The 55,659-nt window shown below is 59.2% G+C and carries 56 protein-coding genes (2 of these 56 running past the window's edge); 31 read left to right on the forward strand and 25 right to left on the reverse strand.

Features of this window, described 5'->3' with window-relative positions:
- The 4 genes from KF767_14115 to KF767_14130 form a co-directional block, all read left to right on the forward strand.
- A protein-coding gene (locus KF767_14115; GenBank protein ID MBX3019018.1) for a TetR/AcrR family transcriptional regulator crosses the window boundary here: on the forward strand, window positions 1-426 show its 3' portion. Its footprint begins 183 nt before the window's first position; 426 of the gene's 609 nt are visible here — the last part of the coding sequence; its start codon lies beyond the left edge, outside the window; it ends in the stop codon at window positions 424-426.
- 83 nt (window positions 427-509) lie between these two features.
- Window positions 510-968 (forward strand): TonB-dependent receptor, encoded by a 459-nt coding sequence (locus KF767_14120; protein MBX3019019.1) that lies wholly within the window; start codon window positions 510-512, stop codon window positions 966-968.
- 11 nt (window positions 969-979) lie between these two features.
- Entirely contained in the window at window positions 980-2,197 is a 1,218-nt protein-coding gene (locus KF767_14125) for a Bcr/CflA family multidrug efflux MFS transporter (protein MBX3019020.1), read from the forward strand.
- Entirely contained in the window at window positions 2,161-2,874 is a 714-nt protein-coding gene (locus KF767_14130) for an NAD-dependent deacylase (GenBank protein MBX3019021.1), read from the forward strand. Before KF767_14125 ends, KF767_14130 begins: the two co-directional genes overlap by 37 nt.
- Here KF767_14130 and KF767_14135 read toward each other — a convergent pair.
- From KF767_14135 to KF767_14145, 3 genes are all read right to left on the reverse strand, one after another.
- Window positions 2,864-3,904, reverse strand: coding sequence for an HlyC/CorC family transporter (locus tag KF767_14135; GenBank protein ID MBX3019022.1), 1,041 nt, complete (start codon window positions 3,902-3,904; stop codon window positions 2,864-2,866). The genes KF767_14130 and KF767_14135 overlap by 11 nt on opposite strands.
- Window positions 3,905-4,013: 109 nt before the next feature.
- Window positions 4,014-5,258: a hypothetical protein gene (locus tag KF767_14140; GenBank protein MBX3019023.1), complete on the reverse strand. Its 1,245-nt coding sequence runs from the start codon at window positions 5,256-5,258 to the stop codon at window positions 4,014-4,016.
- Window positions 5,255-5,893, reverse strand: coding sequence for a hypothetical protein (locus tag KF767_14145; protein MBX3019024.1), 639 nt, complete (start codon window positions 5,891-5,893; stop codon window positions 5,255-5,257). The genes KF767_14140 and KF767_14145 overlap by 4 nt, the downstream gene beginning before the upstream one ends.
- 237 nt (window positions 5,894-6,130) lie before the next feature.
- Here KF767_14145 and KF767_14150 point away from each other — a divergent pair, with 237 nt between their 5' ends.
- The 3 genes from KF767_14150 to KF767_14160 all read left to right on the forward strand — a co-directional run bounded on the left by KF767_14150 (window position 6,131) and on the right by KF767_14160 (window position 8,136).
- Window positions 6,131-6,589 carry a hypothetical protein gene (locus KF767_14150; GenBank protein MBX3019025.1) on the forward strand — a complete coding sequence of 153 codons (459 nt, stop codon included), beginning with the start codon at window positions 6,131-6,133 and terminating at the stop codon, window positions 6,587-6,589.
- Between the two features lie 90 nt (window positions 6,590-6,679).
- A complete protein-coding gene (locus KF767_14155) occupies window positions 6,680-7,063 on the forward strand; it encodes a hypothetical protein (GenBank protein MBX3019026.1) in 384 nt (127 codons plus the stop codon).
- 170 nt (window positions 7,064-7,233) lie between these two features.
- Window positions 7,234-8,136 (forward strand): hypothetical protein, encoded by a 903-nt coding sequence (locus KF767_14160; protein MBX3019027.1) that lies wholly within the window; start codon window positions 7,234-7,236, stop codon window positions 8,134-8,136.
- Between the two features lie 2 nt (window positions 8,137-8,138).
- On the opposite strand, the gene KF767_14165 is transcribed toward KF767_14160, so the two are convergent.
- Complete coding sequence (locus KF767_14165; GenBank protein MBX3019028.1) at window positions 8,139-9,740, reverse strand: hypothetical protein; 1,602 nt, start codon at window positions 9,738-9,740, stop codon at window positions 8,139-8,141.
- A 202-nt stretch (window positions 9,741-9,942) separates the two neighbouring features.
- Between KF767_14165 and KF767_14170 the strand changes: the two genes are divergently transcribed.
- Window positions 9,943-10,320, forward strand: a complete 378-nt coding sequence (locus KF767_14170; protein MBX3019029.1) for a response regulator — start codon at window positions 9,943-9,945, stop codon at window positions 10,318-10,320.
- Between the two features lie 11 nt (window positions 10,321-10,331).
- Here KF767_14170 and KF767_14175 read toward each other — a convergent pair whose 3' ends face one another.
- Window positions 10,332-10,469: a L,D-transpeptidase gene (locus KF767_14175; GenBank protein ID MBX3019030.1), complete on the reverse strand. Its 138-nt coding sequence runs from the start codon at window positions 10,467-10,469 to the stop codon at window positions 10,332-10,334.
- Window positions 10,470-11,089: 620 nt separating this feature from the next.
- Between KF767_14175 and KF767_14180 the strand changes: the two genes are divergently transcribed.
- The gene (locus KF767_14180) at window positions 11,090-12,892 is read left to right on the forward strand and encodes a 30S ribosomal protein S1 (GenBank protein ID MBX3019031.1); all 1,803 of its coding nucleotides are present in this window, start codon (window positions 11,090-11,092) and stop codon (window positions 12,890-12,892) included.
- A 105-nt stretch (window positions 12,893-12,997) separates the two neighbouring features.
- Entirely contained in the window at window positions 12,998-13,576 is a 579-nt protein-coding gene (locus KF767_14185) for a hypothetical protein (protein ID MBX3019032.1), read from the forward strand.
- Between the two features lie 244 nt (window positions 13,577-13,820).
- Here the strand turns inward: KF767_14185 and KF767_14190 are convergent, their stop codons facing one another.
- Entirely contained in the window at window positions 13,821-14,336 is a 516-nt protein-coding gene (locus KF767_14190; protein ID MBX3019033.1) for a hypothetical protein, read from the reverse strand.
- A gap of 243 nt (window positions 14,337-14,579) precedes the next feature.
- Between KF767_14190 and KF767_14195 the strand changes: the two genes are divergently transcribed.
- From KF767_14195 to KF767_14220, 6 genes are all read left to right on the forward strand, one after another.
- Window positions 14,580-15,083, forward strand: a complete 504-nt coding sequence (locus tag KF767_14195; GenBank protein ID MBX3019034.1) for a hypothetical protein — start codon at window positions 14,580-14,582, stop codon at window positions 15,081-15,083.
- A gap of 123 nt (window positions 15,084-15,206) precedes the next feature.
- On the forward strand, window positions 15,207-16,520 hold the full coding sequence (locus tag KF767_14200; GenBank protein MBX3019035.1) for a hypothetical protein: 1,314 nt from the start codon (window positions 15,207-15,209) through the stop codon (window positions 16,518-16,520).
- 171 nt (window positions 16,521-16,691) lie between these two features.
- Window positions 16,692-17,627 (forward strand): signal peptide peptidase SppA, encoded by a 936-nt coding sequence (gene sppA, locus KF767_14205; GenBank protein ID MBX3019036.1) that lies wholly within the window; start codon window positions 16,692-16,694, stop codon window positions 17,625-17,627.
- On the forward strand, window positions 17,627-18,292 hold the full coding sequence (locus tag KF767_14210; GenBank protein MBX3019037.1) for an HIT domain-containing protein: 666 nt from the start codon (window positions 17,627-17,629) through the stop codon (window positions 18,290-18,292). The genes sppA and KF767_14210 overlap by 1 nt, the downstream gene beginning before the upstream one ends.
- 247 nt (window positions 18,293-18,539) lie before the next feature.
- Window positions 18,540-19,286 (forward strand): rhomboid family intramembrane serine protease, encoded by a 747-nt coding sequence (locus KF767_14215; protein MBX3019038.1) that lies wholly within the window; start codon window positions 18,540-18,542, stop codon window positions 19,284-19,286.
- 81 nt (window positions 19,287-19,367) lie between these two features.
- Window positions 19,368-19,553: a hypothetical protein gene (locus KF767_14220; GenBank protein MBX3019039.1), complete on the forward strand. Its 186-nt coding sequence runs from the start codon at window positions 19,368-19,370 to the stop codon at window positions 19,551-19,553.
- A gap of 168 nt (window positions 19,554-19,721) precedes the next feature.
- On the opposite strand, the gene KF767_14225 is transcribed toward KF767_14220, so the two are convergent.
- Window positions 19,722-20,771 (reverse strand): L,D-transpeptidase family protein, encoded by a 1,050-nt coding sequence (locus KF767_14225; protein ID MBX3019040.1) that lies wholly within the window; start codon window positions 20,769-20,771, stop codon window positions 19,722-19,724.
- Between the two features lie 166 nt (window positions 20,772-20,937).
- Here KF767_14225 and KF767_14230 point away from each other — a divergent pair, with 166 nt between their 5' ends.
- The 3 genes from KF767_14230 to KF767_14240 all read left to right on the forward strand — a co-directional run bounded on the left by KF767_14230 (window position 20,938) and on the right by KF767_14240 (window position 24,407).
- Complete coding sequence (locus KF767_14230; protein ID MBX3019041.1) at window positions 20,938-21,465, forward strand: flagellar basal body-associated FliL family protein; 528 nt, start codon at window positions 20,938-20,940, stop codon at window positions 21,463-21,465.
- A 132-nt stretch (window positions 21,466-21,597) separates the two neighbouring features.
- Window positions 21,598-23,016, forward strand: a complete 1,419-nt coding sequence (locus KF767_14235; GenBank protein MBX3019042.1) for an insulinase family protein — start codon at window positions 21,598-21,600, stop codon at window positions 23,014-23,016.
- 11 nt (window positions 23,017-23,027) lie between these two features.
- Window positions 23,028-24,407 (forward strand): insulinase family protein, encoded by a 1,380-nt coding sequence (locus tag KF767_14240; GenBank protein ID MBX3019043.1) that lies wholly within the window; start codon window positions 23,028-23,030, stop codon window positions 24,405-24,407.
- 107 nt (window positions 24,408-24,514) lie between these two features.
- Here KF767_14240 and KF767_14245 read toward each other — a convergent pair whose 3' ends face one another.
- Window positions 24,515-25,153 carry a hypothetical protein gene (locus tag KF767_14245; GenBank protein ID MBX3019044.1) on the reverse strand — a complete coding sequence of 213 codons (639 nt, stop codon included), beginning with the start codon at window positions 25,151-25,153 and terminating at the stop codon, window positions 24,515-24,517.
- A 260-nt stretch (window positions 25,154-25,413) separates the two neighbouring features.
- Between KF767_14245 and KF767_14250 the strand changes: the two genes are divergently transcribed.
- Both KF767_14250 and KF767_14255 read left to right on the forward strand, forming a co-directional pair.
- Window positions 25,414-26,319, forward strand: coding sequence for a LysR family transcriptional regulator (locus KF767_14250; protein ID MBX3019045.1), 906 nt, complete (start codon window positions 25,414-25,416; stop codon window positions 26,317-26,319).
- Complete coding sequence (locus KF767_14255; GenBank protein MBX3019046.1) at window positions 26,319-27,242, forward strand: DUF2799 domain-containing protein; 924 nt, start codon at window positions 26,319-26,321, stop codon at window positions 27,240-27,242. The genes KF767_14250 and KF767_14255 overlap by 1 nt, the downstream gene beginning before the upstream one ends.
- Before the next feature lie 29 nt (window positions 27,243-27,271).
- Here KF767_14255 and KF767_14260 read toward each other — a convergent pair whose 3' ends face one another.
- From KF767_14260 to nrdR, 7 genes are all read right to left on the reverse strand, one after another.
- Window positions 27,272-28,243, reverse strand: a complete 972-nt coding sequence (locus KF767_14260; GenBank protein MBX3019047.1) for a trypsin-like serine protease — start codon at window positions 28,241-28,243, stop codon at window positions 27,272-27,274.
- A complete protein-coding gene (locus tag KF767_14265; GenBank protein MBX3019048.1) occupies window positions 28,227-28,721 on the reverse strand; it encodes a hypothetical protein in 495 nt (164 codons plus the stop codon). The genes KF767_14260 and KF767_14265 overlap by 17 nt, the downstream gene beginning before the upstream one ends.
- 2 nt (window positions 28,722-28,723) lie before the next feature.
- Window positions 28,724-30,127, reverse strand: coding sequence for a peptidoglycan DD-metalloendopeptidase family protein (locus tag KF767_14270; GenBank protein MBX3019049.1), 1,404 nt, complete (start codon window positions 30,125-30,127; stop codon window positions 28,724-28,726).
- Between the two features lie 222 nt (window positions 30,128-30,349).
- A complete protein-coding gene (locus tag KF767_14275) occupies window positions 30,350-31,204 on the reverse strand; it encodes a kinase/pyrophosphorylase (protein MBX3019050.1) in 855 nt (284 codons plus the stop codon).
- A complete protein-coding gene (locus tag KF767_14280) occupies window positions 31,201-31,665 on the reverse strand; it encodes a hypothetical protein (protein ID MBX3019051.1) in 465 nt (154 codons plus the stop codon). Before KF767_14280 ends, KF767_14275 begins: the two co-directional genes overlap by 4 nt.
- Window positions 31,662-32,069: a transcription antitermination factor NusB gene (nusB, locus tag KF767_14285; protein ID MBX3019052.1), complete on the reverse strand. Its 408-nt coding sequence runs from the start codon at window positions 32,067-32,069 to the stop codon at window positions 31,662-31,664. Before nusB ends, KF767_14280 begins: the two co-directional genes overlap by 4 nt.
- 18 nt (window positions 32,070-32,087) lie before the next feature.
- Entirely contained in the window at window positions 32,088-32,600 is a 513-nt protein-coding gene (gene nrdR, locus KF767_14290) for a transcriptional regulator NrdR (protein ID MBX3019053.1), read from the reverse strand.
- 79 nt (window positions 32,601-32,679) lie between these two features.
- Here nrdR and KF767_14295 point away from each other — a divergent pair, with 79 nt between their 5' ends.
- From KF767_14295 to KF767_14305, 3 genes are read left to right on the forward strand one after another with little or no spacing between them, the layout of a single operon-like run.
- The gene (locus KF767_14295) at window positions 32,680-33,351 is read left to right on the forward strand and encodes a hypothetical protein (protein ID MBX3019054.1); all 672 of its coding nucleotides are present in this window, start codon (window positions 32,680-32,682) and stop codon (window positions 33,349-33,351) included.
- A complete protein-coding gene (locus tag KF767_14300; GenBank protein MBX3019055.1) occupies window positions 33,351-34,556 on the forward strand; it encodes a methyltransferase domain-containing protein in 1,206 nt (401 codons plus the stop codon). The genes KF767_14295 and KF767_14300 overlap by 1 nt, the downstream gene beginning before the upstream one ends.
- 59 nt (window positions 34,557-34,615) lie before the next feature.
- On the forward strand, window positions 34,616-35,446 hold the full coding sequence (locus KF767_14305) for a methyltransferase (protein MBX3019056.1): 831 nt from the start codon (window positions 34,616-34,618) through the stop codon (window positions 35,444-35,446).
- Window positions 35,447-35,448: 2 nt separating this feature from the next.
- On the opposite strand, the gene KF767_14310 is transcribed toward KF767_14305, so the two are convergent.
- Together KF767_14310 and KF767_14315 are read right to left on the reverse strand one after the other, a co-directional pair.
- Window positions 35,449-36,363, reverse strand: coding sequence for an SMP-30/gluconolactonase/LRE family protein (locus tag KF767_14310; protein ID MBX3019057.1), 915 nt, complete (start codon window positions 36,361-36,363; stop codon window positions 35,449-35,451).
- A gap of 40 nt (window positions 36,364-36,403) precedes the next feature.
- On the reverse strand, window positions 36,404-37,534 hold the full coding sequence (locus KF767_14315; GenBank protein MBX3019058.1) for a hypothetical protein: 1,131 nt from the start codon (window positions 37,532-37,534) through the stop codon (window positions 36,404-36,406).
- Between the two features lie 1,345 nt (window positions 37,535-38,879).
- On the opposite strand from KF767_14315, the gene KF767_14320 reads away from it, so the two are divergent.
- Window positions 38,880-39,989, forward strand: a complete 1,110-nt coding sequence (locus KF767_14320) for an HNH endonuclease (protein MBX3019059.1) — start codon at window positions 38,880-38,882, stop codon at window positions 39,987-39,989.
- A 509-nt stretch (window positions 39,990-40,498) separates the two neighbouring features.
- Window positions 40,499-41,194 carry a hypothetical protein gene (locus KF767_14325; protein ID MBX3019060.1) on the forward strand — a complete coding sequence of 232 codons (696 nt, stop codon included), beginning with the start codon at window positions 40,499-40,501 and terminating at the stop codon, window positions 41,192-41,194.
- Window positions 41,195-41,411: 217 nt separating this feature from the next.
- Here KF767_14325 and KF767_14330 read toward each other — a convergent pair whose 3' ends face one another.
- The 4 genes from KF767_14330 to KF767_14345 all read right to left on the reverse strand — a co-directional run bounded on the left by KF767_14330 (window position 41,412) and on the right by KF767_14345 (window position 45,351).
- A complete protein-coding gene (locus KF767_14330; GenBank protein ID MBX3019061.1) occupies window positions 41,412-42,167 on the reverse strand; it encodes a hypothetical protein in 756 nt (251 codons plus the stop codon).
- Window positions 42,168-42,278: 111 nt separating this feature from the next.
- Entirely contained in the window at window positions 42,279-43,292 is a 1,014-nt protein-coding gene (locus KF767_14335; protein ID MBX3019062.1) for a hypothetical protein, read from the reverse strand.
- 248 nt (window positions 43,293-43,540) lie between these two features.
- A complete protein-coding gene (locus tag KF767_14340; GenBank protein ID MBX3019063.1) occupies window positions 43,541-44,128 on the reverse strand; it encodes a hypothetical protein in 588 nt (195 codons plus the stop codon).
- 119 nt (window positions 44,129-44,247) lie between these two features.
- Complete coding sequence (locus KF767_14345; protein ID MBX3019064.1) at window positions 44,248-45,351, reverse strand: fatty acid desaturase; 1,104 nt, start codon at window positions 45,349-45,351, stop codon at window positions 44,248-44,250.
- A 115-nt stretch (window positions 45,352-45,466) separates the two neighbouring features.
- Here KF767_14345 and KF767_14350 point away from each other — a divergent pair, with 115 nt between their 5' ends.
- On the forward strand, window positions 45,467-46,540 hold the full coding sequence (locus KF767_14350) for a prolipoprotein diacylglyceryl transferase (protein ID MBX3019065.1): 1,074 nt from the start codon (window positions 45,467-45,469) through the stop codon (window positions 46,538-46,540).
- Between the two features lie 84 nt (window positions 46,541-46,624).
- On the opposite strand, the gene hisS is transcribed toward KF767_14350, so the two are convergent.
- A complete protein-coding gene (gene hisS, locus KF767_14355) occupies window positions 46,625-47,893 on the reverse strand; it encodes a histidine--tRNA ligase (GenBank protein MBX3019066.1) in 1,269 nt (422 codons plus the stop codon).
- Between the two features lie 95 nt (window positions 47,894-47,988).
- Between hisS and KF767_14360 the strand changes: the two genes are divergently transcribed.
- Genes KF767_14360 through KF767_14370 form a run of 3 tightly spaced genes read left to right on the forward strand, consistent with a single transcriptional unit; the run spans window position 47,989 to window position 50,437 of the window.
- Window positions 47,989-48,456, forward strand: coding sequence for a DUF3299 domain-containing protein (locus KF767_14360; GenBank protein MBX3019067.1), 468 nt, complete (start codon window positions 47,989-47,991; stop codon window positions 48,454-48,456).
- Window positions 48,457-48,479: 23 nt separating this feature from the next.
- On the forward strand, window positions 48,480-49,175 hold the full coding sequence (locus KF767_14365; protein ID MBX3019068.1) for an ATP-binding cassette domain-containing protein: 696 nt from the start codon (window positions 48,480-48,482) through the stop codon (window positions 49,173-49,175).
- Complete coding sequence (locus KF767_14370) at window positions 49,172-50,437, forward strand: ABC transporter permease (protein ID MBX3019069.1); 1,266 nt, start codon at window positions 49,172-49,174, stop codon at window positions 50,435-50,437. The genes KF767_14365 and KF767_14370 overlap by 4 nt, the downstream gene beginning before the upstream one ends.
- Window positions 50,438-50,618: 181 nt before the next feature.
- Here KF767_14370 and KF767_14375 read toward each other — a convergent pair whose 3' ends face one another.
- Window positions 50,619-51,326, reverse strand: a complete 708-nt coding sequence (locus tag KF767_14375) for a nitroreductase family protein (protein ID MBX3019070.1) — start codon at window positions 51,324-51,326, stop codon at window positions 50,619-50,621.
- A 131-nt stretch (window positions 51,327-51,457) separates the two neighbouring features.
- Between KF767_14375 and KF767_14380 the strand changes: the two genes are divergently transcribed.
- Window positions 51,458-52,219, forward strand: coding sequence for a hypothetical protein (locus KF767_14380; protein ID MBX3019071.1), 762 nt, complete (start codon window positions 51,458-51,460; stop codon window positions 52,217-52,219).
- 129 nt (window positions 52,220-52,348) lie between these two features.
- On the opposite strand, the gene KF767_14385 is transcribed toward KF767_14380, so the two are convergent.
- Together KF767_14385 and KF767_14390 are read right to left on the reverse strand one after the other, a co-directional pair.
- Window positions 52,349-54,367: an adenylate/guanylate cyclase domain-containing protein gene (locus KF767_14385; protein MBX3019072.1), complete on the reverse strand. Its 2,019-nt coding sequence runs from the start codon at window positions 54,365-54,367 to the stop codon at window positions 52,349-52,351.
- Window positions 54,364-55,659 carry the 3' portion of a hypothetical protein gene (locus KF767_14390; protein ID MBX3019073.1) on the reverse strand. Its footprint extends 309 nt past the window's final position, so only the last 1,296 of its 1,605 coding nucleotides appear in the window; its start codon lies beyond the right edge, outside the window — the gene reads right to left on this strand; the stop codon is at window positions 54,364-54,366. The genes KF767_14385 and KF767_14390 overlap by 4 nt, the downstream gene beginning before the upstream one ends.

Here is a 55,659-nt window from a genome sequence, read left to right on the forward strand (position 1 = left end):
GATAAAAAAGCGATCCTCAAATTGGCGGGCGAAAGTTACGGCGAAAAGTATCGCGCCCGTTTCCGCGCGCACGTCGAAGCCGCCAAAGCCACGAATCTGAAGGCCGCCCTGCGCGCGCTTCTGGACGGCGTCGTGCACGCCCATCGCTTTGATCCGCGCACGCACGCGGCCATCGCCGAAATCCGCGCGGGACAGCCGCCCGTGAAAGATCGCGGACCTTATTACGACTACTTCGCGACGACGCTCGCCGCGCACCGAAGCGAGATCCGTCGCCGCGATCCCGAAATCTACGTGCACGCCGTTTTCCAGACGCTCGATGCGCTGGCCCACGTGATCACCGAACGTCGCGTGCCCGGCGGTGACGAAAAGAAATACGCCGACGAGATCGTGCGTATGGTGCATGCTTACCTGACCGTTAAAATGTGAGCGGTCGCTCACTTCAATTGGCTTGCGATACGGAGCGCGGGATTCGGACCTGAATCCACCGGTTTAAAGGTGTTGCACGCCAAATGAAAGCTGAGTCCCGTTCCCGCCCGGACGGCGTTACACTCGCGCGCACGCGGGGACTGGAGTCTTCGCTCAAGCGTCGCTTCGGCCGGATCGAGGCGCGGCTCAGCTATACGCGCAGCCAGGGTGAAAACGTGACCGATGGCACTCCGCTGACGGCGGTGCCGCGGGACGTGGCGAACGTGGGCGTCGACTATCGTTTCAATGATCGAGTCTCGTCTTACGTGAGCGCGCTGCATACGGGTGTGCAAGTCGTGGACGACGCCGGAACAAAACTTGATCTTGACCCCTACACGGTTGTAAATGCGGGCGGTACTTACGTCCTTCCGCGCGCCTGGATGGAGAATTCCAAAGTCGGTTTCGGCGTGCAAAATTTGGCGAACTTGGGACTCGACAACCGCTACGGTTACGGCGAGCTCGGTCGCCGCTATTATCTGCGCTTGCAAGTGGAAACTCGATGACCCCGATTCCGATGGACCGACATGAGCTAGACCGCCGCCGCCTCCAAATCATTTTGATCCTGGGGGTGCTCAGCGCGTTGGGTCCGTTGTCGATCGATATGTACCTGCCGGCGTTCGCGGCCATCGGCGCCGACTTCGGCGTCGCCGTCGATCGGGTGGAGCTTTCGCTGGCGTCGTATTTTTTGGGCCTGTCCCTGGGGCAGATCTTTTACGGCACGTTGACCGATCGTTACGGTCGCAAGAAACCGCTTTACGCGGGACTCGCCATTTACGTGATCGCGGCGGCGGGCTGCGCACTCGCGCGCTCCATCGACCAACTGATCGTGCTGCGTTTTCTGCAAGCGCTGGGGGCTTGCGCGGGCGCGGTGATTTCACGCGCCGTCGTGCGTGACCTGTTCGGGCATCGCGAATCCGCCCGCATTTTTTCGGCGCTGCTTTTGGTCATGGGGATCGCGCCCATCGTCGCTCCGCTCGCCGGGGGATTTCTGGTGAAGTACGCGGCCTGGCCCGTGATCTTCTGGATCTGCGCGGGATTCGCGGCTTTGACCTTGATCGCGCTCGGGATGTTTTTGCCGGAAAGTAAAGCCGCGGATCCCTCGGTTGAATTCAGCAGAGCTTTTCACGTTTACGCGGGCATCTTCCGTGACCGGGAGTTTTTGCGCAACGCCTTGGCCGGCGGTTTCGCGCAGGCCGCGATGTTCGCTTACATCACGGCGTCGCCCAACGTGTTCATCAACGTCTTCGGCGTTGCCGAACAAAACTTCGGCTGGCTGTTCGGTGCGAACGCGGCGGGACTGATTTTGTGCGCGCAAATCAACTCGCGACTGACTCGCAGTTTCCGTCCCGACCAGATCCTGCGGGTGAGCATTTCCATGATCGCGGTGCTCGGGGTGGTGTTGGTGGCGGTGAGCCTCTGGGGTGGCGGCCTTTGGTTGACGTGGGCGCCGCTCTTTTTGTTCATTTCGACTTTGGGCGTGACCTTCCCGAATTCGACCGCCGACGCGTTGGCCAGCCAAGGTGTGCGTGCGGGGTCGGCCTCGGCGCTCATCGGAACGATTCAGTTCGTACTTGCGGCGATGGCGTCCGGAATGGTCAGCGCATTTCACGAGGCGAGCGCGTTTCCGATGGCGGTCACGATGGCGACTTGCGGGATGGCTTCGGCCCTGATTTACTTTGGGCTGGAGAAAAAGACATGGCCCGAGGCACCCACCGCAACCTCGTTATCTTAACCGGCGCCGGCATCTCGGCCGAGTCCGGGATCCGCACCTTCCGCGACGCCGACGGCTTGTGGGAAGATCACCGCATTGAAGACGTCGCGACGCCCGAAGCCTTCGCGCGCGACCCGGTGCTCGTGCAACGGTTCTACAATTTACGTCGGGCGCAGCTTCTGGAAAAGTCCTTGGCCCCGAACGCGGGGCACTTGGCGCTCGCGCGTTTGGAAGAAGAGTGGGACGGCGACTTTCTGCTCGTCACCCAAAACGTCGACAATCTGCACGAACGCGCGGGCAGCCGTCGCCTGCTCCACATGCACGGAGAGCTGCAAAAGGTGCTTTGCCTGTCGTGCGAAGGCCGCTCGTCGTGGACCATGGACTTGAACGCCGAGATTCCGTGTCCGCGTTGCCAAACCTCGGGGCAGCTGCGCCCCGATATCGTGTGGTTCGGCGAGATGCCCTACCACATGGACGTGATCCAAGAGTCGCTCGAAAGCTGCGGGCTCTTCCTGGCGATCGGGACGTCGGGGCAAGTTTATCCGGCGGCGGGTTTCGTCCGCTGGGCGGGCCGCGCGCACAAGATCGAGTTGAATCCGCTTTCGACGCCGGTCTCGGATGACTTCGACGAGCACGTGCGGGGGCCCGCAAGCGTGACCGTGCCGGCGCTCGTCGAAAAACTTCTGGCTAGCGTTTAGCGGTCGGGGGCACGCGGGTGCCGCGTTGACTGAGCAGACGGCGCACGAGTCCGTCATCGTCCTCGTCCCACAAATCACCCGTGATCTCTTCGAAGATGTCCTCGATGGTCACCAGGCCCTTCAGCTCGCCGTTCGCCATGACGATCGCCATGTGACGACGTTTTTCCTGCAGTTGGCGGAGCGTGGGCAGGATCGCGGCGTCGGTCGAAACCGTGACGGCCGGGCGGATCAGCGTTTGCCAGTCGCGACTTCCGGAAGAGGCGAACGCCAGAAACTCTTTCGAGTTCAGCGTGCCTTCGAGTTCGTTGTTGTGAATGACGGGCAGGCGCGTGTGTCCGCTTTGGATCACGCGATTCAAAACCGATTCGAAATCCGCGCGGTGATCGACGTAGCCGACCTGCGCCCAGGGGAGCATGATGTCGCCGATGCGACGGGTTTCGATGTTCGCCAGATTCACGATGTACTGCTGGTGGAACTTCGGGATGCCTTCCAGATCGACGTGTGGCGAGGCCTCGGCGTCTTTTTGTTTCGGCAGGATCTTCAGCAGAAGCTTCGTCGAAATCTCGAGCAAGGTGACGACGGGGGAAAGCAGCTTTTCGCCGAGTTCCAGCCAGAAAAAGCCGAAGGACAAGACGCGCATGGGGTAACGAAGCGCGATCGTTTTCGGAACGAGTTCGCCGACCACGACGCTGAAGTAGGTCAGCGGCAGGACGATCGCGGCGATCGCCAGCCCCTCCGACATTCTTTCGGAAAGACCGAACTGCGCTTCGAAATAGGGGGCGAGAGTTTCCTCGGCGCCGGCTCCGCCGACCGCGGCCGAGATCGCGCCGACGAGCGTGATGCCGATTTGGATCGTCGAGAGCGCGCGCTCGGGATTGTCTTTCAGCAGCAGGATGCGACCGGCTTGCTGGCTTCCTTTTTTGGCGAGGGAGCGGAGTTCGGGCTTACGGACGGTGACCAACGCCATTTCAAGGGAGGCCAGCACCGCGTTTAGCCCCAGGCAGATCAGAATGATGAACAATGGACCCATAAAGGTGGATCCAGCATGCCTTGACGGCCGTCGGTTTGGCAAATGCCTACCTGAGCACCGTGTTCAACGCGCTCGGTAGAGGCATTGACTCCATTAAAAATCCACAATTTTAGGGATGGAAGTAGGCCGAGATCAGGAAGCTACTGGTCGCGTACGAAGGATAGTAGTGCGCGCCGACGGAAGGGTAGAAGAAGAGCCACGACTTCGGATATTTCCACGTCAAACTTGCGCCGAAGCCCACCGTGAGCGGATCGGTCTGCATCGAGGCGATCCGTTCGGCGGACGCTTTACCGGGCGACAGCGAAAGCCCGAACGTCGAATACCAATGGGGCGCGAAGCGGTACTGCACGTCCGCGTAGTGCGAGATCGGCGAAAGCTGCTCGTGTTCGAAATCCGAGTTCTCGAGCGCCCCGTAGTTGTGATTCATCTGCGCGAGGTACGAGAACGCCCACTCATCATTCAAGAAATAGTTCCCGATGACCGACAGCCCGTTCTGGTGAAAGCGCAGGGGCAGAAAGCCGGATAGCGAGAACGTCAAATGCGAGTAGCCGAGGGCGAACGCCCACGGCTCGGAGTTGTAGAAGCCGACCTTCGCCGAAAAGTTGAAGGAGTTGTCGAGCGTGTACAGGAAGGGATTCGTGCCGACCTGGATGCCGTCGAACACACCGACGTTGACCGAGTTGAGCAGAAAGAGGCCCTCGATGGAATCCGTGCCGGCGATGCGGGAGTACGAGAACTGCCAAGGACGCAAGGTCCGTGCGGATTCGGTGCCGTGGGCGTGGAACAGGTCCCCGCGGTCCAGACGACGCTCGATCGTTTCGCTGGCCACCGTCGTGCGCAGTGAAAAGTCCGATTCGTAGGTTCGCACCGGTGTCGACGTCTCGTAACTGCGAACGGGCGTGGAGGACGGAATCGAGTCGTACGCCGCGACGACCGGTGCGGGGCGCGGGCGTTTCGTATTTTTCGAGAGACGGCGGGGAGCCGGCTTCGCGGACGCGCGCACGAGCGCATCGAGGCGCGAGGCTTCGCGGGCATGTTTGCGGGAGCGGCGTACGCTCGGTTTCTGGTGAAGGTGATGCAGATCGGATTCAACGTGGGCGCCGCCGACGGCGACACGGTCGTTCGTATGGGTGCCGCCGAACTCGTCGGGCACTTCGATGCGATGGGCGTCGCGGGTCAGCCGCGTCGGCGTCTTATAAGTGCGGGCGTGGTGGGGCGCGACTTCATAACGTTTCGCGCGCGCGGCCTTCGATTTCTTCGAGGGCGCCTCTTTCCGCAGACGGACGTTCTGCGCGAAAGCGAGATCGCCCAGCAAAAGAAACAGCGGCAAAAGAAGAAGAATCACTTTTCTCAAAAGCGGTACCCCACGTTCAGGCCGACCGAAGGGGTGATCTGTCCGGTATAAAGAAGAAGGGCCTGGCCGCGGAAAAGAAATCCGCCGCGTTGGGCGAATTCGTAACCGCCGCCGAAGTTCGGGATCGGCAAGGTCGCCGAGACCAGATCCATTCCGCGCACCAGAAGGTTCGCCTCTTGACCGCCGGCTTCGGCTTTCATCGAGATATCCTCGGAACGGCCTTGAATCGAAAGGATGGTGACGCCGCCCGTGACGAAGGCGCGGTGAACGGGCTGAGTGGTCACGTAGTAATTCGCGAAGAGCGGCAGCGTGATGACGTCGGCGGTGACGCCCATCGCGCCGATGCTTTGGTACGAAAAACCGGCGCCGAACGCGAACTCGCGCCGGGGGCTGTACTCGGTATTCAATGAATAGTAGCCGCCGCGTCCGAAAAGCTCCGCGTGCAGGGCCCAGTGGCGTTCGGGGGCGGGTTTGGGTTTCGGGCTTGTCAGCAGCTGGGTTTGGGGCGTCCGCAAAGAGTTGACCTGACGTTTATGGGCCTTCGCGCGCAAGGGGCGGGCGTGCAGCTCGGGCGTCAACATCAGGGCGACGAGGCAAAGCGAGAGGGCCAGCTGGAAGTGCCGAAAGAACGTCATGATCACGGCTATTGAAAACCCGGTGCCTACGGGGGGCCGCTGGGTTCATTCTGAGCGGGAAGGGACGTGGGGGCGACGGAAACCGGCGCCGACCGTCAAGCCCGCACGCAGGTGTCAGGGGCCGCGCGGAAATTGTCCGTCGGGAGGGCGACGTTTCATTCCGGGACGTGGGGAGCGCGGTCGTTGTCGGCGCGGGGTCCGGGGCTTGCTGTTCCCTTCCTTCGAGGAGACTTCGCCATGAAATATCTGAACTGGGCCTTGATCGTTTCTTTGCTGCCCGTCGTGTTGATTTCGGCCGCCTACGCGGGAACGTCGGAACGCTCCGCGGAGTCGTTGCGGAGACTGCGCGTTTGGGCCTGCGAAACCGGGATCGCGAAAGCGGATCTCGAGCGGGCGCTGAAGATCCCCGGTCAAAAACGTCTCTACTTCGTGGACCTCGGCCAGCATGGCCAGATGAAGCGTCTTTTCTTTTATGAAATCGGCACCGGTCGGATTTCCCAAGCCACGTCGCGTCCTCGCGGGGCGGCCTTCGTGACTTTCGATTCGCTGGAGGCTCCGCAAAATCCCGTGTGTGAACCCGCACAGGGCGATCACCGGACCGACGAGTCCTTCGAACGCACGGAACGTCTGCCGATGGATTCGGACCTTTCGCAGATCGAAATCCATTCCGGTGAAGATCAGGGCGGCCTTCAGTAATTTCCACCGTACAAAATACCGACACTGGAAAGTGACGAGCTTTGTCCGTTAAAACCACCGGGTTCAAACCAATTGGTGAGGGAGAATCCGGTGAAGTCCGTTTTGCTCGTGCTTTTGATATTGTCCGCGACCGTGGCCGAGGCCCGTCGCGGTTTCGAGGGTGTCTGCCGTCATTTTGAAAACCGTGACTCGAACCGTTCGTGCTTCATGGAGTACGACGGACAAGAGCGCGCGTTCTGCCAAGTCTGCACCGAGAACAAATCTTGTTTCATGGCGTTCGACGGCAAGACCCGCGCATTCTGCGAAGCCTACAAAGAGAACAAATCCTGCTTCATGGCCTTCGACGGTGAAGACCGCGGCTGGTGCGAGGTCCTGAAGGAAGACAAATCGTGCTTCATGGCACTCGACGGAAAAGCCCGTCAGGCCTGCGAGCGGGGCTTCATCCCGCGCGAACACCGGTTCTGGCTCCGCTAAGCTCTACGCCTCTGGTTGAGCTTGAGCCGCAGGTGAACGTCGAACTTTTCGACGAAGCGACCCCCTTCGGGAAATTTCGATCTCCCGTGGGGGTTTTTGCGTTTTCATCGGCGTCTATAACCGACCTCGCTGGCACCGGAATTGGAAGACGTCCATGCCTGGAGGTCCGCGTGTTCGTCTCGCTGCGCCGACATTTGAGCTCCGTGCTGCGCCCCTTGCTGGGCGCCGGTCTCGTGTGGATCGCGGCGTCCTCCGCCCACGGCGTGCAGGAGCATCCCTTCCGCGAGCCCGTGCAGGTCTTCCATACGCCCTACGGCATGCCCATCATGGTCCGCACGGGCGGCCCGACTTACGATGAGTATCTGAAAACCTCGCGCGAGGAACTGAAGTCCCACGGCTACCAAGAGTGGCGTTGGGAAGGTCAGAAGTCGAAGTGCACGACGTGCCCGATCTTCATTCTACCGAAAGAGCGTGAGATCGAGACCGCGAAGGTCTACGCCTTCATCCGCGCGCTCGAGACCAAACGGGATGACCTGCTTCGTCTGTACGGCTCGGATCCGCAGGAGTACAATCTGCTCGCGCAGATGGCGGTGGGGATCTTGGGCCGCGAGTCCGAGTTCTTCCAAAGCCCCCGTTACCGCGTGAAGGAAAACGCGCAGTGGGCGATTTACCTCATCAAAGTCGTGCAGATCTACCTGGAAGGCTCCGATCGTGATCCCGAGTTGAACAGCCGCGGCCCGACGCAGATCAAGATCGTCCCGGAAAAAATCGCCGCGACCTTCGGGGTGAAGCACGAGGATCTTTACATTCCCGAAAACGCCGCGCTCGCGACCATGGGGTATTTGATCGAAGCGCTCGCCGAGCTCAAACGCCGCGTGACGCTGAATCACCTGACGTTCGTGACGCCGGATTCTTACGCGGACTATCTGCCGTACATCTACTTCGGTTCGAAACGTCAGCTCCTGAACGGCACCGCGACCCCGGACCGGAACATCTACATCCGCGATATGCGCAAATACATGACGTGGATCGAGATCTACGAAGGCCCGGCGCGCTCGGTGCCTTTGCACTAGCATTAACGAACCAAGCAAGACGGATTCGTCGTCGCCACGTTCTGCAGCGTCCAGATGAAGTCGGCCTGCGTCCCGCCGTTGTTGAACCACGTTTGCCAGATCGATTCCTTTTCGGCCGTCCAGCAGCCCGGCAGATAGAGGTCGAACTGCGTCCGGATGAAACTCGCGGGAGCGGAAGGCGGCGGGGTCGGCGCCACGGGGGCACTGGCATTGCCTTGGGCGATCATGCCGCCGCTGGTGTCGATGCGATTGCCCGATTCGATGATCGAGCCCGCCGCGCCGTCATTAAAGATCGCGACCCGTTGTTCCGCGCCGATGGCCGGGAACTGGTTGCCGGTCAGGGTCATGGTCCCGCCGCCGATGTTGTGGATGCCCGAACGGTTGCGGTCGTCGCGGCCGCGGTGGCCGTTATTTGCGAAGGTCGACGCGCTGATCAGCACGTTCTGCGCGGCGCTCAGAACACCCGGGCCGCTGGAATTGACCACCATCAGATTCGACATGTTCACGGTGTTCACGCCCGCGGCGAGGTAGATGCCGGGGGTGTCGTTCGCGATCGTGTTGAAGTCCAGACCGCTGAAGCCCGACATCTCGATGAACGTATTCGAGATCGCGTGCAGGCTGCCGCCGTGGATCGCGATCTCCGCGCCCCCGCCCGCGTATCCGTCGTTCCCGAAGAACGAATTCGTCATGCGCAGGCTTTCCACTTTGTGGCCGTTCGCGGTCGCCAAGACGACGCCGCCACGTTTGTTGTGGAAGGTGTAGATCCCGTCCCAGTTTCCGACCGACATCTGACCGCTGTCGGGGCTGGCGTAGATGGCGAAGCCGTCGTTGCGGGTGAAAAGCAGATCGCGCATGTAGTACTGGGTGGGGCCGGGGTGCTGGAGGTTCGTGAAGACGAGCCCGTGGCGCGCGCACTCGTTCACGCTGATGTCGCGGATTTGGGAATAGGCCGTCACGCCCAGGTAAAGTCCGTCGAACTGTTTTTCGATCCAGAGCGCTTCGATGACGCCGTTGTTGTTCGACTTTCCGGTGCGCACGCCGTTGTCGCCGACGGCGAGGTCGCCGTGCGTGCGGATCAGCGAAAGATTCGCGACGCGGTAGTAGTCGACGAAGTCGCCGATCTGAACCTGCGGTCCCGGGGCGCTCATCTTCAGGATCGTCCCGAAGGCCGTCGCGCCGACGAGGGCCACGCGGTTTCCTTGCAACGTGAGGGTCGCGGACTGTTCATACTCGCCGGCGCCAAGGAAGAGGCTCACGCCGTCCGTGATCGTCACCGCTTCGTCCAAACGTCCCGCTTCCGCGCAGATGGCTTTCGCACCGGCTTTGAGGGCGGCGTTGATCGCCTGCGCGGTGCTGCCGTTGACGGGAAGGGCCGGGGTGCAGCCCGCGGGGGCCTGCGCCGAGGCTTGGCTCAGATTGTTTTGCAGAGGGGCCGCCATGGCTTGCAGACGGGCGGGGGCGGATTCGAGTGCGCGGCTGAAGTTCGTGCCTTGGGCAAGGCGCGTGGCGTTTTCTAAACGGAGGTCTTCCCGCAGATCGAAGCCGGGAGCGCAGGCCGCTTGCAGCAGCGCGATCAAGATGAGTCCGGTGAGTTTGGTTTTCATGTTTCCCCCTTGAAACCAGTTTGCGCTTTTCCGTGAAGACCGCGTCTGACATCGCCCGCAAATGGCGTGTCGGTTCGAGACACTTTCCTAAAATGCCCGAATCACCACCGGCAGACGTTTGGATTTCATGAGGTTTGAGAAGACTTCGTCTCGAATCAACTCGACCTTTGGCAAATGCCGAAAAGTCAGACAAGAGGTAGCCATGCGCAGGTCATCACTTCAAGGCGTGCGAATTCTGGTGGTCGACGACGAAGAAATGCTTCGCGAGGTGGTCGTTGAACTTTTGCAGCAAAAAGGCTGCGTGGTCAGCGAGGCTCCAAGCGGCAACAAGGCTTTCGAAAAACTGAAGGCCGAAGACTTCGATGTTCTTTTGACCGATGTGCGGATGCCCGATGGCGACGGACTCCGTCTGATCCAGCGTTTGTGCGATGAGCTGCCCCACCGCCGCCCGCAAATCCTGGTCTGCTCGGGATTCAGCGACGTCACCACCGAGATGGTCCGCGATCTGCGGATCGCGCGTATCCTGCAGAAGCCCTTCACCATGACCGAGCTCGTCGATATCTTGATGAAGCTGATTTAGTCGGCCGGAGTTTAACGGCCGCGCGGCGTCCGGTCGTCGCGCATGACGACGGGCTGACCGATCGACACACGCGCGTAAAGATCCTCGATATCCTCGTTCAACATCCGAATGCAGCCGTAAGAGGCGAACGAGCCGATGCTCGAGCGCATGGCCGACGCGGTTCCGTGAAGGACTTCGCATGGATCACGATCGTGCCGGGAGCGTAACGATAAGCCTCCGCGTAACGCGTGAAGGTGGGCTTCGCCTGGGCCGCTTGGGCGAAGCCCAGAACGAAGGCGAGCGGGAGCGCGAACATGGCGAACGCCCAGAAGAGGACGCGGGCCGGAGATGTCGGAGACATGGACGAGTCTGTGTTTTTCACAAAGAAAACTCCTTCAAAGCCAAGAGATTCGCGCAGTTCGCGTGTTCGGAGCAAAAGAGCAAAGGGCGGGCCGAGAGAGGGATTGCCTGTTTTTCGGGCGGAATATCCCTCGTGGGGCGCTCGTCTTGATCTTCCCCTGAGGAAGTCCCGGGACCGGGCCGCCAGAGCGGATTTTAATCCCTTTGACAGACGCTTCATGAGCCCTCTAAATGATCGGCACATCTTGTCCAAGAGAAGGCTTCACTCACGAATAACGACCCGTGGGAATTGAACTTTCAGGAAGACAGGGTTGGGGAATTTGCCCCGTTCGTTCACCACGGACACTGGACCCGGATTCACAAAACGGTGTGGTCAATACACCCGAATCCACCAACAAGTTCAGAGTCCTCAAGGAGGTTCTTTTTGTATATGAGTCGTCAACTCTCAAAAGCTCAGCAGGAAAAAGCAAAGGTTTTGGCCTTGCTGGATCAGGCTGACTCCGATGTCGCCCAAAATCCTGGAATTGAAACTAAATCGTCGCTCAAAAACGACTTCGAAACGCTGTTCAGCGAGTCGATGAAAGAGCAAGATTTTAAAGCGGGTGATATCGTCACCGGCACCGTCGTCGAAGTTCAAACCGACTACGTGCTCGTCGACATCAATTACAAATCCGAAGGCCTTGTGCCGATCAACGAATTCCGCATCGTCGATGGCGTCCGTGCCGTAAACCCGGGCGACAAAGTCGAAGTTCTCATCGATCGGATCGAGAACGAAAACGGAATGATCGGTCTGTCGAAGAACAAAGCCGACATGATGAAAGCTTGGAACGACATTTCCAAAGCGGCCGAGAACGAAGAAGTCATCGAAGGAACCGTCATCGCCAAAGTCAAAGGCGGTCTGTCGGTCGATATCGGTGTCACGGCGTTTTTGCCCGGTTCGCAGATCGATCTGCGTCCCGTTCGCAACATGGACCAGTTCATCGGCAAGAAGTACAAATTCAAAGTCATCAAGTTCAACAAGAAGCGCGGAAACATCGTTCTCTCGCGTCGCGCGTTGCTTGAGGAAGAGCGCGAGTCGCTCCGCACCCAGACTCTGGATCAAATCAAAGAAGGATCGCAAGTCACGGGCGTCGTGAAGAACATCACCGATTACGGTGCGTTCATCGACCTCGGCGGCATGGACGGTCTTCTCCACATCACCGATATGTCGTGGGGCCGCGTGAAGCACCCTTCGGAAATCATCAATGTGGGCGACGAAATCCAAGTGAAGGTCCTGAAGTTCGACAACGAAAAAGAGCGCGTCTCTTTGGGCTTGAAGCAACTGCAGCCTGATCCGTGGGAAACCGTGAAACAAGCTTTCCCCGTCGGCGCGAAGCTGAAGGGCAAAGTCGTTTCGTTGGCGGAATACGGCGCATTCGTCGAACTGGCTGAAGGCGTTGAAGGCCTGATCCACGTTTCGGAAATGAGCTGGACGAAGCGCGTGAAGCATCCCTCGCAGATCCTGAACGTCGGCGACGAAGTGGACGTCCAAGTTTTGGAAGTCGACACCGAGAACCGCCGTATCTCGTTGGGTATGAAACAACTGATGGCGAATCCCTGGATCGAGATCAAAGAATCGTACCAGCCCGGAACGATCATCGAAGGCGAGATCAAATCGATCACGGACTTCGGGATCTTCGTTGGCGTGGAAGACGGTATCGACGGTCTGGTTCACATCTCGGATTTCTCGTGGACCAAGCGTGTTAACCATCCCTCGGAAATGTTCACCAAAGGTCAACAGGTCCGTGCGGTGGTCTTGGGCGTGGATATCGAGCAAGAGCGTTTCTCGCTCGGCTTGAAACAGCTCGAGAACGATCCCTGGTCGAACATCGAATCGAAATACGGCGTCGGCACACAGCATGAAGTGAAGGTCACTAAGATCGCGGACTTCGGTGTGTTCGTTGAGCTGGAAAGCGATATCGAAGGTCTGATCCACGTTTCGGAACTTTCGACGGACCGTGTGAACGCTCCTTCGGAATTCTGCAAAGCGGGCGATGTCCTGAAAGCGGAAGTCATCTCGATCGACAAAGACGCTCGTAAGATCGGTCTGTCGTCGAAGCTGGTGAAGCTCCGTGAGCAAAAAGGCGATGTCGAGGACTACGCGAAGAAGGCGACTTCTTCGGCGAAGACCAGCTTCGGTGATCTGTTCGCAGATCAGCTGAAGGGCGCGACTTCGACTAAAAAAGAAGAATAATCTCTAGCGATAGAGTGATCTTGGAAAACGGCGACCGGAAACGGCCGCCGTTTTTTTTTGGCGTGGGACGGATGTCGCGCTAACCTGAATCTGCAGGAGGCCCTGATGACCCCTCTGAAAGTGAATCCCCGCGATGTTGAAGTCCGTTTTCTGACGATGGCGGATGTGCCCGCGCTCTGCGATTATTTCTTCCGGTCGCCGCCCGGGTTCATCGAGTCCATCGGTCTTAAGAAAGACGCCTTCGGTGACGAGGCGAGCTTCGTGGGTCTGTACGAGAAGGGACTGGCGGATCTCGCCGCGAAAGGTCTGCCGCCGAAATCCTATACGGTCTTTTACCAAGGCGAGCGGATCGGAATGCATTCGAGCACGCACTACGTTCCCGGCGAATCGATCTGCATGCACGCGCACTTCTTCAAACCCACGGACCGCGCGCGCGGGATCGGGACGGTCTCGGGCGTGAAGGCGGCCGAACGTTTTCTACTGGATCATCAGGTGAAGCGGGTGCTGTTCAAGATTCCCGTGCAGAACGCGGGGCCGCTGGGCGTGATCCGCAAACTCGGCTTGCCGTCACAGGGGATCGAAGTTTTGGATTGGCCGCAGCTCGTGCGTCCCATGGACGCCGAGGTTTTCAGCGTCGATTTGGAGCAGGTCCGCGCGGTGAAAAGCCGATTCGGTATCGAGTAGAAACTGCCCCCTTATCGTGTTGCAACTCGATCCCGTCGCGAACCTAAAAACCTTCTGATTTCGCTTGGCTGGGACACGGCCCTCCTGGCCTCGCCGCAGAATCTTACGCCATCCAGGCGCTGCGGAGGTCCCATCCAACCGAAATCAGAAGGCTTTTAGCTTCTACCGAAATGAGTTTTGCAACACGATAAGGGGGCAGTTTCTATCGAGTAACGCTTCCGATACGGAAGTCAGACGTCCGCACTCAGGGGTTGGTCGCCGCCGGGCGAACCTCGACGATCTCGTCGGCGTGACCGTTCCACTCTCCGTAGTCGTTGAGATCGCGCTCCAGGCGGAACATTCCTTTCAGAATGCGACCGTCGCGTTTCAGTAAAACGAAATAGCCCTGATCGCCGACGTAGCCCACTTCCCGGTCGGGGCCGGTGAACTTTTCGAACTTCCAGGTGAAGTACTGCAATTGACGGATGGCTTGGAAGAGCTGCTCCAGGGCCTGCACGCGGGCCTCGTAAACATTCGGCATTTTTAAGACGTGCTCGAGCGCGCGGCGGACCTGCTTCGGAGCGAGTTCGTCGCCCACGATACGTAGGGCTTCATCGAGGGTAGGGGGGCGGCGGCCTTGGATGAGGTCGGTCAGGGGTTCGTGGATGACCGCGCAACGGGCTTCGGCCCAGAGGTTCTGGGGTGCCAGCCCCGTAAAGAGGAGCACCGCGAACGTCATCGCGGGAAGGGAGCTCAGCAGGTGGGCCGCACGAAAAAACATGTCAACCTCGGCGACAGGCAGAGATTGCAAAGCCCGCCACCGTCCCGGGGCGCATCCACCCCCGGGGTTTCTGTCTAAGGCTTAGCCGAGGGACGTTTCAGGGCGTCCCGGGTGGGTAGGGCTGCTCGCGAGCACGCCGCTCTTTCGTGCTCGCGGGCGTTTTCTTTGGCTTCGGGATTGCCATGTCCTCGCCGGGACCGATGGTCGCCCGTGCCGGCGAGCCGCGGTTCTTTGGAGGTTTCCATGGCCCGTTCTCGTCAGCCCGGTGCCGGGCGGCTGATCAGCTTGCTCGCGCTTCTGATCGCGATCCCCGCCGTTTTTGTGGGGGCGCATGCGCTGGCCCAGAATTCGGGAATCGTGCGCGATTCGCAGCGCCGCCAGGCCCTCCAACGTCAAGTGGACGCCTGGGCCGAGCGCTACGCGCGAGCGGCGTTCGAACGCTCGGTCGAGAACGTCAGCGACATCGGCGTGCGGATCGTGGAGCCCACCACCGTTTTGCCGGCGGATTTGGGAGGCCCCCTTCCGGGTTCGGTGCAGCGGATTCCGGTCGAGATCTCCGCGCAAGGTTATGGCTACGACTCTTTCGGCTATCGTCACGATGGCTTCGGTCATCGCGGTTTTGCGCGTTTGATGAATTGCCGTATTCACCAGTCGCTCATGATGCGCGTCGGGCGGGACGGCCGTCCCGTTTCGCTGGTGGAAGGGCAACGGATCACGACTCCCGTCGCTTGCGCGACGGGCTACTAGAGGTCGCTTGCGCGACGGGCTACTAAAGGTCGCTTGCGCGACAGGCTACTAAAGGTCGCTTGCGCGACCCAGGGTTTCTAGCGTCTGGCTTTGAGGTTCAAGGTTTAAGTTCTGGAGGTTTCGATGTTCGCGAAGAAGATGGCTTGGCTCGCATTCGGAGTGATGATGACGGTCGGGACCGCGGCCAACGCTGCCGTTTGGACCACGCGTGCGCAGTGGAGCGAGCAGAAAGAAAAAGAGTTCGCGAAGTTCATCAATGAATTGCCGCTGGATTTCTTCAGCCGTCCGGGCACGCCTTATTCGGGAATTTCCACCGACTGCGCGGACGCGGCGTACGTGCTGCGCACCATCTTCGCTTACGAAAACGGCCTGCCGGTCGACTTCGAAAACTGGGAAAAGAAGGACCTTTCCAACACCACGAACAATTACGATCACCTCGAAGCGGGACTTCCGCGTTTGAAGAAGTTCATGAGCGATCTGCGCTGGGCGACCGATACCTCGACGCTGCTGCGCGAGACTTACCCGATCGCCATCAACCGCAACAGCGTCCGTCCGGGCGCGATGTTCCTGCACATGCCGAAGAAAGGCGAAGGACCGAAGGTCTACGCGTCGGCGCATGTGTTCTACGTGCAGAACGTGGGGCCGAGCGGCCTCGTGACCTACATTAGCTCGACTGTTCCCGCGGCCGTGCGCAACTTGAACGCGCGTAACGGCTACGTCTTTACGCCCTTCAACGTGAATTCGGGTTACCGCGCCTGGAAGTGGCCGAACACCGGCACGCAGGCTTTGGAAACGCGTCTGCACGGAAGCCTGGAGCAGTTCCGTTTGGGCAACTGGAAGACCTTCGCCGAACTTCCCGATAACGGCGACGGCGGACGCTCGGCGCTGCAACGTCAGATGCAGAACTGGACGGCGGCGGTTCGTGAGCGCATCAAAGGAAGCGGTGCGGGTCGCACGATCAATCCCACGGAAGAGCTCAACGCCGTCATCGGCAACATCCTGGGCGGCGTGAATGATCGGATCAAGATCGTGCAGGACGGCTGGCGCGTTTACCAGAGTCGTTACGGCGGTCGCGGTTGCATGACCGAGTCGGATTATGACAACTACTCGACGCCGTCGCGCGATACCCGTATTCAGCAGGAGCTCATGTACCTGGCGCCCGCGGCGACCCGTTACGTGCGTTCGAAAGGCGCGACGAACGTGAACATCGCGCTCAAAAAACTTTACGCGAGCTACCGTTTCGAGATCATGCCCGGTCAATTCGTGGATCTGAACCAGATCACCGACGGGTTCCTGACGACGAAGGCTTTGTCCATCAGCGAGCCCGAGCACTCGCCGCTCGCCCGTTGGGGCGTCGGCGCGGTCATGGTGAAATCGCAGTGGCAGTGCCCGCAGCGGGCCTCGCAATACTACGGCGCGGAGCGGATTAACCGTTAAGTCGGGCCGGGACCGCCGCTATTTTGGGCGGCGGCGCGCCGCAATTATAGTCGCGGCGGCGCGCCGCAGTGATCGAGCAATTCTAGCCTCGGGGGGCGAAGCGCCCTAAACTCCTTCACGGTAAGGAGAACTCCCCGCATGTCCAAAGAGCCGAAGAAGAATCCATGGCTAATGTTGCTCGTCCTGCTCGTGTTTTTCGGCGGCCTTTGGGCCGTGCTGCTGTACACGACCTCCACTTCGATTTTCGGGGGGCGCTCTTCCAAAAGCAGTTTCGCTAGCGTCAGTGGCGGCGGCGATAAAATTTTGCACCTGAAGATCGACGGCGTGATCATGGACGGCCGTAAATTTCTGGAACCTTTGATCGAGTACAAAGAAGACGACAAGGTGAAAGCCATCGTCATCGAGATCAATTCGCCCGGCGGCGTGGTGGGCCCCTCGCAAGAGATCTACGAAGAGATCAAACGCGTGCGCACCGATCTGAAAAAACCCATCGTCGCGGTGTCGACGGGGCTCATGGCTTCGGGCGCGTTCTACGCGGCGGTCGCCGCCGATAAAATCATCGTGCAACCCGGAACCCTCGTCGGCTCGATCGGCGTGATCATGGAGTTCACGAATCTGGAAGGCCTTTACAACTGGGCGAAGGTTTCGCGCTACTCGATCACGACCGGAAAATACAAAGACTCGGGCGCCGAGTACCGGCAGATGCGCGACGATGAGCGCGACGTTTTCCAAAGTTTGGTGAACGACGTGCTTGAGCAGTTCGTCGAAGCCGTGGCCACCGGCCGCAATTTAAAAACCGAAGATGCCCGCGCCGTTGCGGACGGCCGTGTGTTCACCGGTCGTCAGGCGAAAGAGCTGGGGCTGGTCGACGAGATCGGCACACGCGAAGACGCCTTCAAGATGGCCGCCGAAATGGCCGGTTTGAAAGAGGGCAAATACGACGTCATGGAGCCGCCGCGCCGTCGTCCGAGCTTCTTCGACATGATCACCGGCGGCGACGACGATCGCGGCGTGCAGTTCGAACAAGCGATCGATTCGGCGATGAAAAAGATTTTGCGGACCGAGCTGACGAACCGTCCGCTCTTCCTGATGCCCGGAGTCCTTTGATGGCGAAGAAGCGGGCGGCGAAAAAGACGGTCAAGAAGACGGTCAAAAAAGTCAGCCGTCGCGCCGCGGGCGCGGCCAAAAAAAGCGCGAGCCGTAAAACCACGCCGGACTTCCTGCAGGTTGCGGGCGAGCGCTGGCCCATGGAAAGAAACGTTCTTTTCCGTCCCGAGCGCCTGCAGTACGTCCGCAAACTCGTGCCCGAAGTGGGGTGCGTGTTTTGTCGCTGCGCCGAGACCGAACCGAAGTTCGAGACCTTGTGCGTTTACCAAAGCAAACACTCGATGGTCGTCCTCAATAAATTTCCTTACAACTCGGGACACATCCTGGTCGTGCCGAAGCGGCATGTGGGGCAGATCTTCGACCTTCAGGACGAAGAGTATTTCGACCTCATGAACCTCGTACGCTTGGCCGCGCGGGTCGTCGAGGGCGCCTACCAACCGGCGGGTTTCAACCTGGGTATGAACCACGGCAAGGTCTCGGGGGCCGGGATTCCCGAGCACCTGCATTACCACATCGTTCCGCGTTGGGCCGGGGACCTGAATTTCTTCCCGCTCATCGCCGAGACGAAGGTCGTGATCGAGAATCTGGAAAGCAGCTTTGACCGTTTGCGGATGTCGTTCCAGAATTTAGGCCTAGAGCCTATCCCAAAACCAGGTGGGGGTTGAATCGAATGGAAAAGGGACAGATGCAAGGAGCGACGACAAGTCATAGCCATAGCTATGGCGCGAAGGAGCGACGCCGTCAGGTGGCCCTTTTCCATTCGACCCGCAGGGCAGTTTCAAAACAGCCCCGCCCGTCGTTACATCCGGCTCGAATTGGCTTTGGCCAGTCCTTCACCGGATGCGCCTCGCTCGAGGCTGTTTTGAACCTGTTCAACCCCCACCTGGTTTTGGGATAGGCTCTATGAATCAGATGCGCGTGAACGTTCCCCCTTTTTCGACAACGCTTAAGGTCCTGATCGGACTCAACGTCGGAATGTGGCTGATCGGGCAGTTTCTGTTCGAACAGGTTTTGGGATTGCCGATCTCGCCGTACCTTTCGCTCGTGCCCGGTCTGGTCTACGAGAACGGTTTTGTTTGGCAGCTGTTCACGTACATGTTCCTGCATTCGACCTCGTCGATCATGCATATCGTGTTCAATCTTTTGATGTTGTGGATGATCGGCTCGGAGCTGGAACAGCGTTGGGGACGTCGCTTCTTCGTGAGTTTCTACGTCGGTTCGGGTTTTGGCGCGGCCGTGATCTACACCATGGGGATTTTGATCTATTCGGGTCTCACTAAAAATCAGCAGTACGCGGCGATTCCCGTGGTGGGGGCGTCGGGCGCGATCTTTGGGCTGCTCTTGGCCTACGGGATTTTGTTTGGCGAACGTGTGATGCATTTCATGATGCTCTTCCCGATGAAGGCGAAATATTTCGTCATGATTCTGGGTGGGATCGAGGTCGTTTCGCTGATGACCAGTGGACCTGCGGGCGGACAGGTGGCGAACCTTGCGCACTTGGGTGGACTCATTGCGGGCTATGCGATTTTGATCGGTTGGACGATGTGGCAACGTCGCGGTTGGAACCAGAAAAAGACCAAAACGCGGAACCTGCGTTTGGTGGTCAACAACAAGCCCGACGACGATTCCAATAAGAATGGTCCCAAGTACTGGAATTGACCGACTTTATGCCGAGCGGCAAATTGCTTTCCCTTTCCCTCATTTTAGTTTAGTTTGGGTCTTTTGAACGAGGAGCAAGAGATGGCTAAATCCCGCCAAGATGAACTGATTAAATTTGATTCGCGCATGATCGATTGGAACCTGAGCCGCGGCATCATCACCAAAGAAGAATACGAAAAGCACCTGGCGAGCCTTCCTGATCTGAGCGCCCAAGCCGAGAAGATCGAACTCGACGAGACCAGCGACAGCAGCGACATTCTGAATTAGGCACACGTCACGGCTCTGCCGTCGACGTATTCTACGAAACGCAAAAAGCCTTTCCGAACGACGGAAAGGCTTTTTTGTTTTTAGAGCTGTTGAATGCGTCGACGGCGAAGCCGTGACGTGTAACCAGCGACGTGCAACTCGCGTCGACCGTGAAGCGGTGACGTGCACTCAGTCGCCGATGGCTTTGGCGGGGTCGACGTTCGAAAGCGAGCGTTGGGCCGTGCGGGTGGGGGCCCAGTCGGCGGGGACTTTCATCCGTTTCCAGTCTTCGCGCACGATGCGGAAGCCGGTTTGCTCCGAGTAGTGGGCGTGGATGGTTTTTTCGCCGAAGTCCTCGTGCCGATCGGATTTGTAGTGCTGAAGCATACGGATCACGACCATGTCGCGATTGCGCAGAATCAAAGGCTCCGAAAACTGCACTTCGATCGATTTGTAGAAACCCTTCAGGCGTTTCTTGTGCGCATACCACTGCGCGTAGTTCATGTCCGCATTGAAGAAGGTCGGATCGTAGAACTTGATATAGGTTTCGATGTCTTCGTTTTCCCAAGAGTGACGCCAGGTTTCGACGAACTCCAGGTACTTCGTCCGCTGCTTTTGGTATTCGGCGAGGCTGACTTCCTTCATTGAGTCGTAGATCACGAGCGGCGTTTGCTTCAGATGGACGAAGGGCGCGAGCTGTTTGATCACGTTGTTGCGCACGACGACGCAGCCCCGCGAACCGCGGGTCAAGGGGACGTCATCCGGAACCGCGTGCAACCAAATGCCCGAGCCGGTTTTGGCTTCGCGTTTGTCGAAGATGTTCGGGTAATCCGTCGTGAACGCGAGCGAGCCGTACAGGCTGAACGGAATTTCCGGCTGCGCTTTTTTCTGCTCAAGGAAGTAAATGCCGACGGGGGTGCGGTGATCGTTTTCGCGGCGTTTTTCGCCGGCGCGTTTACCGAGATCCGACGGATACTCCTGCACCAAGCGGGGAAGGCCGTTCTCGTATTGATACACGCGCAGAATGCGGCGCGCTTGATCGACCAGGAAGATGTTTTTCGAAAACTCCGTCCGCGGACTGATCGCGATCAGACCCTCGGGAAAAAGAGCGGGCTCGGTGACGGGGACGGCGTCGCCCGGAGCGGGCGGAGCCTCGGCGTGCGCCAGCGGGGCCGCCCATAAAAGAGCGCCCACAGCCCAGACCACGGCCTTTGCGGACTTGAGTTCGTTGATCGTCATGACCCCCTGATTTTCCCAAGATCCTTCGCGAGAATCTAGGGGTTTTCGTTGAAAGTATTGACGGGTTTCGTCATGAGGCACGAATTTCACAAGCGGGGCGGGTTTTCTTCAGGCCTTCGTCCAGAACGCCGATAGAGGGACTAGGGAGAAGTTCCCGGAGGACGCAATGGCGGCAGCAGCAGAACAGGGCGGCGATAAACCGAAGAAACCCTTCCCGGTCAAAATGCTGATGACCGCGCTTCTCCTTGTCGCCAATTTGGGCACGGTCGGTGGCGGGTTGTATCTGACCTACGCGGCGACCTTGGGTTTCGTTCCGCCGCAAGTGCGTGAAGCAGAACTGCAGCAGATCCGCAAACTGGCCAGCGAAGCCCAAGAGGCGACGCCTGAAGAGCCGCTCATTTACACCATGGACAAGATCACCGTGAACCTCAATGGCGAACCGAAACGGATGGTGCGCATCGAGGTGAACGTGGAGCTTCTGAATCCGATCGGCTTTTCCGAGATCATGGAGAACGACCGTCGCGCGAAAGTGCGGGACTCGGTCACCGACCTGCTGGGTCGTCAGTCCTTCACCGATATCGAATCCATCCAAGGCAAACTCTTCCTGAAAGACCGCATCGCGAGCGACCTGAACTCCATTCTGGACCAAGGCATCGTGAAAGCCGTTTATTTTTCGGAGTTTGTCGTCCAGTAAGGGACGCAATAGTTCATCCAGTAGGACGCGAAGTTTCGTCCAGTAACCCTTCGTCCAGTCGTTCCCACGTCGTTGCCTTTGCCCCTAGGCTCATGAAGAATACATGATGCACGTCAAAGGGGATCAAGGATGATGATTCAGTCGCTATTCGCTCTGCTGTCCGCCTGCGTTTTGCACGCACAAACGCCCGTGGGCGTTTCAGCCAACCAGACGACCACCACGAACCCGGTTCCGCAAGCGCGACCCGGGGGACTGAAGCCGGTCGCACCGACCTCACTGCGGTTGGAGTTTCCGGTTGAAAAGTTCCAGCTCGCGAACGGGCTGACCGTGATCCTGCATCAGGACCGCAGCGTGCCGCTGATCAGTTACCATACGTGGTACCGGGTCGGCTCGCGGGACGAAAAGCCCGGCATCACGGGCGCGGCGCACATGCTCGAGCACATGATGTTCAAGGGCGCGAAGAAGTACTCGAACAAAGACTTCGACCGCATCCTGCAAGAGAACGGCATCACCAACAACGCGTTCACGACCTGGGACTACACCGGCTACTACGAGAATCTTCCCAGCTCGAAGCTCGAACTCATCATGGATGTGGAGGTCGATCGCATGCGCCATCTGGCGCTGAAGGCGGAAGATCTGAAAAGCGAGCTGGAAGTCGTGAAGGAAGAGCGGCGTTGGCGCATCGACAACAATCCTCCGTCGTTGCTACGCGAGGCGATGTTTAATGCCTTGTTCAAACCCCATCCCTACAACTGGCCCGTGATCGGCACGATGGATGACATCGCGGCCTACACGACCGACAAGCTGCGCCCGTTCTACGACACGTTCTACGTCCCGAACAACGCGGTGCTGGTGCTGGCTGGTGATTTCGATATCCCTTCGACGAAGAAGTTGATCGAGCGTCATTACGGCGTGCTGGAACGTCGCGAATTGCCCGCGCGCAGTTACGCTCCGGCGGCCGAACCTAAAAAAGCCGAGCGCTTCACCGTCGAAGCGGAAGTGCAGAATTCGACCGTGATCATCGGTTACAAAGGTGTCGAGAGCGGTCACCCCGACTCGTTCGCCCTGGATCTGGCGGCGGCGGTGCTGGGCGCGGGCGACAGTTCACGTTTGTACAAAAAACTCGTTTACCGCGATCAGACGGCGACGTCGGCGGGCGGTTACAACATCACGAACGCCGATCCCGGCGCGTTCATGGTGCTCGCGGCGATGAAGCCCGGTTTAAAAACCGCCGGTGCCGAGAAAATCCTGCGCGAAGAGGTTCTGCGTCTGCAGAAAGAGCTCGTGACCGAAACCGAGCTGCAAAAAGTGAAGAACCAGCTGATGAAGGATTATATCGACGGTCTGACGACCATCGACGGCAAGGCGCAGGCTTTGGCCACGAACGAAATCCTGTTCGGCTCTTTCGAAAAGCTGTTCACCGATTTGGAAAAGTACAAAGCCGTCACCGTGAAGGATATCCAGCGGGTGGCGCAGAAGTATCTGCGCACCGAACGTGAGATCGTCGGCATCTTGAATCCCCGTGCCCGTCAGAAAGCGAGCGTGCAATGATCTTCCCGCAAATGATGAAACCTCTGCTGGTCGGAATTTCCGCGTTCCTGCTGATCTCGTGCGCGAGTTCTCCGAAGACGGTCACCTCGGGCTTTCAACTACGTGAGTTCACGGAAGAGCGTCTGCCGAACGGGCTGACGTTTTTGGTGATTCGCGATCCCTCGCTTCCCCGGGTCAGCCTGCAGATGATGGTGAAGACGGGCGGGATCTACGAATCGAAAGACCGCGCGGGTCTCAGCGCTTTGACCTTCGGCGTGCTCGATCAAGGAACCAAGAAGAAGAAGGCGCTCCAGATCGCCGATGCGTTCGCGCAAATCGGTTCGGAGTTCGGCGCGCAGTCGGGCGACGATATGAGCTTTATTTCGGCCTCGGGGATTTCCCCGAACCGGTCCGAGCTTTTGAAGCTCTTCTACGAAGTGATCTCGGAACCCGCTTTCGATACGGCCGAAATCGAACGCCGTAAATCGCAGCAAATGGCCGCGATCCAAAAAGCGCTCGATCAGCCCCAAAGCTACACGGATCAGGTTTACGAAGAGGCGCTTTTCGAAAATCATCCCTACGCGAACCCGAAACTCGGCACGCAAGAGAGCGTGAAGGCGATTCGGCGCGCGGATGTGGTGAAGTGGTATCAAGAGTGGGTTCAGCCCGCGAATGCCGTCGTGGCGCTCGTCGGTCAGGTCGACGATGCCTACGTGAGCGAAGTCAAAAGCACGCTGGGCCAATGGCGCGCCCAAGGGGCCGCGGGCAAAGAGCCCACGCGTCCGACGGTGGGCACGACGCCGCTGAAACGTTTAGTGACCAAGAAGGATCTGAAGCAGACGCAGGTGCGCATCGGTCAGCTGGGGCTGCAACGCACGGACGAGGACTTCCTGAAGATCCGGATGGGCGCTTTGATTCTGGGCGGCGCTTTCGCCAGCCGTTTGAATCAGCACATCCGCGACGATCTGGGGCTGACGTACTCGATCTACTCGGCGTCGGATGCGCGTTTGGACCGCGGGGCGTTCGAGATCACGACCTTCACCCGCAACGAAAAGGCCGCCGACACCATCCGCGAGACCTTGAAGATGGTGAAGGACTTCGCCGAAAAGGGCGTGAACCAACGCGAGCTCGACGCCGCGAAGGCGCTCATGATCGGGCAGTTCCCCTCGGCGCTCGAGACTCCGGACCGTTTGGCGTACAACCTGCTGGTGCTGCGTCGCTACGGCATCGGCGACGACTACCTGCGGAATTTCCACCAGAACGTGAACGCGATCACGCTGGGGGATTTGAACTCGGCGATTCGTAAGCACGTGAAGCCCGACCAAATGCGCATCGTGGTTTACGGCGACCAAGCCGTGATCGGCGAGTCGCTGAAATCCGTCGGGGAGTTTCAAATCCAGCAAGCCAAGTAAGACCGAGTGAAAGCGATTCGTCGACCGCGAAGCGGAGACGGACAACGAAAAAAAACCGCGGGAGACCGCGGTTTTTTTTCGTTTCTGGGGGTATGGAAGCGGAATGATTATTTCTTCCGCGACTTCATGAAGATGTACCCGCCGCCCGCCGCCAGGATCAGCGCGATGGCGAGAAGGATGTTTTTCATCTTCCCGCCGCCCCCGCCGAGGGCGTCACCGAAGCCGGCTTCGCCGCCTTCGAGGTCGCCCGGCATCGCGCCGCCCGCATTCGAGAACGATGAACCGTCCGAAGGACGAAGCGGACCCGCGCTGGGATCGGCTAAAAGGTTTTTGGTCGCGATCACGCGCAGGGAGTTCACCGCGCGGAAGAACGCGGTACTGTATTTCGCGTAGTGGTCGCGGTGGGCCGAGAAGGTAACCAGGACCGCGATACGGTCTTTGATGGTCGCGAGGTAACGGGTGAAATAGCTGGGAACTTCCGAACCCAGGTGCAGACCGTCGACCCAGGGGTGCTCGTTGATCGAGACCCGCTTGGGGGGATAGATCACGCGCGAGGTGGTCGTGCCCATGGAGCGGTAGGTGACTTGCTGGGCCGTGTTGAGATGGGCGATGTAGGCCTCGAAGGTGTCCATCGGTCCGACCTCTTTCGCGGTCAGGATGATGATCGCCTCGCGGGACTCTTTTTGATCACCGCTGCGGCAAACCCACTCGGTTTGTTCCAGAGCGCAGTTCCAAGTGTCGGGCATTTCAAAAGAAACGTAAGCGTTGCGCCACAATTTGGCTTGGGCCGGCAGGGCCAGCGCACAGCCGAGCCCCAAAAGCACCGCGAGTGAGGTCATCCGTTTCGACATTCGGCCGCTCCTTTGCGAGTTGAACATCCCATGTTTGTCAGTGACTGAGAGAGTCGAACGCCTTCATTATAGGCCCCAACCCCTGAATTTCACAAGCATCTTGCATCAAGGGCGAGATGCGGTTTACAAATTCTAGGCTGAAGCGAGGAGAAACGATGCTCAACCTTTACCAACTTCAATCTTTCGTGACCGTGATCTCGGAAGGAAGCATGACCGGCGCCGCGGATAAGCTTTATCTGACCCAGCCGGCCATCAGTCAGCAAATTCGAAATTTGGAAGAAGAGTTGGGTGTCGAACTTCTGGTCCGCGGCGTGCGCGTCATTAAGCCCACCCTGCAGGGCGAAATCCTTTTCGATTTCGCGAAACGTATTCTGCAGCAAGCGGCGCAAGCCGAAGTGGCGGTCAAGGCCCTCGGGGCGGAGCTGAAAGGTCAGCTCAAGGTCGGCACGTTGAACTCCATGGGCGTTCAGCTGATGAGCCCTATCGTCAGTCGCCTCTTGAAGTACAACTCGAAACTTTCCATCGTCATCGACTACGGCGAAGGTCCCGACCTGATCCAAGCGTTCAACCGCAAAGATCTGGATCTGCTGATTCTGCCCGAAGTCGAAAAACAATTCGGTCTGACCTTGCCCGACGCCGAGAAGCGCTTCTTGTTCAAAGAAGAGATGTGGCTCGTCGGTTCGGGGAAAGACATGGACATGCCGAAGCAGATCCAGGTCGCCGAGATGAGCAAATACCCGCTGATTTTTTTCAGCCGTGAGTATCCCGACTTCAATCGTCGTTTGCTGGAAGTCTTGAAAGCGAACAACGTCGAGGTCGAGCCCACCTTCATCTCGCCGAACGTCGGCACGCTGAAGCGCGTGATCGAGTCGGCGTTGGGCTGGGGCTTTCTGCCGTCGAGCTCGATCAAAAAGCAAGTGCGTTCGGGCCGCATGAACCGCGTGGACGTGAAGGATTTCAGCTACGAGCTGGAATTCCAGTTCTACACCCACCAGGGCATGACCCAAACCTCGCTGTCGGACGTCTTCTACCAAGCGCTCTTGCAACAAGAGCGCGCGTAATGAAACGTGGGATCCTTGCGGGACTGCTCGCGCTCTCGGTGTTGACCGGTTGCGCTTCGACGGTCGCGAAGATCCTGCCGTTCGGCGAACCCGTCACCAAAGAGCGTTGCGAAGCTTTCTCGGTCCACGACTTCGGAGTGAAGGACGGGGCCGAGGCGCGTAAACGCGGCGAACGTTTCGAGTCGTGGCAGGGCGACTGCCGCGCGTTCGGCGTGAAGTTCGACCGTGCCGAGTACGAGCGAGGTTACGATGAAGGCCTCGCGAATTATTGCAGCTGCGAAAAAGGTTTCACCGTCGGCGTGAAGGGCGGCTTCGCGGAGCTGCGCGGGCAGTACTTCATGTGCGAGTCCAAACAGTACGCGCACTTCCACCGCGGCTTCGCCGAAGGTAAAAAACTCGATAAGGACGAAACGCTCGTCCGTAAAGTGAACGAGATCAAAACGGAATACGACGAAAAGTTGATCTTAGAGCGCGCGACCTTCGTTTGCGCGAATTTGCCCCAGACCCAAGCGCGGCAGAAGGCGGACCGTTTGCACATCGGACTCACGATCGAGGCGCGCAAAAAAATCTCGGGTCCGTCGGTCATCGCGCACCTGGAGTACACGAACGGCACGAAAGAGCCCGTACGCTTCGTGAATTGGGTTTTGGGCCGCGGCCAAGCGCCCACGAACAAAATCTTCGAGGTCACCCAGAACGGCAAAGAGGTCGCCTACACCGGGATCATGGCGAAACGGATGCCGCCCGGCGAGGCGGACTTCATCGTGCTGAAGCCGGGGGAGTCTTTGCGGGATTCGATCGACCTGTCGCAGGCCTATGCGTGGTCGCTGTCGCCGGGACGTTACGATCTGTATCTGGAGACCTCGGCGCAGGAGCCGGGCGTGGAACGTCGACTCCGTTCGGAAGACGCGAGCTTCTCGTTCTAAGCGCGCTTCCGATTCGGAAGTGGAATCTTTTAATAGAACTGTAAAGGACGCGGCTGACCGGGGAGGAGTTCCTCGATCGTGCTTTCGATCCAACCGATCTCGCTGCCGACGAGGGTAAAGCCCACGCGCGCGCCACAGCCGGGAACGCGATTCAGATCGCCCCACACCTTTTTCAGGTCCGCGGGATCGCCGTTACGGAAACCGTCGAAGAACGCGAAGCCGACACCCAATAGATAGTGCTGCTGGCCCCCTTGCGCGGACTCGGCCGCGATGGTGACGGGGCCGCCCGAGTCGCGCACGCACCAACCTTGGCCGCTTTTTACGGGTGCAACATAAAGTTTGGACGAGCCGATCACGCGGGGACGTTGCACGTCCGCGAACGAAAGACCGCCGGTGATGCGGTACTGGGAATCGCGGGTGGGACCGAAGACGAACAGCCAAGCCTCTTGGGTGGCCGGATCGAAGTCACGGGGCGCGAGCGCGGCGGGTTCGACGTGGCTGGACGGGGACGACATCACGATCAAACCCAGGTCTTTGTATTCGTGGGCGTTCTGCTCGTTGAATTCACCGAGCATGCGTCCCTCGCGTCCGCCGTTGTACTGGGGGTGGTGTTTCCAGGCCCGCGCGGGGATCGTTTGAAATTCGAGGGGATCGTTGTTCGTGATGACTTTGACGTTCAGCGACTCCATGCCGACGACGCAGTGGCCGGCGGTCAGGACGACGTCGGGCGCGATCGCGGTGCCCGTGCAGTACGAGGTTTGCCCCGCGGCCGTGACGGATTCGATCAGAACCAGGAAGCGCGGGAAGTGACCCAGGGGTTCTTGCGCGAGGTCGTTGCCGTTGTAGATCGCTTGGTGAAGGTTTGGATTTTTCGGAGCGGGAAGGTCCATGCGCAAAAGACTCGCGATATGGCGCGAAGTCTCTGGCCGCGGTCCCGAAAGCAGGGCCGCGAAACCGATCACCACGAGTGAGAGGCTGAGCCACTTATTTCGGGCGGACATTTTTTACCTTGCGCGGTGATTTGACGGCTTCGCTCGGCAGACGGGGTTCGGGCTGGCCGAAGCGGTATTTCGGATTCAGGCCGCAGTTCTTTTCGGTTTTCGAATACTCGTGCAGCCACAGGTCTTCTTCTTCGGTGAAGACGTGATCGTCGTCGAAGAGATCGCGGACGTAGCGGCTCAGAAAATCCATTTCGGTCGCGTCGTCGCGGCGTTTGACGTCTTTGGCGATGCAGAAGCAGACGTCTTTCGCGCGGGCCGCGACCTTCGCTTTGGCGATGCCTTGACCGGTCAGTTCGCGCTCTTTCGCGACACGGCAGGATTGCATCAACGCTTCCGCCGATTTCTGCACGAGTCCCGGATCGACGTTTTCCTCCGGCGGTCCCGGGGGCAGCGGTTTCGGGTTGTACGCCAGCGCACTCGCGCCGGCGAGCAGATGGATGGCGAGGACGAGAAAAAGTAGGTTCCAGTTCTTTTTCATTTTTAGTTCCGTCCTTCGGTTTCGCGAACGTTGGCGATCGGTACGATACGTCCGCTGTTCAAGCGACCCACGTCGGCGGCGTCGAGGGCATTGGAGCCTTTGCACGAAGCCGAACCGGCCGACATGAAGGCGGGACTGCGGCGCAGGCCGGCGATGAGCGTATTCGGATTGTAAGCGACCGACGTCGAGTCATCGCGCAGCTCGAAGTGAAGGTGCGAAGCGTAGTCGTTCGCGCGACCGCGTTTGCCGGTGCCCGACATCTTGCCGATGCGGGTGCAAGGAGTGACCTTGGTACCGTCGGCGATCACGTCGCAGACGCGGACGCTTTTACCTTTGCGGGTCTTCACGGTCTTCATCGCCATGTGGGCGTAGCGCGTGATGCAGCCGCTTTGACGGCGCCATTTCACGATCGAGTCGGGGCAAGTGTCGTGCTTGATTTCGACGAAGCAGCCGTAACCGCCGTTGTGTCCCGAACGGATCACGCGACCCGAAGCGGTCGGGAAGATCGGGATGCCTTGCATACCGGGCTTCTCGCCGGCGATGTCGATTCCGGCGTGGCGACGTCCACCACCGTCACGGGCCGAGCCCAAACAATCGGTGATGCGGAATTTCTGATGAACCGGCGATTGCCACTGTTTGTTGGGATCGCAGGTGCCGCTCGCTTGAGCCGCGTCTTGGGGCGTTTCTTGAGCGGCGATGTCGGTCGGACGGGGAGTGGGGATCGGCACGTTCGCGGGAGTTCCGTCGGCAACGGGCGGGACGACCGCGCCCGAGGGCGCCACGACGACCGCGTCGTCTTTGGTGCGGTCGGGGTTGGGAAGCGGAATGGCTCCGGTGTCGGTCGCCACGGAGCCCGAGGGCAGAGCGACGCCGCGGGTGGGCAGTTCGACGCTGGGTTTTTCGGCTTCTTTTTCGGGTTGTTTGTCCGCGATCACGGGACGGGCGTCGGGGACGGCGACGACTTCAGGAGTCGCGTAGTCGGTGATCTGGGGACGTGCGTGCGGGTTTCCACCGTGAAGCTTTTCGCGACCGATGGCGGCGGTCTTCGCGGCCTGGCTGCGTTTTTCGACGGCGTCGGGGGCGGTGGTCGATTGCAGCAGACGGTTACGGACGAACACGACGCGGCCGTCGGGCAGACGAACGCGGGCCATTTGTTTATTCATTTTCAGAACTTCGACTTTGGTGCCCGCCGCGATGGCGCCCAGGTTGTACTGAGCCGAAGCTTCACCTTCAAAGAAGATCCAATCGGACGTCGAGAGCGAATACCACTGTCCGGACATGCCGGTGTTCTTCTGCGTGCGCGCGCTGATTTGATCGGCGTAACCGGCCTCGGCATGGGCCGCCAGGCTTCCCAGGGTCAGTCCGGTCACGATCAGCAGATTCATTCCAGTCCATGTGCGCTTCATCAAACACCTACCTGGAACGCTAACTGTGCACCGGCAGTGCCAATTTTGCGTCTCAGCGTGAGATGTCAGGACGAAGAGGGCGCTCTTCGATTCACTTGTGAAAACGGCGTGAAAGGAGCATGGAGTCGGTGCCGGAAGTGGGCTACGCCTGTCTAAGGGCGAGACGGGGTCGCCGAGACGGGGGAGGGCTCACTTCCGAATCGGAAGTCGCGCTCCGCGCCCCTAGAAGAGCGCGCTGTCCGGCCAGCCCATGCGGGCGCCGACGATCTTGGTGATCTCGGTGGCGGTCTCTTCGAGAGCGCGGTCGGTGACGTTGAAGACGGGCCAGCGTTTGTTCTTCTGGAAAAGCTGCTCGGCGTATTCGATCTCTTTGATGATGTGCTGCAGGCTCGCGTACTCGCCGCCGGGATCTTGGCCGAATTTCTCGAGACGATTTTTACGGATACGCTGGAGCGATTCGATGTCGATGATGAGGCCCACGATCTTGCGCTGATCGACGGTGAAAAGTTCGGGTGGCAGCGGCGCGCCCAGGACGAGGGGGATGTTCGCGACCTTCCAGCCCTTGTGACTCAAAAAAATCGAGAGCGGTGTTTTCGAGGTGCGCGAGATGCCGACGAGGATGATGTCCGCCTTCGTCAGATCCTGCAGCGCTTTGCCGTCGTCGTTTTTGACCGTGTATTCGATCGCCTCGATCCGGCGGAAGTACTGCTCGTCGACGACCCGTAAAAGTCCCGCCTGCGTATTCGCCGCGCTGCTGACGCCGAAGTACTGATCGAGGGTACCGAGGATGGGGCCGAGTAGATCGATGGTTGGGATGCCTTTGGTGGCGGCGGTCTCGCGGATCTTGGCGCGCAGCGATTGCGCGACGACCGTGTAGACCACGAGGGCTTTTCTTTCGAAGGCCTCTTGCAAGATGGGTTCGATCTGCTGATCGGTGCGGATGTTTTTGTAGCGCACCATCTGCACGTCTTGGTCGGAGTACTGCACGAGCGCCGCGCGAATCATCATCGCCGCGGTTTCGCCGGTGCCGTCGGAAATGATCGCGATTGTTCCCGTACCAGCGCCCGTGCCGCTCATGTTTCCGCCAGGACTTCGATTTCGAATTTACGCGACATCTGTTGCAGGAAAGGGCTCGCGACACTTGCACGGAAAATATCGGGCGAAACGTTCGCGGGCAGGAACAGCCGCACTTTGGCGGGGCCGAGGTCGGCGGCGGGTTGCAAGAACTGAAGGTCGGCGTCCCAGCGCTCGGGCAAAAGCACCCAACGCGTCGGCAGGCGTCCCGCCGCGCCGATCAGCAGCGGGCTTCCCGCTTTGTCGTGCGCGGGGGGCAGGGACCATTTCACTTTTTTGAGAAGTCCTTCCAGCTGTTCACCACGGCGGCGCGGTTCGTTCGCGAGACCGCGGGTGATCTGGAAGTTGAGCAGCCAATCGACGTTGCGTGCGAGCGCCGAGGCTTCGGGGAACGGCAGAATCCAAACGTCGGCGCCCGGTTGATAAGCCTGGGTTGCGCTGAGCAGTTGGACTCCTTGAATCATGTCGTCGATCCCTTTTCGCGAGCCATCTGATCCAGGATTCCGTTGATGAAGGCGCTGGATTCGGCGGTGCCGTAGACTTTCGAAATCTCGACCGCTTCGTTGATGGCGATGTTCGGTTTGATCACTTCATCCGAGAAAAACATCTCGTAGGCGGCGACGCGCAGAAGATTGCGATCGACGCTCGCCATGCGCTCGAGTTTCCAGCGGGGGCTTGCGCCCTGAATCGCGCCGTCCAATTGGTCGCGGTTGTCACGCACGCCGGAGACGAGTTTGACCGCGTAAGCGACGGTGGGTTGATCGAAGGATTCGCCCAGCAGGTTCAACAGATCTTGAACGGCCGTATGCGGAGAGAAGTCGAGTTGGAAGAGCGTCTGCAGCGCGAGCTCGCGGGATTTGCGCCTCATGGTTCAAAAGTCCTTGGTCTATAGTTCGGAGTCAGCGTCGAAATGTAGCGCTTTCGGCGGCGGCGGGGAAGGGTTCGCGGGCGCCTCCGAAGAATCTTCCAAAGTCTCGACGAACTCTTGGATGTCGCGGAAGGTGCGGTAGACGCTCGCGAAACGTACGTAAGCGACGTCATCGAGCACCAGCAGTTCGCGCATCACGCGTTCACCGATCATACGGGTCATGACCTCGCGCTCACCGAGCGCCGAGACCCACAGCGAAATGCGGTCCACCATGGACTCGACCTGGGCCAAACCGATGGGGCGTTTTTGGCAGGCCGCCTGGATTCCCACAAGGAGCTTATCGCGGTTAAACGGCTCCCGACGGCCATCTTTTTTGATGACGTAGGGGAGGCTCAGGCTCAGGGTTTCCACGGTCGTAAAGCGGGTTTTGCAGTGCAGACACTCGCGACGCCGACGGATCGACTGCCCGTCTTTTTGTTCGCGGGTATCGAGGACGCGGTCATCGCTTTGGCCACAGCTCGGGCATTTCATGGCCACAGCCTAGCGAGGGGAAGTCCAAGTTTCCACTGATAAAATTGACCCTTCCAGCATTTCGCGATAGGTCATAGATATGAAAAATTGGAAAGCCATGATGGCCGTCGCGCTGGTGGGTTTGAGCCTGTCGCTGAGCGCCCAAGCCCAGAAATCTCAACCCGTCGTGGGCAAAAAAGCGGCGGACAAATACTTCGGCCGGGGTCCCGCGGCGGCGGTCGATGTGACCGATTCGGACCGGGAAGACTCCTCCGACCGGCGTTTCACGGGCGTCGGTGGCGACGAGATGATGATGCTCTCGCTGGGCACCTTCTTGAACTCTTCGTCCTACAACTGGAAAGGCAGCGACAAACGCGAGGACATCGGCCGCCTGTCCTATGGCGTGACCTATCTGTTCGATCGTTGGTCGAAGCTCGACACGAATCTGCGCATGGACTTCAACGATTATAAAGTGGGCGATGACCGCGCGCTGAAACTGAGCATCATGCCGCTGTGGACCTTCCCGGCGATGGACACGCGCTTCCCGATCTACTTCGGTTTCGGCATGGGCTTGGGTGTGTTCTTCCAGCAGGTGCCCGAGGAATCCAATTTGTCTTTCGATTATCAACTCGTGGCGGGCGTGCGTTTCATGGACTTGTTCCAGAACTTCGGATTCTTTTCCGAGATCGCGCTGAAAAACCACCTTCACCTGCTCTCGGACGGGCAGTTCAACGGAACGGCTTTGACCGCGGGCGCGGTCTTCACTTTCTAATGCGTATTTTTCCTCCGCTGGTGCAGGCGGCTCAACTCGCGCTGAACAAAATCTTTATCGAAGGACGCCCCGCCGACCGCGCGGTCGAGGGGATCCTGAAAAACAACCGCAAGCTCGGCAGCCGCGATCGCCGCTTCGTCGCCGAAACGGTGTACGAGTGCGTGCGCTGGTCGCGCCGTCTGCAGGCCATCGCCATGGACGCCGATGTGCACCGCGAGGGCTGGTCGGACGAGCTCCTCATCTACGGCATTTTGGAAGAGTGGGAAGACTTCGCCGATCTGGATGAAGAGGACTACGAGCGCGTCGCGGAAGCGGCCCAAGAGGTCGTGAACGCCCCGCGCGCCGTGCGCGAATCCATTCCCGACGACATCGACGAAATCGGCGCGATCGAGCTGGGCGACGCCTGGGACAAAGAGCTCGAAGCCTTGAACGAGACGGCTCCGGTCGATCTGCGTTTGAACCGCAACCGCGCGACCCTGAAAGAGCTGCGTTCGCGTCTGAACGACGAGGGCATCGAGACCGATCCCGTCGACGGCTATCCCGACGCGCTGACCCTGCGTGAGCGCAAGAACGTCTTCATCACGAACGCCTACAAAGAGGGGCTGTTCGAGGTGCAGGACCGCTCGTCGCAAATGGTCGCGCCGTTCATGAAACTCGAGGGCGCTTCGCGCGTGATCGACGCCTGCGCGGGCGCGGGGGGAAAGACCCTGCACATCGCGTCCCTGATGGAAAATCGCGGACGCATCATCTCCATGGACATCACCGACTGGAAACTCAAAGAGCTCGATCTGCGCGCGCGCCGCGGGAAGTTTTCGACCATCGAAACGCGCCTCATCGACACGACGAAGGTGATCAAACGCCAGGAGGCTTCGGCGGACCGGGTGTTGCTCGACGTGCCGTGCACGGGGCTGGGGGTTTTGCGCCGCAATCCGGGCTCGAAGCTGCGCCTGAATCGCGCCGAGGTCGAACGCCTGTGGGGACTGCAAGCTGAGATTTTGGGCAGTTATTCGCGGATGGTGAAGCCGGGCGGCTACCTGATCTACGCGACCTGCTCGATTCTGCCGTCGGAAAACCGGGGCCAAGTTGATAAATTCTTAGCGTCACCGGCCGGAGCCTCCTTCGAATTCGAAGAGGACTGGTCGCAGCTGCCGAGCCGGGGCAACGGAGACGGTTTTTACGTCTCACGGATGAAACGCAAGGCGTAGGCGTGTCACCGCAATTGCTTTGACGTGGTGGGGGGAGTTTTCTAACTCTAGCCCCACATATGGAATCCACATACGCCAAGAATTTCTATAACGATATCGGTCTGCGTTTTGCCAACAAGGTCTTCGGTCTGAAGTACCTGCATTACGGTTACTTCGACGGACTGCCGACGACCCTGGATGCCTTGCCCGAGGCGCAGGAAGTCTACGTGCAACAGGTGCTGTCGCACATTCCCTCGGACGTGAAGAAGGTCTTGGACGTCGGCTGCGGCGCGGGCGGCGTGGCGCTGAATCTGGTGAATCGCGGTCTGGACGTGACCTGCTGCGATCCCGATCCCTACATGCTTCAGAAAACGTCGGAACTCACCGGCAACCGCATCAAAACGAAGAACGACTTCTACGAAAAAGCCCAAGGTCTGCCCGAGGGCGGCTTCGACATGGTGCTGATGTCCGAGTCCTGCCAGTACGTTCCCTACGGCGAAGGTTTCGCGCAACATCGCAAACACCTGCGTCCCGGCGGCTACGTTCTGATTTCGGATTTCTTCAAAGTGCGTGAGCTGGACAAACCCTATCTGTCGAAGTCGGGCCACAAATTCGACGAATTCGTCGCCGAGGCGAAACGCCAGGGCTTCGAGCTGCAAGTCGATCGCGACATCACGAAGCAGTGCGCGCCCACTCACGACATCTACCAGAAGATCCTGCTCGAAAAAGCCTTCCCCGTGGCGGAGGCTCTGTTCGAATACGTCTCGCGCCGCTATCCGAAGTTCTACAAGATGATGAAGTACTTCGTCGGCGAGAAGGTCCTTTTCCTGAAGCAGAAGTACTCCAGTCAGGGTGCGGACATCTTCACCCAGTACAAGAGCTACCGGATCCTGCTCTTCAAAAAAGTCTAAGTTTAATTTCCCCGGGCGGGTGAGGGCACGCGGAAGATCTCGATGGCGTCGAGGTCGCGCAAGGTCACGTACATCGTGCGGCCGTCGGGGCCGCCGAAGTTCAGATTCGTGGGCTCTTTGCCTTGAAGTCGGATGCTTTGCACGAGTTCACCCTGCGCCGAGATCACGTCGATGGCGCCCTGCTGAATGCGGGCGACGTAGATGTTTCCTTGGTTATCGACGCGCAGGCCGTCGACGGTGTCGGGTTTGAATTTGTAGAGCGTTTCGGGCGTGCCATCGGGCAGTTCGATCTTCATCAGGCGCCCCGAGATCGACTCGCTGTAGACGAGGGTCTTCTCGCCGGGGAGCAGATCGATGCCGTTCACCGCTTTCAGATCTTCGGCCACGAGCTGAAGTCCCTTCGTGCGATCCCATTTGTAGATGCGGCCCTTCTTCTTCGAGCTCCACGAGGGATCACTCAGATAGATCGTGCCGTCCTCGGCGAACGTGAAGTCGTTCGGTTGATTGAGTTCGTTTGCTTCGAACTCCAAGCGCAGCTCGTTGCCGCCGGGAGCGACCGAGTACATGCGGTGTTTGCGGTAGTCCGCGATCCACAGTCGACCGTCGGGCCCCATGCGGGTCGAGGCGGACGCGCCCCCGTCGGGAAGCGTGAGCCAGACGCGGGGGGCGAGGTCGCCGGCCTGGAAGTGACCGATGGTCCCGCGTTTTCCCACATTGGCGACGAAGACGCGGCCGTCGCGGTCGGCCGAGGGGCCTTCGAGCATTTTGCCTTGGGCGACGGGCAGGAACAGATGTTCGGTTTGGTAGAAGGTCTCAAGCGTCGATTGCGGAGCGCGCGTGGAGTTCGGCGTGGGCGGCGCGTGTGTGCAGGCGGTGAGGGCGAGGGGGGCGAAGAGGCCCAGGAGTCTGAGTTTCATGGCGTCCCTTGGCGGCGGGTTTTCGGTCGGCTTCTGAGTCTTAGTCCCGAGCGTCGGTCTCGGGAGCCTCATTGGACGCGGGAGCGAAGGAATTGTCACGCGGCTTCGAAAGGGAAACGACGGAATACAGGCTCGGCAGCTCGGATTTCTTCAGCCAGACGCCGCCCGCGTTCTTGTCGCAGCGGCTCTTGAACTTCGCCGTATAGATCGAGCAGTCCTTCCCCCACGAGTTGCGCAGGAAGTAGTGGCACTGACCGTTCATCATCTTGCGTCCCGCGATGACCGACGAGTGGTCGCCGTGCTGGGCGCCGGCGTCGGGGGGCGAGATGTCGTAGGCGTCGTAACCGATGGTGGTGGCCTCGCCCTGCTCGAGCAGTTTGTCGATGTCACCCCAGACGTTCTTTTGCGCCTGGGTCTTGTCGATGGTGCCGGCCTTCACCTGTTTGCGGAAGTCCTGGACGCCTTTCCCGTACATGCGGATGTAGGGAACGATGGGCTCGCGGGGCCGGATGCGCGGCTGGCAGCGCAGATCGGCGTACTTGATCACGGATTCGGCCATCCGCTGGGCCTCGGGCTCCGAGGCGATGCCGTAGTCATGGAAGCCGCGTCCCAGGGGCTCGCGACCGCGCGATTGGTGATAGCCCTTGATGCGACGAAGGAAGTCGGCGTCGCTGCGTTGACCTTCGAGCTGGTCGGCCAAGCAGAAGCCGCGCTCTTGCCCCATCAGGATGGCGACGTCTTCACTGCCACCCATGCCGATGAGGCCTTTGTGCGTCGTTTCGCCGTTGGCTTTAGACACGCGGAAGAAGTTCTTCGCCTGCACGTAGGGCGCGCCGGGATCGTCGGATTCACCGATGCGCTCGTCACGGATACGCGGGATCAGATTGTTCTGGCGAAGGTGCTCGCGGACTTCGGCGTGTGGGCTGTTCTCAAGTTTTTTCAGGTCGGCGAGATGATGCGAGATCGCAAGGTCGTAGGCCGAGATGCGTTTTTTGAGTTTCACCGAGAGCAAATCCGCGGCGGTATGCGAGAAGCACCAACCTGTATCACCTTGATCCCGTGGCGCACCGAGGGCGGGTCTCAGATCGATGGACGAGCAGCTGTCTGCCAATGCGTTGACAGTTGTGAACGTGAGCATCAGTAGGATCGCGAGCAGCCGCGCCGTGTACATACGGGAGTGAGATTGCAAAGGGCTGGCCGAGTGCGGGGCGGGCGGGGGCGCGCGGGTCTCAGGCTGAGTCGTGCGCCAGATTGGGACGGGGTGGGGGGCGCGGTGGTGTGCGGGGGCTTCGGGATGGATGGGCGTGGGGTGGTTTTGGGGTCGAGATTTTGGTGGAAGGTTTCAATCGAAGTTTCTAATCGGAAGCTCCAATCGGAAGCTCCAATCGGAAGCTCCAATCGAAGGTTTCAATCGGAAGCTCCAATCGAAGGTTTCAATCGGAAGCTCCAATCGAAGGTTTCAATCGGAAGCTCCAATCGAAGGTTCAATCGAAAGCTCCAATCGAAAGGTTCAATCGAAAGCTCCAATCGAAAGGTTCAATCGAAGGTTCAATCGAAGGTTCAATCGAAGGTTCAATCGAAGGTTCAATCGAAGGTTCAATCGAAAGCTCCAATCGAAAGGTTCAATCGAAAGGTTCAATCGAAGGTTCAATCGAAGGTTCAATCGAAGGTTCAATCGAAGGTTCAATCGAAGGTTCAATCGAAGGTTCAATCGAAGGTTCAATCGAAGGTTCAATCGAAGGTTCAATCGAAGGTTTCAATCGAAGGTTCAATCGAAGGTTCAATCGAAAGCTCCAATCGAAAGCTCCAATCGAAAGGTTCAATCGAAAGGTTCAATCGAAAGGTTCAATCGGAAGTTTCAATCGGAAGTTTCAATCGGAAGTTTCAATCGGAAGTTTCAATCGGAGCCTTTAATCGGAAGCTTCAACTGGTTCAACGCGGAAGTTTCAATCGGAAGCTCCAATCGGAAGGTTCAATCGGAAGGTTCAATCGAAAGGTTCAATCGAAAGGTTCAATCGAAAGGTTCAATCGAAAGGTTCAATCGAAAGGTTCAATCGAAAGGTTCAATCGAAAGGTTCAATCGGAAGTTCCCAATCGGAAGTTCCCAATCGGAAGTTTCCAATCGGAAGTTTCCAATCGGAAGTTCCCAATCGGAAGTTCCCAATCGGAAGTTCCCAATCGGAAGTTCCCAATCGGAAGTTCCCAATCGGAAGTTCCCAATCGGAAGTTCCCAATCGGAAGTTCCCAATCGGAAGTTTCGAAATGCGGTGTGGCGGAATCAGTTTCTGTTGACGGGATTTTCGGCCTCGCAGGACGGCCAAGGCGTGGCGCAAACTCAAAATTCGAGGCCGGTCCTGAACGAGAGGAACGAAACTCACCTCGAGGCTATCCGCGATTTTTACGGGGGACTTTCGCGCTTCCCCAAACTCATTCTGCGATTCGAAAGCTCCTCGAAAAGCCGTTCTCAAAACCCATGATACACCGATCTTGTGTTCTCAACACAGAAAGGGTCGGCCATGACATTGATAAATCTGACGGACGCGAGCCTTGTTGATCGCTTCCAAAAACTCGTCCGCACCGAGCGGAAGATCACGCACCTCATCCTGGAATGCATCGCCGAGATCGACCGCCGCCAGCTCTATCTCGATAAAGCCTTTCCCAGCCTTTTTGAGTATCTGACTCAGGCTCACGGCTATTCGGCAGGCGCGGCTCAACGCCGGATCTCGGCGGCGCGACTTCTGAAAGAAGTGCCTCAGGTCGCGGCGAAGATCGAGGCCGGTCAGATCAATTTGTCGCAGATCGCCCTCACCGTGCAGACGATCAAGCAGGCCGAGAAGCAGTTCTCGGAAAAGATGGACTCCGAAGCGAAGCTCGAACTTCTCGAGAAACTGGAAGCGAAGAGCTTCGTCGAGACTCAGCAGATCCTCCGGCAAGAGCTCAAAGTCGACTTCAACGTTCCCGACCGCGCCCAGCATCACGCCGATGGTTCGGTGACGCTGACGATCACGTTCTCGCGGGAGCAATATGCCGACTGGGTGAAGGCTGGTGAACTCGCGTCGCACGCGGCCCCGACCGAAAAAGCAGCGGAACTCGCCCACTATCTGGCGAAGAAGGAAATCGCGCGACGTACGGATATTTCTCGGCGAGGATTGAGGTCCGCTCGCCGATCGAAACTCTGCAAGACCGAGGGCTTGGAGGGTGCCGCCGTAAAGTCTCCGCGTGCCATCGCTCAACTGAAATCTGCTTCCGAATCGGAAGCCCATCTTTGTGATTTTGCGAACCACGACTCAGACGTTGCTCGCGTTTCCGAGTCGGAAGTGCCTCCGACCCACTCGTCCTCGGGGGCTCCTTCGGTGGACGTCCCGTCAGGGCGAAGGCCACCGCTCCCGCGTCCAAACCCATCACGCCATCCGCGGCAGATCCCGCCGAGTCTGCGGAAGTCCCTTCTGCGACACGCGGCCTGCCGCTATCGCGACCCGCGTTCGGGAAAAATTTGTGGGTCACGTCGCTATTTGCAGATCGATCACATCCATCCCATCAGTGATGGGGGAACGAGCGCGCCCGCAAACCTTCAGCCCCTCTGCGGTGCGCACAACCGGTGGCGGTCGGCGCCGCCTCCTCGTTGACGACTCTTGAAATGCAATTTCGTGAGGACTTCGTCTGCGGTATCGAATGCGCAGAGCCTGAACTTCCATGCTGGCCGTTTCGGATTCGCGAAGTTCAGAACTCCCGGAAAACCGTGGCTGCCGCGTCTTTGCTCAGGGTGAATTTACGGGCAGCTCATCTTGCTTGTGTAGAAACGACAGGCGGTCGCCCGCAAACGCAGAGCCCTGGCGGATTTGCGGACGCTGAATGATTTTGAGCATTTAGGCCGATGTTCAACAACCCCTCATGGCTTCCATCAAAATTCTCTTCCTTTCAAAAATTGTCGGGCGTTTACGCATCGCAAAAGCCTGCTTAAGCTTGCCAAGGGCCGCGAGCGCACCTATTCCGAGGTCGAAACATCGGTCGCCACTCGGCAAGGTCGCTAGAGTGAAACGCGAGGGACTCGTGCTCAACCCGCGCCGAATTTTTAAAACCTAATGAGGGGGATACGATGAAGTTCTTGGCTTTGTCTGCTGCAGTATTGATGTCTGTGACCGCTTTCGCTGATACCAACAGCGACCGTTATTTCGAAATCTCGGAAGTCGTAACTAAAGAAGTGCCGAAGAATCTGCTGAAAGATGCGGGCAGCCTGACCGTCGTTCCCGATGGCGTCGCTCTCGGTTCGTGCCAACAGAACGGCTACCCCCTCGAGGCGGGCATGGACTTCAATCCGATCGCCGCTTTGGATGCCACTGACGTCATCGTCGACAAAGTCATCAACATCGGTAAAAAAATCTGGGAAATCGTCCAAGCCGGTAAACCCGTCTTGAACATCAAGACGGACGTTGCAACCGCTCTGCCCCAAGGCGCGCGTTGCTGGTTGGATCTGCAAACTTGGCAGATGCCCGAGTCGAAAATCTACTCGGTCGCCTTCAAAAACGGTTTCGGTATGGAAGTCGTGAAGTTCAACTACCGCGTCCTCTGGTTGCCCGGTGGTTCGGTTGACGGCGTCGGCAAGTTCATCGGTTACGCGGCGATGATCCCGAACGACGTCAGCGTCTCTTGGGGTTTCGGACTGAACGCACAAGCTTCGGTTCCCACCGTCTTCAACATGGGAACTCGCGCAGAGCCCATCGGCGGCATGCAACTCTCGATGATCTACCGTATCGAAACGCCCATCCAAACGACCGAGCAAAGCCAAGCTTACTTCGTGTCGGGTAACGGCGAATACAAGCAACTGGATTAGTCACCGCTCTGCGGTCGACGCGATCCACGCCGCGGCCCCTCGAAACGAGGGATCGCGGAAACGAAAAGGCGCCCCGCAAGGGACGCCTTTTTTTATTTGGGGATCTCGAACTCGGAGTGCCGGTGGATCAAACCTAGAAGCCCACTTCCGATTCGGAAGTGAAAGTCGAAGGGGCCCCGGCTCGGGAGCGACTCACCATACGCAAAGGGATCGCTTCTTAGAAGTAAATCTTCAGTCCGTACTGAAAGCCGCTGCGGTCGCGGCGCGACTCGATCGTGTTCAACGTCGACGTCTGATTCTCGACGAACCAGTTTCCGAACAAACGAAAGAACGAATAGTCGATGAACGCACCGACCTCGGACTTCGAGCCCTTCGTGGTGCCGAGGTTCGCGTCCTCGACGGGGAAGTAGACGCGATACAGACCGTGCACGCCCAAGTGCTGCGCCAAAAACAAATCCAGCTCGGCGCCGGCGAGCTGTTGGTTCAGCTCCATGCCGCCGAAAGATTTCCGGCGCGCGCCGTAGCTCAAGTTCAAGTGCGTGCTTTGGTTCGAGTTCCCGAGCACGCGCAAATTCACCAGGCCTTCGACATTTGTGTAGCCCTCTTGCACGTTGTTCTCGTAGCCCGCCTCGACCCCCAGGATCAGCGCGTAGAACGCGACCGAGCCTGAACCCGAGGTGTGTTTGGTGCGCGTTTCGGTCAAGCCGTTCCAGACGTTCACCTCATAGGGCTCGTACTGACCGCTCAGGATGAACTCGTAGGGCGAGGGCGCGTACATTCCCAGCCACAGATCCATCATGCGGTTACGCTCTTTTTGTTCGAGCCACTCCGCGAGCGTCCACCGCGATTGTTTTTTAGCTTCGGCTTTTTTACGGAAGTCGCCGGCCGCACCCGGGCCGCCGAACGGATTTTTCCATTGGGCCAAGGCCGGAGAGGCGCAGATCAGTGAGAGGAGCAAAACGAAAACGCGCATACCCCATTCTCGCATGGGTCTGCGTCCCTATGGACAAACGTGGCCGGAAGGACACAGATTTCGCATCAGCCTGGGACGGCTCGCGTCCGATCCGCGGATTTCGTCGAAATTTTAGGGCGTCGGCGTTCCCAAGGTGGGCGGGTAGAACGGGATCATCGAGTAGGCGTTCGCGTTGTAGCACAGCCACGAGTAGGGCGTGTTGATGCCCAGATCCCCCGACGTGTACTGATAGACGTTCCCGCGCTCGAAGTAGGCCACGTAGGTGGAGTACGCCATGAAGTTGTTCGGCGTTCCGCAGTTGAAGTATTCGTTCACGCCCGCCCAGCGTTCGGTCACCAAAGCCGCGAGTCGGAAGTTCTTCCCCTGCTTACGCCATTTGAGGTAAGTCGCTGCGGCGTTGGCGCCCGCGGGGCCGGGATCGGTCTTGTAGGCACCCAAGCCGTACGCGAAACCTTCGACGAGCGCGTAGTCTCCGGTACTGAACCAAGGCGACTGCGCGGCGAAATCCAGGTTGTAGGCGTACATCGGCGTGTTCGCCATGATGTATTTGCCCTTGGACTTGATGTATTTGAACGCGAAGTCGCGGTGGGCGGGCGTCATATATTGGCTCGCGACCAGATCCACCAGGAAGCCGTCGATCCAGATGCCTTCGGCGAAGCTCTCGATATCGAGCCAGGCCTGCACCCACCTTTTGAAGTTCGCGCAGTCGCCGTTCGGACAGCTCCAAGAAGCTCCCGACTTCAGCGCGTTTCCGCAATTCGAGGCGTAGGGCGCATCGGCGGTGGGCGCGACGTAACCGAAGATACGGATGTGGGGCTTGATTTGGCGGACGGCCTTCAGCAGCGCCTTCATGTGAGGGTAAGTCGCATCCTGACAGGCCGAGGGATTCACCCAATTGGTCCCGTCCGTACGGCGGTTGGTCTGCTTCGAGAAGGCCTTCACGTGACTGATCGCGATCACATCATGTACGGCAAGTTTCTGCGCCACCGCGAGCGGAGTGGATCCGAGTTTGGCGAGATCCCCTTGATAAACCAAGAGCTGATCGCCTTGCAGTTGTTGGCTGGGATCGTAAGCGAAGGTCCATTGAGAAGCGGCAAGAAAGGCCAGCAGGATGAGTGTACGCATGAAGTCCCCCTCTTCGCGGGTGATCCATTGCAACTTTCAATCCGGCGGGGAGCGCTAAATTTTCACATACGCAGGAAAAATCTGTCGAACTCGCGATTTCGTCTGCGCGCTCGACGCCCCAAAACGAGAGCCCCCGCGCGAAGCGGGGGCCAAGATGCTAAAACGTAGAGAGGCGAATTCGTCGACGGCGAAGCCGTGACGTGCAATCCGTCGACGGCGAAGCCGTGACGTGTATCAAGCGACGTGCATCAGGGGCAGGTGATCCAATCCTTCTGCGAACGCAGCTCTTTCATGTACGCGGTGACGGGCGCGCCGGTGTTGCGGTGCTTGTCGATGTCTTGCACGAGTTTGTCCGAGGCGTAGTTCACGCCGCTGAACCCCCAGTACTCGACATCCGAGATTTTCATGTTCGGCGAAACGAGGGCTTTCGCGTTGTACGACTTGCCTTCCGAGGTCACGCGCACGCTGACCGCGAAGTAGCCATTCCCGCGCGCCGAAGCTTGGGGATCAACCTGCCACGAGCCCGACTTGCCCACGAGCTTTTGGATTTGCGGCATCGCTTTGGTCACCATGATCGAGGGCGAGTTCTTCAAGAAGTCGTTCACGCCGTTTTTGTCGGCCGACGAAGCGTAGCGACCCAGCAGGCGCTGCGCGATCTGGCGGTGCTCGAGGCTCGACTTGATCAGGTTGCAGACTTTCGCGGGACGCGAAGCCGCGGAGCCGTTCTGGATGCGCTCGGCTTCTTCGAACAGGTTCGCGACGGCGTCGGAAGCGGGGTGGCCGGCGAAGGCCGAAAGGCTGATCAGGCTCAAAGCCAGAGTCGTCAGAATACGCATGTGATCCTCCGTGAATCGTTGAGAGCTCAGGGCCTTCGCTGGCCCAAAGTCGTGTTGGTAACAGGAAAGATGCTACCGATTTCACCAAGGAACGCAAGAATCTCTTTAACGCGAGCCGCTCAGACGCTGACCGGAACGGGCGAGCGTAAAACCGCGCGCCACTGCGCCATCGAGTAGCGGAGCTCGATTTTCGCCAGCAAAAGTTCGGTACGAAGTTGATTCACTTTCAACTCCCACTCATGGGACTTCGCCTTTTTATACTCTTTGTATTCGGTCTGGAGCTGACGTAAACGCAGCGCCGACGTCATGATGCGGTCCCGCATTTGATCGAGCTTCTCTTGTTGGTAGCCGCGCGACTTCAAGCGCAAGGACTCGACGTGGAGCCGCGCTTTGAGGATTTCCTCCTTGGGCATGCGGCGCAGACGGCGGGTCAGGCCGACGGTGGATAGCGAGAAGATCATCCACTTCGTCGGATCCCACTGCCACCAGCGAACTCCGTTACGATAATCGGCTTCGAATTTGTGGTGGAAGTTGTGCCAACCTTCACCTTGGGTCAGCACCGCGACCCAGAAGCTGTCCTTCGCCGAAATCTCGACCGAGTAGGGACGTTTGCCGAAACGGTGCGCGGCCGAATTCACGAAGTACGTGAACTGCTGAGTCACCGCGACCCGCAGGGCGCCCAGAATCAAGAGTCCGCCCCAGACATCGCCCATCGCCGCGCCCAGCAAGGTGGGCAGCACGAAGCCGATGAAGACGGCGAGCGCGACATAGTGGCGATCTTGAAAGACGATCCAGCGGTCTTTTTCGAGGTCGGGACAATTGCGCGGTGTTGGCGTCTTGTCTTCGCGAAGCATCCAACCCATGTGCGCGTACCAGAAGCCGTTCGTGATCGCGTAGGGATCGTTTTCCTCGTGATCGATGTGGCGGTGGTGCAAGCGGTGGCCGCGGCACCAGCGTAGCGCCGAGCCCTGCCATGCGGAGGTCGCGAAAAACATCAGGATCCATTTCACGATGGGGTTCGCCTCGTAGCTGCGATGCGCGAGCAGGCGGTGATAACCCGCGGTGATGCCGATCTCGGTCACGACGGCCAGCACCGCCGACAGCACCCAGATCCACGGATTGAACCCGACAAAGTACAAATAAAACGGAACCGTAATCAAACACAGCGCGGGCAAGCCCAACAGAAACAGCGTGGTCGGCCAGTGGATCGGACGCGGCGACATCTTTAACTCCTCGACAGTTGAGGCTTCATTTTGCGCGATTTCGCCCGCCGGGTCGACGGGCATTTTAGGAGGTCGCGCATTTGACTCCCTTTTCGGGGTCCTGCATGATCGCTTCATGGTTCATGATTTACATCCCGTGATCTTCTACATCCATGGTGATTTGGGCGTGCGCTGGTACGGCCTGTCTTACCTTCTCGGTTTTCTTCTCGCCTACGGCGTCGCTTACTGGCTCGTGAAGCGGCAACGATCGCAGGTCACCACCGAAATGCTCGGCGATCTGACGACCTACTGCGCGATCGGCACGCTCGCCGGCGGTCGCTTGGGCTACTGTCTGTTCTACTCCCCCGATCTGTTCTTGAAGTTCAAAGCGGAGTTTCCCTTCTGGGGCGTCCTCGCGGTGAACGAAGGTGGAATGGCGAGCCACGGAGGCATGATCGGGATCGCCGTCGCCTGCGTCCTCTTCGCGCGCAAGTACGGCATCAGCCGTTTGTACCTGTTCGACCTGGTGACGGTCTCGGGTTCGATCGGGGTGATCTTCGGTCGCATCGCGAACTTCATCAACGGTGAGCTCGTCGGTCGCGAGGCGCCGGCGGATTTCCCGCTGGCCGTTCGTTTTCCCACCGACATTTACCTGTGGCCCGCGCAAGAGCCGGGACGTCTGGAAGGCCTGGCCGCGGTCGTCGAGAAAATTCCCGGCCAGTCGCGGGATCACTATCTGGATCTCGTCGCGCAGCAAGCGGCGAATCCGGGTGCGCGCTCGCAGCTCAACCAAGTTCTGATGACGATCGTCGATCAAATTCAACACGGTAACGCCGCCGCGAAAGAGGCGATCGCGCCGCTCCTCACCTACCGTCATCCGTCGCAGCTTTACGCCGCGCTTGGTGAAGGCGTCGTCGTCTTCTTGGTGCTGATGGCCGTCTGGTACAAACCGCGCAAAGCGGGGATCGTGGGCGCCAGTTTCCTGATCATCTACGGCATCGTGCGGATCGTGCAGGAGCAGTTCCGTATGCCCGACGCGCATCTGGGATTCCAGGCGTTGGGGATGACCCGCGGTCAGTGGCTGAGCGTGGGCATGACGTTGATCGGTGTGGGCCTCGCGATCTTCTGGTCGCGCAGCGGAAGCCTCGTCATCCCGGGCTGGGGCCGCGTTTCTTCCATCAAGATCAATCGGCGCTCGAAGTCGGAGTAAAACTCCACGCTTTCACGCAAAAAAGAAAAGGCCGGATCCCGTTGTTTTCGGGCCGGCCTTTTTTGTTTTGGAGAGCGATTCGCCTCAGCGTTTCGCGATCCCGGACTTCAAAAATTCCGCAAGCGAAAGCGTGCGCTGATCGCCAGTGGCCATCGTTTTCACGGTGACCGTGCCGGCATCGCGTTCGTTCCCGCCGAGGATGAAGGTCGACGTCGCATTGAAACGCGCGGCCTTCTTCATTTTTTTCCCCACGTTGCCGCCGCCCGCGATGAGCTCCACGTTCAAACCGGCCGCGCGCAGCTCTTCGGTGACTTTCAACGCGTAGGTCTCGGCCGAGTCGTCCGCCACGATCACTGTGGCATCGGTCGCGCCTTCCGGGAACATCGCGGGACCGGTCAAGAGCGCCAGGCGCTCCATGCCCGCGGCCCAGCCGACGCCGGGGGTTTCGTTACCGCCCATCAAGGCGACCAGGCCGTTGTAACGTCCTCCCGCGAGCACCGCCGACTGCGCGCCCAGGTGGGTCGTCGTGAACTCGAAAACGGTGTGCGTGTAGTAATCGAAGCCGCGCACCAACGAGGGCGTGAGTTGGAACTTCACGCCGACCGCCGTCAGCCCTTCCAGCACGCCATCGAAAAATTTCTTCGACTCATCATTCAGGCATTTGTCCAGGCGGGGTGCCCCTTCCAGAATCTTGCGGTCGCCCGCATCTTTCGAATCCAGAATGCGCAGCGGATTTTTCTCGAGACGGGTTTGGGAATCGGGTGAAAGCTCGGCGCGGAACTGCGAGAGGTATTCGACCAGCAGATCGCGGTGTTTCATCCGCGACGAGGTGTCGCCGAGGGAGTTGATCTCGAGCTGCACTTTGTCCGCGAGTCCCAGATCCGCGAGCATACGTGCGCCGAGCGCGATGCACTCCACGTCCGCGAACGGGGCTTCCTGGCCCAGGCTTTCCACGCCGATCTGATGAAACTGACGATAGCGGCCCTTTTGCGGACGCTCGTAGCGGAACATGGGGCCCGAGTAATAGAGCTTCAGGGGCAGATTCTGCTGGAGCCCGTTCGAGATCAACGCGCGCGCGATGCCCGCGGTGCCTTCCGGGCGCAGGGTCAGCCACTCGCCGCCGCGGTCTTGGAACGAGTAGGTCTCTTTCGAAACGGCGTCGGAGGTCTCGCCGAGCGTGCGGTGGAAAACCTCGCGGAATTCGAAGATCGGGGTGTCGATCTCTTGGTAACCGTAGCGCTGGGCCATATTCCAGGCGCGCTCGTCAAGGCCGCGAAAAATGCGGCTCGTTTCGGGGAGAAGATCCTGGGTACCCCGGGCGGGTTGCAGACGCGAGACAGGCTGTTCAGACATAATGGCTCAAAATAACCGCAGTCGCGGTGTTTAAGCAAGCCGTCGACGGGCATTTCCCTTGCCCGAGGCGGTCCCGCACGCGAGAATTGCGACCGATGAAACGCATTCAGTTCTTGGGAACCTTGGCGGTCTTCTGCGCCTCTTTGGTGGGCGGTTTTTACCTGTTTCAGGGGGCCTCGTCGTTCGCGCTCGGGGACGTCGTCGAAATCGACTGGCGACTTCTCGGGCAGCTGGATTACATCAGCGGCCAAGCGGGCGGGGAACTCGAAAAGCTGGATGGTAAAACCGTCCGCATTCCCGGCTTCATGGTCCCGCTCGAGGACGACATGAAACGCGTCACCGAGTTCTTGCTCGTGCCTTCACCGCAGGCTTGCATTCACGTGCCGCCTCCGCCGCCGAACCAAATGGTTTTGATCGATATGGCGAAAGTCTCGGGGACCGAAGTCGCTTACGGGCCGATTTGGGTTTACGGAACTTTGCACCTGAAGCCGAAGCGTCATCTTTACGGGGAAAGCTCGTTCAGCATGGACGGCGTGAAGATCGAAAAATACCAATCGCGCTAAAGGACTGACGGAAGGATTCACGGATGACCTTGAAGATCGAAAATCTGCGCTTCCGTTACCCCAACCAAAAACAGGATCTGCTCCGGATCGCCCGCTTCGAGCTGAAACCGGGCGAGAAATTGTTTCTGTTCGGTCCCAGCGGCGCGGGGAAATCGAGCTTCTTGGAGCTCGTGGCCGGGATCCAGAAAGCCCAAGCGGGAAAGATCGAAGTCTGCGGGCGCGACCTGACCCCTTTAAGTGAAAGTGAACGCGACGCCCACCGCGCGCGCCATCTGGGATTCATTTTTCAGAGTTTCAATCTGCTGCCGTTTCTGAGCGTCGACGAAAACATCCGTCTAGGGACGAGCTTCAGTCGTGAACGTGCGGCGAACGTGAAGCCCGGCGACGTCGAACATCTGATCGAAAAGCTGGGGCTCTCGGGCCTAGCCGCCCGACGCGCCGGCGATCTGAGCGTGGGGCAAGCCCAGCGTGTGGCCGCGGCTCGTGCGCTTCTCGGAAAACCCGAACTGCTGCTGGCGGACGAGCCCACGTCGGCGCTGGATCACGATCACCGCGAATCCTTTTTGAAACTGCTCTTCGACCTTGCGGCGGAATCGAAGCAGGCGATCTTATTCGTCAGCCACGACCGCAGCCTGGCCAAACTTTTCGACCGCACGGTGGATTTGCGTGATTTGTCTGTGGGCGACTCTTTGGGCGAGCATGGAAAGGCGGACACATGAATCTGGCGCGCATCGCTTGGGCCTCTTTGCTTTCGCGCCGGGCCGCCAGTCTGCTGACGCTGTTTTCCATCGCGATTTCGGTGGCGCTTCTCATTTCCGTTGAGCGTTTGAAACAAGGCGCGGAAGAAGGCTTCACGGGCGCGATCAGCCAGACGGATCTGATCGTCGGGGGGCGCACGGGGCCGCTCAATTTGCTTTTGTATACGGTCTTTAATCTGGGAACGGCATCGACCCAAGTGGGGATCGAAACCTTCGACAAATACAAAGCGCATCCGGCGGTGGATTGGGTGATTCCGATCTCGCTCGGGGACGGGCACCGGGGCTTTCGCGTCGTCGCCACCGATGCCTCGTTCAAAGAGCATTACCGTTTCAAAAAAGACCGGCAGATCGAATTGAAAGACGGCGTTTGGTCCGCCGGGATCTGGGACGTGGTTCTGGGCGGCGACGTCGCGCGGAGCCTGGGCTACAAGCTGGGCGACAAGGTCGTGCTGGCGCATGGTGTGACTTCGGGTGAAGGCATCCTCAATCACGACGACAAACCTTTCACCGTGGTCGGCATCATGGAGCCCACGGGCACCGCGCTCGATCAGTCCCTTTACATCACGCTGGAAGGGATGGAGGGCATTCACGTCGACTGGAAAGACGGGGCGATGCCGCAGCCTGGGCAAGAGATCGCGGCCGCGAGTCTAAAGATGGAAGATCTGCGCCCGCACAACATCACGGCATTTTTCCTGCGCACGAAAACCCGTATCGAAACTTTGCGTTTGCAGCGCGAGATCAACACCGACACAGCCGAGCCTTTGCTCGCGATCATTCCGGGCGTCGCCTTGGGTGAACTGTGGCGTTCGCTCGGTCATGTCGAAAGCGCGTTGCGCGGAATTTCGTGGCTGGTTCTGATCACGGGGCTTTGCACTTTGATCGTGGCGCTGCTCACGTCGCTCGGCGCGCGCCGCCGCGAAATGGCGATCCTGCGCGCGGTGGGCGCGGGGCCCGCACACATCATGGCGCTCCTGGGACTTGAAGCCGTGGGGCTCGTTGGCCTCGGCGCTCTCTTGGGTTATGTGCTGCAAGCGGCGGGCTTCTGGGCCCTGGGCCTTTACCTGAAAGCCGAGTACGGCGTGGTCCTTTCGGACGCCATCTTTTCCGTGGGACAAGTGAAGCTCTTCGCGGGCGCACTCATCCTGGGCCTGGTCGCGGGCTTGATCCCCGCGATCTCGGCCTTCCGCATGTCGGTCCGCGACGGGTTACGTCCGCCGGCATAACGGCGGAGCTGCGTTCATCCCGCCGGCTTAATCCGGCGGAGCTGCTTTCACTCCGCCGGTTTGACGGCAGAGCAGGATTCCAGCTGCCCGTTTGATCCGGCGGAAGAGCAAGTTTTCAGTCCGGCGAAGCCATGCCGATCCTGTCGTTCCACTTCCGATTCGGAAGTCGCGAAAGCCCGGCTCAAACCTCGTGGACCACGTCCCGCAGAGGCAGCCGGTGGCGGGGCGCCCAGGTTCCACGCTCGGCCTCGAAGCCGACCGAGATGACCATGACGATTTTGGTGGCCGAACCCAGTTTCAAAAACCGGCGCAGGCGACAGTCGTCGAAGCCCTCCATCATGCAGGTCTGCAGACCCTGCGCGGTGGCGGCCAGCACGAAGTTTTCGGCGGCGAGCGCCGCGGACTTCACCGCGACCTCTTGGATGTCCCGGCGTGAGTAGGGGCCGCGCACGATGGGACGGAACAGTCCCACCGAGTTTGCCGCGATCCACTTGAAGGGCGCGAACATGTTCAGAAAACCCCAGCGGTAAACGAAGGGGACCAGGCGCTCATAGTAGAGCAGAATCTGCGCGGGGGCCTTCGCGTCCTTCACCCATTGGATCAAGGAGCCTTGCGAACGGCGCCACGCTTTTGGATTTGCGGTGATGACGACGAGCTCCTGCGCGGTCCGCGCCGCCGATTGCGACAGACAGGCGCGGACGCCCGCGGCTTTGGCTTCAGGTGAACGCAACCAGTAAAAATCCCAGGTTTGCGTATTGGAGGAGTTAGGCGCCAGGATCGCCGCCTGCAGGCATTTCTCGATCATGGCGGGAGGCACGGGCTCGGGGGTGTAACGGCGGATGCTGCGACGTTTTTCCAGAATACGGAAGAGGCTCTCGATTTCGTTCATGGGCCATGATCTGCGCCGCCCCAAAGGAAACGTCAATCTTCCGTGAAGGCCGCCACCGTGCATTTACAAGTGCATTTTCGGTGACAGCCGCGTGTCGTGAGGCTTATCTCGAGCGCAACCGGAGGACTCCCATGCGCTTCATCTTGCCGCTCTTGTTCGTGCCCTTGATCAGCCTCAGCACCCTGGCCGCTCCCGCGAAAAAATCCGTGGAGATCCTTACTCCGCGCGGCGCGAAGATCGTGATCGATCTGTATGACGGCGCCCCCGGCGCGACAAGGCTGATGCTGCTGGCCCCCGGTCAAGGTTGCAACGCCCGCCTTGAGATGTATGACCGTCTCGCGGAAGAGTCCCAAGACACCGGCGTGCGCCTGGCGCGTTTGTACTGGGCGTACTGCGTGGCCGATCCCGCGAAGGGGCAGCCGAGCGGGATGCTCGAAAATGAAATCGAGGACATGGAAACCGCCATCCAGAAGCTCGCGACCGACTTGAGCCTGACGCGCGAGCAGATCGTGCTCGGTGGCAAATCACTCGGCAGCTTCGTCAGCCACGACATCTTCCGTCGTGAGGCGAAGCACCCCTCGCTCGTTCTTTTGACTCCGGTGTGCAGTCACGCCGAAAAAGAGGGCGAGCCCGCGCAAAACTACATGAACGAAAACTACCCCACGCTGGCGACCGAAACCCGCCCGGTGCTGGTCGTGAACGGAACTTCGGATCCCCTGTGCGAAACGCGCCACCTGTTGGAATTCCTGGCGGGCAAAGGTCCGAACTTCAAAGTCATGGTGACCCACGGCAATCACGCCCTCGGCATGACCGATGCGAACGGCACTTGGTTGGATGCGGAGTACACGGCGAATCTGAAGGCCGTGGGGCGTTGGATTTTTTCCTGGTTCTGATCCCTTACTTCCGATTCGGAAGTGGATTTTGAAATAGAAAGACCGCCTTCGGGGCGGTCTTTCTGTTTTAAGCCGTCGTCAGTCTTGTCTAAACGGCTGACGCCGCTTCTGGTCTTTTGCGAAAACGGCTTACGCCGTTTTCTTCACCTTCTCGTCGTATTCGGCGACGGGGTCCGAGAATTCGGTTTCGATCACGATCTCTTCGCCCGCAGGGGTGCGGTAGCCTTTGACCTTGTAAAGACGTAGGGGTTCGGTCTTTCCTTTGACCGTCGCTTCACCGGCGACGTGGGAAAGGTAGTTGGGACCGATCTTGTCGATGACCGCTTGGCTGACCAAGAGGTCCGAGCCAAAGGCTTTCGTCGAAGCTTCGATCCGTGAGGTCATGTTCACGGTGTCGCCGATGACCGTGTACTCCATTCGCTCTTGCGAGCCGATGGTGCCCGAGATCGCGGGGCCGCAGTGCAATCCCATCCCGATGCGGATCGGGTCTTGACCTCGGCTGGCGCGTTTGGTGTTGAGTTCGACCAAGGCCACGCGCATTTCCAAACACGCCATCAGCGCGTTTTGGGTGTCGTTCTCGTTCGTGTGGGGCGCGCCCCAGACCGCCATGATCGCATCGCCGATGAATTTGTCGACGACTCCTTGGTGGCGATTGATGATCCCGACCATCACCTCGAAGTACTCGTTCAACATCTCGACGACCTCTTCGGGGGAGCGGTTCTCCGAGAACGCCGTGAACCCGCGAATATCCGAGAAGAAGACGGTGACCTGTTTGTTCTGGCCGCCGACGCCGATGTCGTTTTTCAGCAAGTCTTCCGCGACCGAGGAGCCGTGGAATTTCGAGAACAGGTTTTTCACCTTGTCCCGCTCTTTCAAGCCTTCGGTCATGTTGTCGAAGGCGTGCGCCAGATCGTGGACCTCGTCCTCGACCCAGCCTTTGATCTTTTCCGAGGCCTTGATGTCGAAGTTCCCTTTTGAAACCAAACGCACCAAGGTCGCGAGCACTTCGATCGGGCCCGTCAACGTCATCGAGAACAGGAAGATCAAGATGATCGCGACCGACAGGATGATGCCCGCGGTCTTGAAGGCGTTTCGTTTCATTTCGTTCGCGGGCGCGATGATCGTGGATTTCGAGATTTCCGAAAAGACGATGACGCCCAGATGTTCGAGCTTCACGTAGGCACCGACGATCTCTTCGTTGGTTTTCGGGTCCACCGCCATGACCTGACGGCGCGGCTGCTGATCGGGCAGGGCGCGCGCGACCATGACCTCTTGCGAGAAGTCGGTTTTCGCCATCACGAGTTTTTCGTCCGGATGGGCGAGCAACCAGCCGTTGCGATCCACCAGGAACAGGGTGCGTTCGGACTCGTTGGCGAAAGCTTTCTGGATCAAGGCCAAGCTGAAGTCGACGAGCAGGATGTGCGTGACCTGGTCTTTCGCGTCCCGCACCAAAGGAATCCCCAGGGTCGCGAGCGCCGGGCCGTTTTCGGTGCTGGCGTTACGGAACTCGAAGCTTTTGTGCAAGATCGAGTTCAGCGGAAAGTTCTGCGCGGTTCGCAAGGCCTCGAACGACTCGGGCGTCCACTTCTGCGCTTCGAGGAAAGCCGACTTCGTTTGACGGGCGAGCAACGTGATCTCGCCGCCTTTGCGCTGCCAGATTTCCGCGTTCACGAAAGCATTTTCCTTTTCGAAAGCGCTCGCGAAGGCTTGGTACAACGGATGTTGCGGCGGCGTCGCGGTCGGCGGAGCGGCCGACACGACCGGCGTCTCCGGCACGGCCGCGGGGGGCATCGCTTCAGAGCCCGGCGCGACCGGAGCGGCTTCCGTGACGGTCGCGGCATCGACGGCGGCGGGGACGGGAGCGCTGGCGTGCGGGAACGCCGCGATCCCCGGAACCTGCTGCGCGTACTGATAGTACTGACCGCCGAGCTTTTGGGTGCGCTCCAGGATCGAAAGCAAGTTCTGCTCGACCTCGATGGCTTTCGCCGTCGCTTCGGTCATGTTCGAGTATTCCTCGCGTCGCAGGAGTTCTTTCTCGAGGTTCTGCGAGGTCTGCAGCACGAAGAGGGACGTCGACGAGACGAGCAGTCCCAAGAACAACGTGATCAGCTTCAGCATGATCGGGATTTTCAAGAATTTCCGTTTCATAACGCCCACTCCAGAAACAGGTTGAGGTAGTGACCCGTGATCTTCACCGTGTTCGTGCGATCGTGCGAGGATTTATAAGCTTGTGAATCTTGACGGTAAGCATATCCGATCAGCCCCGACGCGCGTTCGGTGATACGGTACGAACCGAGCAGTCCCGCCTGATAACTGAGGCTCGGCGCCACGGGGTTGCCGGTCGGAGTTTTGACGGACATCAGGCTCGCGTAGGCTTGCGCGTTCACCTGGAATCCGAGCTTCGGTGAAAGCGCCCACCAGTATTCGATGCCGTACTGGGGACCCGCGGCGATGATCTTGTCGATGCGGTCGATACCGTTCAAATCGCGCGCGATGATTTCGGGAAGCTCTTTGTAGAAGATGCCGCCCTTTTGCCGGAACTCGCCACTGCGACCGATGATGGTGCGGCGAACGGCGCTGAACTCGAGCGACATGAAAGTGGGGTTTTGGCCCGCGACCGTGAAACCCGAAAGATCCGCGATCCCCAGGAAACCCCAAGGGCTGCGGCCCGAGATCCAACCCGTACCGATACGACCGGTTCCGCCGAAGTTGTTCGGCAGGTCTACTTGCAGCGGCGCGGAGCCGCCGTTGTCGGCGTTGATTCCCGAGTAGGCCATTCCCGTCACGAGATAACTTGCCACCACGAACCAGCCCGTCGTGCGAACGATCGACTGGCGGAGCATCGCCGCGTATTCGGCTTCCTCGCTGCGATCGCCGTCGGCGACGTTGAACTGAATCGTAGAGATTTTCGAATTTTTGCGGAATCCCGCCTGCGAGCGCACGTTCAGGCGGTAGTTTCCACCGGGCCACGAGGGTGCGAAAGCGAACTTGTCGCCGGTGAATTCCTTCTGCGCATCGACGTTCTTCCACTTGTTGGTGGTCGCGTCCTTGATCTGCAGCGTGTAGTGCACGCTCTGGGCGTAGGGAACGTTTTGCCACTTGAGCTCGCGGACGAACGGGTTCGGTGGTTCTTCGAGCTGGGGCCGCTCGAGCATGGGTCCCCAGAGCTCGAGATGGCCTTTGAGCGGAGTTTCCGAAGTCAGGCCTTCGCGGTTTTTGGCGATCAGGCTCCATTTGTATTCGCGGCCCACGGGAAGTTCGACCTGCAGCGAAGTTTCGGACACTTCGAGCGTCTTAAAGACCTGGCCGTCCGGCCCTTCGATTTTCAGTTCGTAAGAGTCCGCACCGGGGACGGCACCCCAGCGAAACGGAACATCAGAACGTTCGGGATCTTTCGCGTCAATGCGCAGATGATTTTTCAAATCGGTCGACTGCGGCGG

This window comes from Pseudobdellovibrionaceae bacterium, assembly GCA_019637875.1.
GTDB lineage: Bacteria > Bdellovibrionota > Bdellovibrionia > Bdellovibrionales > Bdellovibrionaceae > JAHBUW01.

What these genes read in the sequence shown, in the direction of transcription:
- KF767_14120 (MBX3019019.1), top strand. Translation starts at nt 510, where the DNA reads ATGAAAGCTGAGTCCCGTTCCCGCCCGGACGGCGTTACACTCGCGCGC.
- KF767_14125 (MBX3019020.1), top strand. Translation starts at nt 980, where the DNA reads ATGGACCGACATGAGCTAGACCGCCGCCGCCTCCAAATCATTTTGATC.
- KF767_14130 (MBX3019021.1), top strand. Translation starts at nt 2,161, where the DNA reads ATGGCCCGAGGCACCCACCGCAACCTCGTTATCTTAACCGGCGCCGGC.
- KF767_14135 (MBX3019022.1), bottom strand. Translation starts at nt 3,904, where the DNA reads ATGGGTCCATTGTTCATCATTCTGATCTGCCTGGGGCTAAACGCGGTG.
- KF767_14145 (MBX3019024.1), bottom strand. Translation starts at nt 5,893, where the DNA reads ATGACGTTCTTTCGGCACTTCCAGCTGGCCCTCTCGCTTTGCCTCGTC.
- KF767_14150 (MBX3019025.1), top strand. Translation starts at nt 6,131, where the DNA reads ATGAAATATCTGAACTGGGCCTTGATCGTTTCTTTGCTGCCCGTCGTG.
- KF767_14165 (MBX3019028.1), bottom strand. Translation starts at nt 9,740, where the DNA reads ATGAAAACCAAACTCACCGGACTCATCTTGATCGCGCTGCTGCAAGCG.
- KF767_14170 (MBX3019029.1), top strand. Translation starts at nt 9,943, where the DNA reads ATGCGCAGGTCATCACTTCAAGGCGTGCGAATTCTGGTGGTCGACGAC.
- KF767_14175 (MBX3019030.1), bottom strand. Translation starts at nt 10,469, where the DNA reads ATGCGCTCGAGCATCGGCTCGTTCGCCTCTTACGGCTGCATTCGGATG.
- KF767_14180 (MBX3019031.1), top strand. Translation starts at nt 11,090, where the DNA reads ATGAGTCGTCAACTCTCAAAAGCTCAGCAGGAAAAAGCAAAGGTTTTG.
- KF767_14185 (MBX3019032.1), top strand. Translation starts at nt 12,998, where the DNA reads ATGACCCCTCTGAAAGTGAATCCCCGCGATGTTGAAGTCCGTTTTCTG.
- KF767_14190 (MBX3019033.1), bottom strand. Translation starts at nt 14,336, where the DNA reads ATGTTTTTTCGTGCGGCCCACCTGCTGAGCTCCCTTCCCGCGATGACG.
- KF767_14195 (MBX3019034.1), top strand. Translation starts at nt 14,580, where the DNA reads ATGGCCCGTTCTCGTCAGCCCGGTGCCGGGCGGCTGATCAGCTTGCTC.
- KF767_14200 (MBX3019035.1), top strand. Translation starts at nt 15,207, where the DNA reads ATGTTCGCGAAGAAGATGGCTTGGCTCGCATTCGGAGTGATGATGACG.
- sppA (MBX3019036.1), top strand. Translation starts at nt 16,692, where the DNA reads ATGTTGCTCGTCCTGCTCGTGTTTTTCGGCGGCCTTTGGGCCGTGCTG.
- KF767_14210 (MBX3019037.1), top strand. Translation starts at nt 17,627, where the DNA reads ATGGCGAAGAAGCGGGCGGCGAAAAAGACGGTCAAGAAGACGGTCAAA.
- KF767_14215 (MBX3019038.1), top strand. Translation starts at nt 18,540, where the DNA reads ATGCGCGTGAACGTTCCCCCTTTTTCGACAACGCTTAAGGTCCTGATC.
- KF767_14220 (MBX3019039.1), top strand. Translation starts at nt 19,368, where the DNA reads ATGGCTAAATCCCGCCAAGATGAACTGATTAAATTTGATTCGCGCATG.
- KF767_14225 (MBX3019040.1), bottom strand. Translation starts at nt 20,771, where the DNA reads ATGACGATCAACGAACTCAAGTCCGCAAAGGCCGTGGTCTGGGCTGTG.
- KF767_14230 (MBX3019041.1), top strand. Translation starts at nt 20,938, where the DNA reads ATGGCGGCAGCAGCAGAACAGGGCGGCGATAAACCGAAGAAACCCTTC.
- KF767_14235 (MBX3019042.1), top strand. Translation starts at nt 21,598, where the DNA reads ATGATTCAGTCGCTATTCGCTCTGCTGTCCGCCTGCGTTTTGCACGCA.
- KF767_14240 (MBX3019043.1), top strand. Translation starts at nt 23,028, where the DNA reads ATGATGAAACCTCTGCTGGTCGGAATTTCCGCGTTCCTGCTGATCTCG.
- KF767_14245 (MBX3019044.1), bottom strand. Translation starts at nt 25,153, where the DNA reads ATGCCCGACACTTGGAACTGCGCTCTGGAACAAACCGAGTGGGTTTGC.
- KF767_14250 (MBX3019045.1), top strand. Translation starts at nt 25,414, where the DNA reads ATGCTCAACCTTTACCAACTTCAATCTTTCGTGACCGTGATCTCGGAA.
- KF767_14255 (MBX3019046.1), top strand. Translation starts at nt 26,319, where the DNA reads ATGAAACGTGGGATCCTTGCGGGACTGCTCGCGCTCTCGGTGTTGACC.
- KF767_14260 (MBX3019047.1), bottom strand. Translation starts at nt 28,243, where the DNA reads ATGTCCGCCCGAAATAAGTGGCTCAGCCTCTCACTCGTGGTGATCGGT.
- KF767_14265 (MBX3019048.1), bottom strand. Translation starts at nt 28,721, where the DNA reads ATGAAAAAGAACTGGAACCTACTTTTTCTCGTCCTCGCCATCCATCTG.
- KF767_14270 (MBX3019049.1), bottom strand. Translation starts at nt 30,127, where the DNA reads ATGAAGCGCACATGGACTGGAATGAATCTGCTGATCGTGACCGGACTG.
- KF767_14275 (MBX3019050.1), bottom strand. Translation starts at nt 31,204, where the DNA reads ATGAGCGGCACGGGCGCTGGTACGGGAACAATCGCGATCATTTCCGAC.
- KF767_14280 (MBX3019051.1), bottom strand. Translation starts at nt 31,665, where the DNA reads ATGATTCAAGGAGTCCAACTGCTCAGCGCAACCCAGGCTTATCAACCG.
- nusB (MBX3019052.1), bottom strand. Translation starts at nt 32,069, where the DNA reads ATGAGGCGCAAATCCCGCGAGCTCGCGCTGCAGACGCTCTTCCAACTC.
- nrdR (MBX3019053.1), bottom strand. Translation starts at nt 32,600, where the DNA reads ATGAAATGCCCGAGCTGTGGCCAAAGCGATGACCGCGTCCTCGATACC.
- KF767_14295 (MBX3019054.1), top strand. Translation starts at nt 32,680, where the DNA reads ATGAAAAATTGGAAAGCCATGATGGCCGTCGCGCTGGTGGGTTTGAGC.
- KF767_14300 (MBX3019055.1), top strand. Translation starts at nt 33,351, where the DNA reads ATGCGTATTTTTCCTCCGCTGGTGCAGGCGGCTCAACTCGCGCTGAAC.
- KF767_14305 (MBX3019056.1), top strand. Translation starts at nt 34,616, where the DNA reads ATGGAATCCACATACGCCAAGAATTTCTATAACGATATCGGTCTGCGT.
- KF767_14310 (MBX3019057.1), bottom strand. Translation starts at nt 36,363, where the DNA reads ATGAAACTCAGACTCCTGGGCCTCTTCGCCCCCCTCGCCCTCACCGCC.
- KF767_14315 (MBX3019058.1), bottom strand. Translation starts at nt 37,534, where the DNA reads ATGTACACGGCGCGGCTGCTCGCGATCCTACTGATGCTCACGTTCACA.
- KF767_14320 (MBX3019059.1), top strand. Translation starts at nt 38,880, where the DNA reads ATGACATTGATAAATCTGACGGACGCGAGCCTTGTTGATCGCTTCCAA.
- KF767_14330 (MBX3019061.1), bottom strand. Translation starts at nt 42,167, where the DNA reads ATGCGCGTTTTCGTTTTGCTCCTCTCACTGATCTGCGCCTCTCCGGCC.
- KF767_14335 (MBX3019062.1), bottom strand. Translation starts at nt 43,292, where the DNA reads ATGCGTACACTCATCCTGCTGGCCTTTCTTGCCGCTTCTCAATGGACC.
- KF767_14340 (MBX3019063.1), bottom strand. Translation starts at nt 44,128, where the DNA reads ATGCGTATTCTGACGACTCTGGCTTTGAGCCTGATCAGCCTTTCGGCC.
- KF767_14345 (MBX3019064.1), bottom strand. Translation starts at nt 45,351, where the DNA reads ATGTCGCCGCGTCCGATCCACTGGCCGACCACGCTGTTTCTGTTGGGC.
- KF767_14350 (MBX3019065.1), top strand. Translation starts at nt 45,467, where the DNA reads ATGGTTCATGATTTACATCCCGTGATCTTCTACATCCATGGTGATTTG.
- hisS (MBX3019066.1), bottom strand. Translation starts at nt 47,893, where the DNA reads ATGTCTGAACAGCCTGTCTCGCGTCTGCAACCCGCCCGGGGTACCCAG.
- KF767_14360 (MBX3019067.1), top strand. Translation starts at nt 47,989, where the DNA reads ATGAAACGCATTCAGTTCTTGGGAACCTTGGCGGTCTTCTGCGCCTCT.
- KF767_14365 (MBX3019068.1), top strand. Translation starts at nt 48,480, where the DNA reads ATGACCTTGAAGATCGAAAATCTGCGCTTCCGTTACCCCAACCAAAAA.
- KF767_14370 (MBX3019069.1), top strand. Translation starts at nt 49,172, where the DNA reads ATGAATCTGGCGCGCATCGCTTGGGCCTCTTTGCTTTCGCGCCGGGCC.
- KF767_14375 (MBX3019070.1), bottom strand. Translation starts at nt 51,326, where the DNA reads ATGAACGAAATCGAGAGCCTCTTCCGTATTCTGGAAAAACGTCGCAGC.
- KF767_14380 (MBX3019071.1), top strand. Translation starts at nt 51,458, where the DNA reads ATGCGCTTCATCTTGCCGCTCTTGTTCGTGCCCTTGATCAGCCTCAGC.
- KF767_14385 (MBX3019072.1), bottom strand. Translation starts at nt 54,367, where the DNA reads ATGAAACGGAAATTCTTGAAAATCCCGATCATGCTGAAGCTGATCACG.